The organism is Nostoc sp. UHCC 0251 (genome assembly GCF_034932245.1).
GTDB lineage: Bacteria > Cyanobacteriota > Cyanobacteriia > Cyanobacteriales > Nostocaceae > Nostoc.
Genome location: NZ_JAYGHD010000290.1, coordinates 1 through 57,671 on the forward strand (window position 1 = coordinate 1; position 57,671 = coordinate 57,671).

The following is a 57,671-nucleotide window of genomic DNA, read 5'->3' on the forward strand; positions in this document are numbered from 1 at the left end:
TGCCCTCTGCCCTCTGCCTTCCCCCAACCGAGATCACCAAAAGTTGCCAAGAACCACTTTATGCTTTCAAAACCAAATGCTTTGACTGCGTTAGCGAAGCTTAACGAAGTTATCGCGGAACGTTAAATCAAGCCTTTGCGCTTGTCCTGTGGCAAGGTTATGGGTTCTTGTCAGCTTTTGGTGATGATGAAAAGTTACGCACTTTAAGGCAGATGGCAGAAGGCAGACGGCAGAAGGTTTTAAAACGTTTTATTATCCGGGCGTGGGATTTGTGACTTCATTCTTGCGATCGCTTACGGCTTTCAAGTGATGCAGATGTTCTATAATCCATGCTGGGCTTCATTCAATTGTGGGAATTTTTCCTTTCTTCTTCCTTCTGCCCTCTGCCGTCTGCCTTCTGCCTTCCCCCAGCCAAGATCACCAAAAGCTGACAAGAACCAGGTTATGGGTTCTTGGCAACTTTTGGTGATGATGAAAGGTTACGCACTTTAAGGCAGAAGGCAGGAGGCAGAAGGCAGAAGGGTTTTAAGATTTTGCCTGTCGTCGTAGAACTTGTGACAAAGACTCAGATCCAACTTGAAAACTTTTCTTGTGATGTAGAGATTCTGTAAACCTTGCAGCGCAGGACTTTCTGTAATTTTCTTCTTTCTGACTTCTGCCCTCTGCCCTCTGCCTTCTGCCTAAACCAACCCACTATTGATCACCAAAAGCTGACAAGAACCAGGTTATGCTTTCAAAAGCGGCGAACTTATGGTTACAGTGACAAGTAGCTAAACACTTAGAGATATATAAGAGAGAATGCCGAATCAGTCAAGACAAGATTTTAAAAGTCCTCTGAAGCGACTTCTGGGCAGGTATTACGGTCTTGCAGGGGTAATAGTTTTTCTTGTAGGTATTTTGCTTAGGCTAACTGCTTTAGGAAAAGTAGGTTTTTTTTGGGATGCGACTAAAGATATTGGTACATTTTTAGCTGTTGCAGTTGCCATACCATTTTTTTATGAAAAGTTAATTAAATCAGAGGAGCACGAACTTTTTTTAACAGAACTTGAAGATTTATTAAATGCTAAATTTCCAGATTACAAAGCTGGTTTTAAGTTATACGAGAGCGGTAGACCAAGTATTTCGGAAAAAGTAGATATACTTTTGAGAGCTAAATATGAAGTAGTAAATTTAGGAATTTCACACCGTTCTTTTGTTGGATATTTTGAGCAAAGACCATCTCGTGAATTCAAGGAACCTATTTTAGAGTTGCTAAGAAAAGGTGTTGTATTTAAATATATTTTTCTTGACCCTGATTGTGAAATTACTAAGCAATATGCTCAAGACAGAGGGGAATTAGAACTGAACAACCGCATCAGGGTTTCTCTCAATGCTGTGAAAGCTTTGCAAGCAGAATTTGATAAATTAGGATTGCCAGGAAAGTTTGAAATATATATTTCTTCTAGTTATCCTTATATGTCTGCTACTTGTATCGATGGAACTGAAGCAAAAGGTCAGATGCTAATTTCTCCTTATTTACACGGAATCAAAAGGGCTGAAGTACCTCATTTTGAAATTTCCAAAGCCGAACATGAAGTTATGTTTGAAACTTACTGGAAATCTATTAGCGAAATAATAGCTAACTCTCACCGATTTTAACTAGCACCCAATTGGATTTGAGGTTCTGAATATGTTTTTGTTTTATAGTACTCCGATCAATATAAAAATCTAACTTGAATTTGGAAAGCGTACTCAAATTAAAACCTTTATCCAGGTAGGCTTTTATCTTAAAAATGTAGCTCTGCGAAATGAATGGGTGCGGACATCTCTAAAACCTATTCGCTTGTAGGCTGATGGTAGAATCTTGTCTGCCATGAACCGTGTCAGATGCTCAGTATTGCTCGTATCTCTGGAAACATAGCACTCGGCGTTGGCTTGTAATTTGCCAGCTAGTATCTGAGCGAACCCAGGGTGAATATCTACTATACAAGTTTTCCGCTTCCCTCTGGTGGTAAGCTTTTTTAAAATCAAATCTCTAAACTCTGAGAGGGGAGCGATCGTCTTAGCTCTAACTGTTGGGTATTGCTAGAAATCATCCTGTTCCAACCAATTTTACCGGGAGAAACTCGTTTAGCTTGGGGTAGTTCAGCCAATAGCCCAAATACCAAGTCCTCAACTTTCTCATTATCTTTAAAAGCGATGACTACTGTATCGAGCGATCGCAAAAATTCTAAAGGTATTTGCTCGCTATCGCCTACACTCCAATACAATGTAGGTTTGCGCTTTTCTTTGTCAACAGTTGATTCTAAGGCAATGACAGAGAGAACTTCAATCGGGTCACTTAGTAGCACTGCTCTTTCTACTGTGGCATCTGTAGCAATCCAAAAACTACCATTTTTCCTCGCTTCAGAGTTCAGGGGAATAGCGGTGAAGTCACCTGTTGGTTCTAGCTGCCTGGCAAGAGTTGGAAGATCGTCGAGTGTGCGTTCCACAAATATTGCTTGACCTGCAAGACTTGCATAGAGCCAACCTTTTTCATACAATTCTGTGAGCAGAGAATTGGGTAAATTGTACTGCTGGCTTAAGTTTAGGCGTATTTGCTCCCAGTTTGTTGGTTCTGGTATAGGCAAGGAGTTTGTTTGAGTAACTGCTGGCGTCGGATTCTCAACAGTTTGCTCCATAAATTTCTGAATACGTTTATCATCCTGTTTTGGAGGCACTGCTAGTGTGGGATTTTCAATAGCTTGTTCCATGAGTTTCTGGATGCGTTTGTCATCCCGCTTGGGACTGTAGTTTACACCTCGATGCTTTTGTAAACCAGGAAAGGTATATGCTTTACCCAGATGCGTACCACTAAAAGCCACACCATCAAGTTGGTAACTAATGCCTTTGACAATGCCTGTGCGAGTATAACCAACACGGACATTAACACCTTGTTGTTGCGCTCGCTCTATTAACTCTGGCATAGTAGGATGGTCGTGGGTTACTTGGTCGAGCGATCGCTGGAGTCTCACTCTAACGCTTTCCTCTCCAGTTCTGGCAAGTTGCCTACGTTCGCCAGTAGTTGGACTGTGCTTATCTTTTTCCCAACTTGGTTGCACCGATTGCAAATTGTATTCCTGCTCCAACTTGCGAATTACCGCTTCACTTCTGCGATCGTCCCAGCTATCAGAAACTGTAGTGCCATCTAATTGAATGCGACTTGCAGCAATATGTATGTGTTCATGAGTCCGATCAGTATGCCGCACTACGACATATTGGTTCATATCAAAACCCATTGCTTGCAGATACTTCTGGGCGATTTCATCCCAAGTATCATCATCTAAACTCTCCTTATGGGCCAAACTGAGAGAAGCGTGATAAACAGCCCTGCTCACCTTCGGGTTTAATCTTCGAGATATACCAAATTCAGCTGCTAATTCGCGTGGGTTTGTTCCTTCCATATTCCCACCGATTTGTTTTGCTCCATCTTTGCCAAAGAGGTAGTTTAGCAGTCCCCGAAAACTTTTACCTTTAATGTGCTTGCCAATCATCCTTCATCTTGTAAATCAGTGATTAAATCAATTTCAGCAATCTCTCGCCGCACCTGTTTCACCAAATCTCTTATCTGTGACAACAACGCTCTATCTACGACCACAGGTTCTCCCATGAGTACTGAAGTATTGATTGCTTTAGCTATTTGGTTGAGATTGTTACCTATTTTCCCCAACTCCCAGTAAGTTTGACCTGCTACTTTGGTGACACGCCTGGGCAATCTATTTTTCAGAGTCTTGGCACGAAACAACTCACTCATAGTGAGATTATTTTCATCTGCCATTAACTGTGCTTTCTCGTATTCTGCCAAAGTCAGTCTAATGTCTATCCTGTGTGAGCGTTTCTGTCGCATTATTGATGCATTAGTCATTAGCTGTTTTAAGTTTGACGACAGCAGTATCATTTGTCATTGACCAAGCGGTTACTTACGATTCTGGTTCGATGCCAAGATGCGATGCGAGATAATGAAATGCGATCGCCTACGGCAAGGCGTAGCCCATCGCGCAATTAAAAAGCTAATCCACCCAAACCTTGCAGAAATTTCCAGACTGAACTCCCAGAGAGAATTTTCGTATCATCTTCCCCTCTGTCACGGTGGTTGACCTACTTAGGTAGGGGAACCGTGAAAAGAGGGCAAGTTTGTTGCCGCACCTGGGGGTGCGTTTTTTCTCCCCAGAAAAAATGTCCGGACAGCAACATAGCTTGCTACTCACCAAAGGTTTTTTTGGGCTACTCAAATTAAAAACATCAGTGGCCTTGAGTTGGCATTTAAGTGGCACTGAATTGGCATTTTTTGACCATTTTATTGTCAATAAGCTTAGTTCTTGATAAAAATAATATATACATAATGTATGCAGTGGCGTTGAATTGGCGCTCAATTGGGATTAAATTGGCGATCAAGTGACGCTTAAGTGGCGTTGAATTGGCATTTGAGTGGCGTATTTTTGAATTCGATAGCATAAAAATAACTACTTGAGAAAATGCAGCAAAAAAATAACCAATGGGCTAATTTTTCGCCTTATCAAAATGGTCAGTGGGTAGATTGGCATGATTTATATTTGCACTTAACTTAAAGGAAAGCTTTTAGGTGAACCACAGTCAATGTCAAACTTGATAGTCAGTTTTGACCCTGGTGCTTCCTTGACCAAGATTGTTTACGAACTAGTAACTGAAGGCAAACCATGTTTGATGACAATGGAACCAGAGATGCTGAAATTGCCTCAAAGTTCGATTGACGCTTATATGTCGAGTCGCAAGGGTCTGGAATCTCCTAAACCAGTAGATGAAGCCTGGGTGTCAAGTCCTGCGGATGGTGATACACAATGTACGGTAGTTGGATTCCTGGCACGGCAGTTTTCAGCATCTGCCAGACTCGATAAGCTCAAGTACGAAACCTCAATTCATAAAGCCTTGGCGGTTATTGGTGCGATCGCTCAACACAACAAATTGCCTAACAGGTTTTCACTATCACTGACCTCACTACTGCCCTATGGTGAATATCAAAATCGCCAAGCATTTGAGCAACAGTTGCAGGCTGCACTCAAAGATTTTAGGTTTCGGGGTCAAAGGTTGCGGGTGAAGCTGGAGAGATTCGAGTGCTTACCCGAAGGTGCGGGATTAGCAATGATTCGGCAACGCCAGAATGGTAAAGAATGGTTTAATGCTCAAACCATTGCAGTGCTAATGTTCGGGCATCGCAATACCAGCCTTCTATTATTTGAACGGGGCAAGATGACGGCGGGTTACACTAATGGGCTGGGCTTTCACCAAATGGTAAAGCGAGTAATTGAGCGCACATCTGGACAGGATGCCACTGCTTTGACCTCTGCCATCTATGCAGCTGGTTCAGATATCACAACTGATAACCAAGCAATTCGCACTCTGGTGAAAAGCAGAGAACCTAAAAATCTTGATTATGAATTGCAGATGATTGTTAATGCCATTGCTACTGCTAAAGCTGAGTATTGGTCTAGGCTTTACGATTGGCTGGAATCAACTTTACCTGCGGTGAACGAGGTGATTTTGAGTGGTGGCGCAGCATTGTACTTAGAGCAAGAGTTACAAGAGTGCTTTCAAGAAATTTCAACTTATTGGGGTGCTGACTTACAGCAACAGGTACAAGAAGTATTCAAGGATAAAAGTAATGATTATTGCCATACTTTCCGAGAGCAGGAAGCTTTGTCGTTTAGGTTGATTGATGCGTTTGGTTTGTTTATGCGGTTTAGAGCGCAAATCGAGAAGGTAGATGACTACAAATAAAAAACAACCCAAAAATAATGACAATAATAGACAGCCCAGTAGTAGCGCTAGTCGCAGACTGCCTGAACAAACTGATACTGACAGACAAAGACAATATAAAAATTTGACTCTTCGGCTTCGCGCTTACTCAAATACTGTTGATGCCAAGCTAATTATATATTTGCAAAAAGGAAATGGGGTCAGTACTAGCAAAGAGATGGTGTTACAGGCATTACGAATGTGTTGGTTGCCTTTAGCATATCAAGCTCAAGCAAATGCGGATGTAGAAATTAGTGATAAAGAGGTGCGTCAGGTAGGGTTAATTTGTTGTCATGCCCTGGAGCAACATTTGGCTTATTTGCGAATGGAACTAGGATTACCGCATAAATCAAGTGATGTTTTACCTGTACCTCTCAGCACTATGACTAATCCTCAAACGCTTGCTACTATGTTCGGTCTAGAAATTGGTAATAGCGGTGGTATTGATAATGAAAATGATAGTAATGCTAGCGCTAAAGGTAAAACTAAAGGCAATGGCAGTAGTAATAGTGACAACCAGCCAAAACACAAAATAGATTCTGATTCCTTCATTCCTGGTGAGGGGTCTTTCTATGATGAAACAGACGATATGTTTGAGAATATTTAAGTATTTATTAATGCACATTTAGTCAAATCAGAAAGGAGATTTAAGATGGCAGCAATTCATTTCATGGATGGTGAAAAAGGTGGAGTTGGCAAGTCTTTGTTTGCACGGGTTATGGTGCAATACTGCATTGACAATAAACTTTCTTATGAGTTGGTAGAAGCAGACAAAAGTAATCCAGATGTGGGCGCATTTTACCCAGATAATCATAAAACAGCAGTTTTTAGCGAATCAGAGCGTAAAGCTTACGATGCTGATGAAATTTTTAATTTAGCACTAACAACTTCTGTCATTGTCAATTTACCTGCTCAAGTATACCCAGCAGTAACTGATTGGATTGAGCGGAATCAAATCCTAGAAATTACTGGGAAAAATAAGGTCAAAATATATAAGTGGTTTGTTTGTAGTGGTGGATATGACAGCGTTCAATTATTTATGCAATCTCTCGAACGCTTTGAGAACAAGATTAAGCACATATTTGTACGCAATTATGGTTTATGCGATGACTGGAAACATGTAGATGGACGTAAGGATTTACAGGATTTAATCAAAGCTTATAAAGTAGCTGTCATCAATTTTCCCAAGTTCAGCTATCGAGAGCGGGATATCCTCGATGCCAATCAAATAAATTTTTCTGCGGCTAGAGATTATGGAGAGTTAGGTGTATTGGGTAAGCAGCGATTACACAGTTTTCTCAAAAGAGCTTCTGAGGAAATTGAGAAAGCTAAAATTTGGAATCTTCCAGCAGCTTCAATTACTTCCCCAACAGAAAAAGTTGATGATGCTAATGTCAACGGCAAGGTTGCTACCAAGAAGTAATCTAATTCAGGAGTCGTGTACATGAATAGCGGGGGGTTTAGCCTGTGCAATTAATTTTACTTTTTTACTCAGGACTAATTACTCAGCACTCAGCATTCAGCATTCAGCACTGTTTCGGTGACATCTTCCACCATCAAATCAAATTACCAAATGAGTGTAGGGTACGAGGGCGCTAATTAGCTAAAAGCAAATACAGATATGAGTAATTCTCACACTGAAGAACTCGATTTAGATGATGAGTTTTTGGATTCAGTAGCCGCTAGAGGCAAAGGACTGAGCCAAATTCCTTACCCAACTTTACTAGATTTAGCCATTCGAGGTAAAGATGATTCATTTAAAGCTAGGGTTTGGGAAATAGTAGTCCAAACCGGACTTGACCCTGATGATCCAGCATTTCTGATGATGATTGCTACTGGCAGGCTACAAGTCCTATTGGAAGACAATCCCAAAGAAATGGAAGCAATGTTTGACCTATGGCAAACGCAGCTTTATGACCATCTCCAGACATATGAAAAGGCAGCAGTAAAAGGTCAACAAAAAGCGATCGCTCAGGCTGTAACAGGATTAATTAGGCGTACTGAATTTGAGCGTGCTATTCATTCAGTTCCCTCTTTAATTGCTGCGGGAATACTGCTATTAATTGCAGCTGGAGTGGGTGGATTGGTAAGTGTAGGTGGAATGTCTTGGTATCAATCCAGTCATCTAGATCCTGCTGGGCCACGCCAACTCACACAAGCCCAAGCCAATGCTTTGGAATGGGCAACCAGTAATGAAGGTAAGTTTGCTCACAACCTAATGCAATGGAATCAAGATTTGCTGAGTCGCGATCAAAACGGTCAACTTGTTTGTGCTAAGGATGTTAAGCGTTTGGGGGTAACACTGGAAATTGGAGCAAGTAGCAGAAAAGCCTCATCCGGGTTCTGCACGTTATGGACATCACCTAGCAATCAGCGTCGGTTTGTATCTAAACCGCGTCTACCTTGAAAATCACAGTTTTTTGGAATTAGAGTAAAGCTCAGAACTCAAGCGACGAAAGAATAATACACTCTCCTTAAAAACTCCAGGTTTCAAAATGGACGGGATTTAAGTTAAAAAATTAGTTGTCAATTTCTCAATCGTAGAAGAGGATTCAGCAGATGTTTACCTGCAAAGTTAACTGGCTTTGGCTGCTGGTAATAGGAGGTATAGTTACAGCTTGTACCCCTACTACTGTAAATGTCAGTGGCAAGGATGAGAGGAATACGACTCAAGCTCAAGCTCAAACTGTGCCTGATTATCCGCCGATGTATGATGTGGATGTTAAAGTTTGTGGCAACATCATTGCCCCTCTCAAGGATGGAAAACGTTGTGTCAATCAACAATTACGTTTGTGGGGGCCAGTAGGAGAGGCAAAATTAGTTCGTGCTGGTATTTCTCTGCCATCAGTTTCTAGCGTAGAGCATAAATTGGCGATCGCCTCGAAAGGCTGTTATCCTGTTTATTCCCAACCTGACCAGCAGCAGTTTTATTGGGCTAATTCCATTATTCAAGTCAACAGGGGAGGAACTGCACCCACAGTCGAAGTCAAGCCAACTCAACTTTCAAACCAGCAGATTAATGAGTTAATGACTAGTAAGCTTTCCAGTCGGACAATTACAACATTTGGCGGGGTGGGGTGCGAAGTTGCATCTTCGGTAAAATAAAGCTTTTACGGTTGAGGGTGGGTGGGCAAAAAAGTTACCCCACTAAAATGTGGGGCTACTGTCAGAACCAGCAGGTAATTATGAAGCTTCAGCCCATCTAGCTGTACGTTGTTGTTTATGAGCTTTGCGCCGCTCCCGTACTGCATCCAAATCTTTCAGTCCATACAGACGTTTGGCGTATGCTAGTAGTTCATTGATGGGAGTTTCGCTATAATCCTGGCGAAACTGAATGTTATGTTCGTTCCAATCAAACTCTTGCTGATTAAAACGTGCTTGAGCAGCAAGTTCTCTGCCTGATTCCTCACGTAAAACTTCCAGTACCATTAATCGCACTTTATCCTGATATCCTATTACTTGATCCAACGCTTTTGTTTGTTCCTGATTACGAGTCATTTGAATCATTTGATTATCCTTTGATTAACGAATTGCTACATCTCACCTAAATAGCATCGACAGATGCCTTCTGAGTTAGAGTTCACTTTTAAATTTCTCCAATTCAGCAGCAATCGCTGCATTCAATTATGTTTGTTGTCTGCGGGTGGGTGGGAAATAGAATGCCCTGAATTAGATAATTCAGGGCATTGTAATTAATCGTCAATTTCTATATCTTCGTCATCTTCATCTTGTTCAAAATCGTCATTTATCAAGTTATCAGAGTTGCTACTTAAACCATTGAGTCCGTCCATGCGTCTAGACCGAGCAGCTTTATGAGAAGCACGTCTATCTCGAATTTCATCAAGATTATTCAAGCCGTAAAGTTTGCGGGCATAATTCACCAGTTCTTTTAATGGTGTATTTACATAGTCCTTACGGAATTGGAAATTGTGTTTGTCCCAATCAAACTCTTGTCCGTTAAATCTGGCTGCTGCTGCTAATTCTCTTCCTGATTCTTCCCGCAATACTTCAATGACCATCAGATGTACTTTTTCCTGATAAGTCATTACTCGTTCTAAAGCAGGAATATGCCTTTCAATTTTGCGTGATGCTTTAGCAGTTTTGCGAACGTTAGCGTTAACCATGAGAATTACTCCTTGATATTTAGTATTTTTCTCATAGAAACAGCATCGGAAGATGCAATTCGCTCCAATTTCAATTCTTTATTTGGCAAAAAAATAACCTGTATTGCCTCAAACAATACAGGTTATTTTGGGTTATTATTCTGTCAATTACTGAGAATAAGTCGGAGTTATTTACTCGTCCTCATCTTCTTCATCTAATTCGTCATCTTCATCTAAATCTTCGTCGAGTTCATCTTCAATATCCTCCTCATCTTCATCCAGTTCTTCGTCCAATTCGTCATCTAAATCGTCAAGTTCTTCCTCTTCTTGTTCTTGGAAAGAATTACGACGTTCCAGAGATGCGCGGTTGAATTCCACTAAATCTGCTATTGCTTGCTCTGGGTCAGTGCTGATAGTGTCATACAGCATACTCATGAAAATTGCCACTACTTCTGGTGCATATTTGAGTGCATCTGGTTGCCCAAACAATTTAGTAAATAATTTGGTATTCCATTTTTGCCAATCAAACTTTTTGTTACCACCTTTCTTTTTGACTTGGGCTGCAATATCAAGTCCGAGTTTTTCACGGGCTGCATGACCGATTTTAGTTGAAACACGCGAATCCCGTAGCTGCAACTTAACGCCGTATTCCTTGAAGATTAGGTTCCGCAATTCCTTCAACAATGCTAATGCCTCTTCTTGTGGTGAAGCATTCGCTACCTTTGATTTAGTTGTAGCGGATGTGCCATTGGTTTTGGCAGATGTTTTAGCATTAGCTCCGTTGCGATTGTTGTTATTGGTTCTAGCTCTAGCGATTCCTTCGGAGCGCTTTGCGTACGCCATTTTACAGCTTCCTTTAATCAAGTAAATTTTTCACCTCCTTGCCGCAATCGCGGCTTTCACATCCATTTCAATTTCATTTTTTTGCGATTTCAAACCTGTCTTTGCTGCGACAAATTTATGCTTTTAAGAGATAAAGAAGCGGACTAGGAGCAGTTTCCGAAATTAACACTGTACTGGAGGCGATCGCTCTTTTTCACACAAGAAATATAGCCAATCCGTTAGTAATAATTATCCGTGTGGCTAAAGCATCAGTAATAAATTTGCTCTAAAAGGGGAAAGTAAGTTGTTGAAGTCAGATTTATGAAGTTAACAGACTGGCCTGCTCTAGCTAACCAAAATACTCCAATTGTGGCTGTGGAGTATCATACGCCTGACATAATCCAGATATTGCAGCAGTTTTACCATTGGGGTGAAGAACGTTCTTTGTCAGTCTTTGTCTGGAATCCTGGTTACAGTGGACTACAGCAATTAATTCAGCATCAAGGTCAGTACATCTTACAGTCAACTGACAGGGGTAAAGACGGAGATATTATTCAGTATCTTCTGGAGGAATATCAACCAGGTATTTATTTACTGGAGGGAATGCTAAATGAGGGTGATGCTAGCAAAATAAGTCAAAAATGTAGCTATCAATTACTCAATGCCTGTCATCAAGCTCTCTGGAGTCAGCAACATCATTACTGGGTGTTATTGGAAACTTACGTTCAACTACCTCTAGAATTACAGCCTTTTATTCCTGTACTGTCAAATCCACTTCCAGACCAACAGCAGGTGCAGATAGTTGTGGAGCAGTTTTATGATGCCTGGGTTGGGCGTAGTCATCCCCGGCTTCAGCAGTTTGCGGAGTGCGATAGCGAAGCGCTGCTGCGTTCGCGTAGCGTCTCGCAGAGAAGCGCAGATCGCGATTACCTCGCCGTAGCCGATCGCAATTCTTGGTTAAAGACAACAGAAAAAACATCAGCACTGCAATTGCTCTTTCTTGCCTGTCAGGGTTTACCCATAGGCGAGATAAATATGCTACTACAGCAATGTCTGGGTTTTACAAAGCGGCTTGAGGAAATCGCCCAATTAGTCCTAGAGCATAAAGTTAGGAAACTGCGGGGTCGGGGTTTAGAGTACATTGCTCAACCGGATGTACCTTCAGCCGGGGGATTAGATTTGTTGGAGAAAAGGTTGGAAACTATTACCTGTCTACTTCAACCTCAAGCAAAGCAATATGGATTGAAGTTTCCCACTGGAATGCTCTTATGGGGGCCACCGGGTACTGGTAAAAGTCTTTCTGCCAAGTTAGCAGCTAAGAAAATGGGATTGCCATTGTTAGCAGCTAATTGGGGTGTACTACTGGGTGATTCTCATCCCGACAGAGCATTAAAGGAGTTTATTGCTTTGGTGACTTCCCTTTCTCCCTGCGTACTTTATTGGGATGACTTTGATAAAGGCTTTGCTGGCTGGGACTCCAATGCAGATGGAGGTGTAGCACGGCGGCTATCTGCGGCTTTGTTGACTTGGATGCAAGAGCATCAAGAGCCAGTTTATACCATTGCTACTGTCAATCGCTTGTCAATGCTACCTGCGGAATTAGTGCGCCGTTTTGATGATATCTTTTTTGTGGATTTACCCCATGAAGGGGCAAGATATGAAGTTTTCAATCTACATCTAGCTAAGTATTTTCCAGCGTTTCGAGACAATAACTCACCTTGGAGCGATGATCAATGGCGTAGACTGTTGGCTGAATATCGCATTTGCAGTCCGGCAGAAATTGGTAATGCAGTCCGTCGTTGTGCTGAGGAGGCTTTTTATCAAGATAGACCAGGGGAAATTGAGTTTGAGGATTTGCTGAAACAGCGACAAGAATTCACACCAGCTATGGAGCGAGAGTCAGAACAGATACAGGCAATTCGCAATCAGGCTATTTATGCTAAACCTGTGGCTAGTCTGGATGTTTCTCGATTTGCTTATCAGCATCGGGAGTTATTTGGGTGAGTCGAATGTAATTTTTGAAATTCAGCTTGTGTCGGATTTTAACCCACATTCCGCAGGTGCGATCGCACCTGCGGAATGTGGGTGATTTTGTAGTAGCACCCGTCGAGAAAGCGAATGTTTTGGCAATGCTTGATGAGGTGACGAGTTTAAAAGATGTCCACAAGCTGGCATCAGATGAAGATGTACAAAAATGGCAAAGTGCGACGCCGATAGCGTTCGCGCAGCGTCTCGTAGAGAAGCGGTAGCGAGTCATCGAGCGTCATAGCCCGTCGTAGACATCGCTCAATACATTGTTCATTTTGAAGATGAGATTTCTTTAACTCAACTCCAAGGTGGATTAAAAATGCCGATGTAGAAGTATGGTTGGGATTATTGCTGGGTGGTTTACATTAGAACAACGTGGTGATTTTTATCACAACCAAAATGTCTGGGTGAAAAGCTCTCTAACTTCGACTGGTGACATCCTTGGGCGCTGACTCTAAGACTACAGCACGAGCTGACCAACCTCACGGAAGCCATATTTTTCCTTTACAAATCAAAATCAAGGCTGAAGGTTTGGTCATTAGAATCCTCTGGTTTAGAGTCTGTAGATGGCTCTAATGGTTAATTTTTTCGGCAGTTGATGCCCAAACAATGCACCCATCCCTTCTAGTACTACTTTCAGCACTTCTACTTTCACCTCTGATTGTTTGCCAGCTAGTATTGGCTGATATTCTCCATTTAGTACTTTTTGCAATTCATCAGCCAGGCCAACATCATGTAAGCTGACAACTAATTTTAAGTGCCAAGCCTTACGGTGTGGCAGATGTGCCAACGCACCGAATAAAGTCAATAATGCGTTGTTGACTTTATTTTCATTATTGTCTGTGTTGCGGTCAAAATGATAACCTGTACGGAAAGCTGATTCTCCGACTGTGTAGGCAGTACCGTTAAAAAGTACTCGTCCGGGTACATCTTCCATCTCGGCATTGGTTATATAGCTGGGGACACGAACTACTTCAAAGCCATCGACTAAAAGTTTTAGGCTTCCATAACCGTTATCAAAGCCAGCAGGAAAAATTTTTTGTAAGGTATGAACGTTCGGCATTGGGGGAAAGGTAATACGGTTCAATTTGTAAAAGTTATCAGTTGAGGAGATATGGGGGAGCAGAGGAGTGAAGAATAAAATGACTACCTCTTTTTTCTCCAGCCTTGAGAGCTTATCATACCCCCTTGGGGGCTAAGTGGGGTATAAAGTGTCTAACAGTCAAATATACCCCACTTAGACCCCATATATACCCTATATAGGTGTCAAATACTCATCGAAGTCCTTAATCATTTTTGGGGTACATATAGCCCCTATACAGCCCCCAGCGGCATTTTGAAGTTTTATTTCTTGAATAAAATAAAACTGGTTCACTAGATTGCATCATTATAAAATTTAGTTATTTCAGAATGACTAAATTCAGTCTTGACTAAAATAAGCAACAACCAAACGGGACAAAAATCTATCTTTACAGCTATCTTCTCGAAGAGCAAGACTTTTTAAGAGCTAAAGAAATGGCTAGATAGCGTTAAGCACAATTTAGTCATTTATAAATGACTAAATTAAATAATGACTAAATAACTGAAAAATAACATTATGCATTATGATATTGACTAATTTACACCATGCTGCTGGTAGTCAGTAAAATGTTAATTCTTACTTGTGCATCCTTGTCCGGTGGCCAGGGAAAAACAACTGTTGCAATCTTATTGGGTAGAATGCTTGCTCAAACAGGACAGCGTGTACTGATGATTGATGCCGATCCCCAAGCGAACCTAACTTTTTACCTGGGGCACGAAGTTCAGCAGAATCAACCCACGCTTCTAGAAGTTCTCAAAAAACAGATAAATACTGAAGACGGTATTTACGAAATCGGAGAAAACCTATGGTTAATTCCTGCTGATGATGGATTAGATAATGCTCAAGAATTTTTGTCCGGGAGCGGTATGGGAGCTATTGTTTTGAGCAAACGCTTAAAAGAGGTATCAGATTTATTCCAATATTGCATTGTTGATGCGCCACCTCAGCGATCGCAAATCTGCCTTACATCGTTGGGGGCAGCTGACCATATCATCATTCCTGTAGAAGCATCATCCAAAGGTGTAAATTCTCTGATCCGAACTCTGAGTTTAGTTGAGGAACTTCAAGAAATTGATGCTTTTTCAGGGATAGTGCTTGGCATCTTGCCATTCAGAGATAAATGGGTAGGTAAAAACCAAGTCGCACAAAGTAAGGCGAGTATCAGTGCAATGCGAACAATTGCCGAAGAAATAGTCGTTTTACCTTCAATTTTAGAATCTGAACAATTTAAAAAGGCCATAGATAAAGGTGTAAGTTTGTCCTCTCTAGGCTTTGAACAACTCGAAACTCCCTTCCAACAAATTATCGAGAGGTTACAAAAGAATGTCTGATGTTTTTGAGCGCCTTAAGAAAAAGACACGTCCAAGTGTTCCAGCACGGGATACAACACTTGTAAAAGTACAACATGATAACTTACTAAATGACGAAATTACTGAATTTAGTCATTTATCTGAGAAACCAAAACCGGATTTAGATAGTGAGGAAGTAATAAACGATAAGGTAAGCACTTCTAATCAAGAACAGCAGTTAGAGTTAACCCAGATCATCAGGCGAACAATCAGGTTAGAACAGGACATTGATACCAAGCTAGATACGTTTTGCAATGTAAAGAAAATTACTAGAGATACTTTCCTAGAAGCTGCATTTATTGTCTGCTCAGAAAATGAGGAATTATTGCAAGAGGTACTAAACCAAGCTAGAAAACGTTATCAACAGCGTAAACAAGCTGGTGAACAACGCAAATTTCAGACATTGGCTAAGAAAATCAACGTTAACGATTAAGTTAACCCTAATCTATCCGTGAGAGGTTAAGTAAGTCGGGGAGAAAATTTATAGGTATGTAACAAAAAATTAAGCAGAAGAATTAGAGTTAAATTTTACACGTTGTGTACTGTAGTTCCCCTTTTCTCCTCTTCTTTGAACTCCATCAATCACAGCATAAGCAAGGTCTAACTCATCCTCAAAACTTTTCGAGGCAAGTTCATGTTTTTTCAGGTCAAGCACTCCAGTTCAATTGGATTCATCTCCGAGCAATATTTAGGTAGAAAAAAGATGTACAAACCCATGTCTTCCCATTTTGACCATAATTGTTGTACCTCTTTGCACCGATGTATTGGGCCGTTGTCCTGCACGATTACTCTGATGCGTCCTGTTTTTTGGGCTTCAAGCGCTTTAAACTCCATCATTTGGATATAGGATTTGCGCGAAACGCCGCCAATCACCAAACCATACACAAAACTAATTAGGGGTTGAAGAAAGCCAATAATACTTAACCTTCGTCCCCTGCGTTTACTCTGCTCTAAGCTTTTTTGCTGACCTCGAAAATAATAACTGTAACTCGGTTCACTCCAAGCACAAAATCCTGATTCATCCAGATATTTTAGGTCGATTTCTCCAGGCGCCGCAGACAATTCCAACATTTCTAAGTCTGCTTGTTTGATTTGTTGTAATACTGGGTCTTGCTTTCCTTTGTGACTTTTTCTCGTTCGTTTCCAAATCACCCCCTTTTTTTAAGTACCTGCCTTAACCAGTCAGGACTTAATTTTATTGAACGTTCTTGTTCTAACTTTTGGGCTAATTGGACGTTGTTATATGTACGTGGTTCCTTCTTCAAACATTCTTCTAAAAAAACTATGTCACCTTCCGCCCACTTCTGTTTCCCTCCACGCCCTGCTTTTTCCCAAAGCCCCTCCACCCCTAGCTTTTCCCATCTATGCAAAACTTCTCGCACCGTTTGTGCAGTCCAATTAAAGTGAGCCGCTATTTTCTCTACGTACCAACCATAACGTGATGTAACAGTATGATTATTCATTGGGATAATCAATAATGAACCGTCCATATAAACGTGTGGGCTAATTTCTATTTCTAACAATTCAGGCATACAGGAACATTGGTCAAATAAAAAATCCACGCCTATCAGTTGATGGAATTAGCTGCTCTACTGGAGAAATAGACCTAAACTATTTAGACGAATCAGGGTTTTGTGCATGGAGTGAGCCTGGTTACACCTATTACCAACGAGGTGAGCAAAAACGTCTGGAACAAACTAAGCGTCGTGATCGTAGATTAAGCATTATCGGGTTTTTTCAACCAATAATAAGTTTTATTTACGGTCTGGTTATCGGGGGTGTTGGTCGTAAACCTTACATCCAGATGATGGAACATGAAGCCTTTAATGCCCAGAAAGTTGGTCGCATTAGAGTAATAGTGCAGGACAACGGTCCAATACATCGATGTCGGGAAGTTCAGCAGTTATGGTCAAAGTTGGAACAGATGGGTTTGTACATCTTTTTTTTGCCCGCATACTGCTCTCAGATGAACCCAATTGAATTAGAGTGGCAGCATCTTAAAAAAGATGAACTATGTGGGCAATGAGTTTATACCTCAAAGCACTTGACCATCTCCACACAAAATCCTTACGATGCAAGTATTTTGGACTGACGAACATGGAGATTATCCAATCACATCGCTTTAAAATTGGATGTGAGCAAGCAACAAGTCCACATAATATCCCTTATGTTCACTCATATCATGGGATTGCTATGGATCATACTGCTGATGATATCAATTCACCTGTCCCAGTAGTTTTTCGCTCTTCTAGGAAAGAATGGGCAATTAAATTGATGATTTCAACTCTTTCTACAGCAGAGGCAGCAGATACAAGCTTTTGCAGGCTTACACCTGGCTTTGCCCCAAGCAGCTGAGACAAATACCACTCCCGTGCTTCTATGGGAACAGCCCCTAACAATGCTAGAAACTTTCTAGTTCCCAAGTCAGCTTTTCCCTTACGAAATCTGGAAATTAGCACCTCTGAAACTCCAGCTTGCTTGGCTACAACCTTTGCCGAAAGGTTGAATCTATCGAACATCTCGTCAAATAGTTGCTGGTAAAGAGAAGTTTCCTCTGTTACAAAATTTTGCATTGCTAGCTAATTATAGGATTAGTTAGTTGTTATAGTATGCGATATTTAGAGAGAACTCTATTAGGATTTTTAAAGTTATGGATAATTCAATGATAACAAGGGACTTACTCTTTTCAAATTAAGCCAACAGCAGTTCTGACTGAAAACATAAGATCAGCTTTTCTTCAGTAGAGCAGAACTTCGGCTAATACTTGCTTTGGCGACACTTTTGAGGGCGCAAGTTAAGAGAATTTCGGCATAGATCAAGTAACGCCTGAAGTTGCTAATCGCTTTGCTCTCTATTGCTGTGTGTCAAATGGCTGGTATTTAAAAAGTTAGCCCTTGTCTGGGGGGACAGGGGCTGGAAATTTTTCTTGCTTATTAAGGTGATTATGACACAGAACAGTTCAAAAATTCAAGGTAAGTTTTACCCACTCCAGCACGAAGAATGGCTGAAAGCCTGCCGAGAATTAACGCCAGCACAAAAAGATGTGCTGTACTACATTCGCACTCTCGATCCTTATGGCGACGGGGTTGAGTTGTCTGTTTCCGGGATAGCTAGGCAACTGTCAACAGAGAATAAAGAAGTACATCGCTCTACAGTTAGCCGCGCTCTCAAAGCCTTAGATTACAAGGGATTCATTGACCTTGAACTACTGAAAGTCCAAGTCAAAATTTTAGCTGGGGGTCTTCATTGTTGCGATGAGACAACAGTGTTGCCTACAGACAACACTGTTGCCTCACCGCAACAAGCGCGATCGCTACGCAACAAGCGTGATCATGACGCAACAGACGCGATCGCTACGCAACAACCGAGTTCCAAAAGCCCTACCCAGAGCCAATCTTCAAGCCCTAAGACTTATAAGACTTATTCAGACTTTATTAAGACTCTCTCGGAAGAGGAGCGAGCGAATTTTTGGAAATTTTGTGAGGAAAAAACCAAAAATCTTAGCCAGCCAGTGAATGACATTGAGGCTTGGTTAGCTCACAAGAACAAAGCCGGAAGAAATCGCTGGGAGGTTTATTACGAAAAATATCTGGCTTCAAAACAGGTACAAGCCAAAAAAATTGAAACAAAAAATGCTCGAGACGAATTCCGTCGAGAACTTGAAGAACGGCAGCGACAGGCTCAAAGAGCTTGGGAAGAGTCGCAAAGCCAAAATCTCGCTGAGAATACTGGAGGTGCGACGTGATTGATAAACTGCCACCCCAAAACATTGAAGCGGAAGAGGCGATTTTAGGCGGTATCATGCTTGATCCAGAAGCAATCGATAGGGTGAGCGATCGCCTAGTTCCCGAAGCCTTTTACATTAGCGCCCATAAAGATATCTATCAAGCAGCTTCCCGGCTCCACATTCAAGGTAAACCCACAGACTTGCTTGCAGTCACCAGTTGGTTGGCTGACCACGATTTACTTGTTCGTATCGGCGGGAGAAATAAATTAGCAACTCTGGTAGACCGCACAGTGTCAGCTGTCAATATTGACACCTTAGCCGAGTTGGTAATGGACAAATTCGTGCGTAGACAGTTAATCAAGGCTGGAAATGAAATTCTACATCTGGGTTACGAGACAGAAACTGAGTTATCACAAATCCTTGACCAATCAGAACAGAAAGTTTTCCAATTATCTAATCAAACTCTATCTTCAAATACTGAACATAACAGCACGATTAACGTTGCTGCTTACGAGGATTTAAATTCAGGAAACCCCATTTACCCTACAGGACTTCATGAACTGGATAATTTGATGGTGGGATTTGAAAGCGGCACACTCACTATAGTTGCAGGTAGGCCATCAATGGGGAAGTCCCAAATTGCGCTGTTTCTTGCCCTCCAAATGATACTACTCCACAATCTACCTGTGGTCATCTTCTCCTTGGAGATGACAAAGAAACAATTGGAGTACAGGCTGTGGAGTTTAATTAGTATTACCAACGCCTATAAGCATTTAGAGTTAACGCCACTAAAAAGCGATCGCATCCGTAGACATCGCTCAGGCAATAAACCCCTAGCAGACTGGGAATTTACAAGCATTGCCAAAATCGTCGGTGTTGCTTCAGAATTACCGCTGTACATGAATGACTCAAGGGGCATCACCGTTTCACAAATTGCGTCAGAATGCCGTCAAATAAAGGCTAAAGAGGGAAAACTGGGGTTAGTTGTAGTTGATTACCTGCAAATGATGGCAGAGGACTCTGGGGGAAACCGCAGCTATGAACTAGGAGATGTAGCCAGAGGACTTTACAAAATCGCAGGGGAACTTGATGTACCCGTGTTAGCACTGTCGCAAATATCTAGAGGAGTTGAGGGCAGACAGAATAAGCGCCCAATGATGAGCGACCTTAGCCAATCGGGAATTTTAGAAATGGTGGCAGACAATATTATTCTCGCTTACCGGGATGAGTACTACAACCCAGACACTACAGAGCAAGGAATATTAGAGCTAATCATGGCTAAAGCACGGCACGGTGAAACAGGCACAGCAACGGTATTTTTTGACAAGTCTTATGGAATTATACAGAATTTGCGGTGATGGAATATCGGAGTCCTCAAACTCCTGTCGAAACCATCCGCCTCCTGTATCGGAATTTTTACTGGGGGGTATTAATAATAGCCCTAGTAAAAGTTTTGAAGAAATAGAGATACCCCCCAGTAAAGATAACCCTAGTAAAAAGCGCAGAAATTGGGGTGAGGGTAACGGCACTATTCATTGGCGCACCATTACTAGGGGTGGAAAGGACTATTCCCAGGCTTATTATCATTGGCAAGAAAAAGGGAGAAAGAAGACTAAGTACATTCCCAAGCATTTACAGGGGGATATTCAGGAAGCAGAGATCAAGAAGCGCCCAATTATAGAAATTTTGGTATTACTGGGTGTTGTGCCTAGCCCTAGTAAAAACACATTACTGGGGGATATCGAAAACAGCCCTAGTAAAAATAGACGACACAAAGAAATACCCCCCAGTAAAAATAACCCTAGTAACAATGTCGAACAGTCAGAGATACCCTCCAGTAAAGATAACCCTAGTAACGATGTCGAGCAGTCAGAAATACCCCCCAGTAAAAATAACCCTAGTAACGATGTCGAAAAGTCAGAGATACCCCCAAGTATTGATAGCCCTAGTAAAACTAGACGACACAAAGGATTAGGTAGTGGCTCCATTCAGTGGAAAACCATCACCCTTCACGGCAAAGATTATCCCCAAGCTTGGTATCACTACGAGTTTTGGAAAGATGGCGATCGCCTTGTTAAAAAGTGCAAGTATATTCCAAAACGACTATTAGAGAGAATAGAGAAGCTAGAAGCACATAAAGCCCCAGTCAGAGAGATTTTATCAGTATTACGAGTAAAATTATAGAGAAACCTCATCCTCAGAAAAGCCACGCAAATCGTATTCTGATTCGTCCTGGCGAACAAGTCCCGATCAATGGTGAGATCGTCGAGGGTACTTCCAACGTCAATGAAGCCTTTCTCACGGGAGAGTCGCGCCCGGTGGTCAAAAAAGCCAATGATGAAGCGATCGCCGGAGCGGTCAATGGAGAAGGTGCTTTGACAGTCAAGGTCACTCGCACCGGAGATCAAACAACCTGAGCCAGATTATGCGTATGGTTAAGGAAGCGCAGACATCTAAAAGTAAATTTCAATCACTAGCCGATCGACTTGCCTATTTATGATTGTGACTTAAATAAATTGTTTGCCGCAACGGCAATCTTTTCCTTTAAATCACACATCTGCACGAGAAGCGGTTGTAAAATTACAGAAAATGGACGTGCGGTGGTAATGATTACAGGCGATGCCGAAGCAGTTGCCAAGGCCGTTGCTGGGGATTTGCAGATTGATCGCTACTATGCTCGTGTCCTACCACAGGGTAAAGCTGCGCTAATTCATCGGCTCAAAGCTGAGAAGCCGACCGCCTTTGTGGGCGATGGCATCAATGATGCACCTGCTTTAACCGAGTCAGATTTAGGACTGGCCATCGGAGCCGGAACCAATGTTGCGATCGAGTCGGCTGATTTAATCTTAGTTAAAAGCGATCCGCTTGATGCAACTTACGCGCTTAAACTTGCGAAAGCTACCTACAGCAAAATGGCTCAGAACTTGTTATCGGCAGCTGGGTACAACGTTGTTGCCATTCCCTTAGCAGCAGGAGTTGACTACCCATTCGGCATTCTATTAACACCAGCAATAGCTGCCATACTGATGAGCGTTTCGACAGTTGTTGTTTCATTTAATGCAATGTCCTTAAGTGGCATCCGTTTGCATGATTGAGTATATCAGAACAAATCTCAATCGAGACGAAGTAATATAAGTTACCTTCTAGATGCAGAAGCCATTTCACTGCTTCAAAACTACTCACACCCATAATCAGGGTAGAGTTGAACTAAAAAGTTTTTTGTAAGCATCTGTCTTTAACGATACAACACTTTAAATGGGTAAATAGAGCGAGCGGTTTTAAGTGGGGGTATATTAAAAGGTAGCTTAATAGTGAAAGTGCTACCTTCACCTAAGTTACTTTGCACATCTATGCTGCCGTGGTGTGACTGAATAATTGCTTGCGCGATCGCTAATCCCAATCCAGAACCACCAGTATTACGAGAGCGATCGCTACTCACCCGATAAAAGCGATCAAAAATTCGAGTCAGTTCGTGTTTTGGGATACCAATGCCTGTATCTTGAACTTTAATTACGGCATTATAGTCATTGCGGTCTAAGAAAACCGTTACCTCCCCTCCTCTGGGTGTGTATTGAATTGCATTGACAATTAAATTAGAAAATAAGCGATAAAGCTGGTCAGCATTACCTATAATATTCAGAGGTTGATGCACTTGTATTGAAGATGTCAGCTTTACCTCTGCGGCATTTGCCATCGCTTCTAACTCCTCAACTAAATCGCTAACAATATCATTTAGACAACAATTTTCACGTTGTAATTTTTGGGAATGTTTATCTAAACGTGCTAACATTAATAAATCAACAACTAAAGTAGTTAGCCGTTGATTTTGACGTTGTATAGTTTGCAAAATATCTCGTGTTTCTTCTTCATCTATTTGGGACATTAAAAGTGCCGATTCCACCGTTGCACCTGTTGCAGCTAAAGGCGTTCGTAATTCATGTGCTGCATCTGCTGTAAACTGTTGAATCTGTCGATATGATTGATAAATTGGCTGCATAGCTAATCCTGATAGCCACCAACTAGCACCAGTAATCATAACCATTGCAATTAACAACCCTAATACCGAAACTAATTTCACACTATCCAAGTAATGATTAAACTCTTGTAGACTTCGCCCCACCTGCATATATCCCCAGTCTTGATAATTTTGGGTATGCAGTGCTAGAGTAATTTGATGGTAATCTTTGCCTTTGCCGTCCTTGAGAAATTGCCAAGTTTTTTGATTAAAAACGTCAGGTAATCCCTTTGGATAGTAACCAGCATTAGCAATCAATTTTCCAGAAATATCAAAAAAACGTATATAGTAACTAGTTTTAGTAACAATACCAAGAAGATGACGTTTAGAATCCGACTGTTGTTGAATACAATTAGTAGCTCCAGTTCCACAGTTATCTAGATTTGGGAATAACTGATGTGCAAAAGGTTCCAAACGTCCAGGTGACTGTAGTTTTAGTTCGATACTGTCGTGCAGTGTCCCCCCTACAGACTCGATTTCACTGTCTAAAGCCACCACATGGGCATGGAACACTGCTCGATAAAAACCGAACACACATAGGCTTAAAATTAAACCCATAACGATGGCATAATACAAAGCCAAACGAATACGGGTGAGCCGAAACAGCTTATTTTTATTCATTGGTGAAATTAAGACGATATCCCATACCGTGCAAAGTTTCAATTGAGTTATTACAGTCGCTATTGGTGAGTTTGCGACGTAACAAACGTATTTGCGCCGCCACTACATTGCTACTAGATTCCGCATTAACTTCCCAAATCTGGTTACGAATTTGTTCGGTAGTAACAATCTGGTTGGGGTGTTTCATAAAATACTCTAGCAGTTGGAACTCTTTATTAGTTAAAGAAATCCTTTGCTGTTCACTCGTAGTATTTTGTCTTACAACTGTACTATTGCCATAATCTAGAGTCAAGTTACCAACAGTCAATTGTTGGGGTTGGAAATGCGGAGAGCGACGCTGCAAAGCCCGCAATCGTGCCAGTAGTTCTACCATACCGAATGGCTTTACTAAGTAGTCGTCAGCACCCGCATCTAGTCCGGCAACTTTATCTTCCATTCTATCTCTAGCAGTTAGCATCAGGATAGGAAGAGGATTTACTTTGTAACGCAGTCTTTTGCACAATTCTAAACCAGTAATTCCTGGAAGCATCCAATCAAGAATTGCTACTGTATATTGTGCCGAGCTATTTTCTAAGTAAGCCCATGCTTCATTACCATCCATTACCCAATCAACTAAGTACTTTTGTTGATTTAAGGTGCGCTTGATAGCAGCCCCTAAATCCGGCTCATCTTCGACTAGCAGAACCCTCATATCAAATTGAGTAGTTAAAGATTCATTGTAAACTTGTTGTGATGTAAGCATAGTTTGCAACAGGAATACCCCTATAAATAGGTTGACAGAAGTTTATGAAATTAGGATGAAATTCTTAAAAATTAGGATTAAGCTATACAAGACCTAACAGTAGTCTAGTATTTTAGCGATACATAATTAAATAGAAAAGACTCAGTAGACCAACTTGCCAAAATAGGGTGTGAACTTAGTTTGAGGAGTTATAGAAACTAAGTTTTGCAAGATATCTATTGAGTCAATAATAATTTTGACACGTAAATATGAAATTAAGATGAAAATGAGCGCGATAGCTTCTCTACAAGAGGTTGCGCTAACGAGAAGCTACGCGTAGCTTGCTTACCCCTACAGGGAAGATCGCCGCAGGGATCGCACTCATTTCATTTAGTTATCTTTGGTCAATTTAGACAGTATTTTCTATGGAAGTTTTAGCATTGCGTTTCACTGCAAGGACGGCCAAGATAAACAGACATCTGCCAAGGTAAACACTGTACTAATATAAATCGGCTTTTTCATCCCAATATTTATTCAATAAATAACAACTTCAAGGAGTTATTGGCTTGACCTCTGCGGCTAAATTTATAGACAGTAGTTTTATTTAGCGAATCAAGGATAAGTCTGAACCAGAGCTAGACCAAGTGGAATTTCTTGCGAGTTTCGCCAGAGCCTGGTTCATACATTGGAGTATTGATTCCTCTCATTAAGATTGAGAGCTTTGTTTCAGGGTTTATTGGTTGTGAAAAAGCTACAGTAGCTTTTTGTTCATTAATAGAAATTGTCGTGGGAATTTTTTGTCCTGATTGATTTTTGACCTCAATTCCTCTATCAATTTTCACTCCTTCAGGCAAATTAATTGTAAGTCCTGCCAGAGGTTTACCCTGTACATGGACTTCAAATTTATGAGTAGCATCTTTGGCATAAGCATGATCTGACTTTTCACGGTATGTGGAAAAGGTCATTTTGAGGGTTTGCGAAGTCCTGATTTTTCCGTCAGCTATTTTCATTAACTAAAAGCTATTGAGAATTAGCCTGTGGAAAAAGCCACGCTTTTTCGAGGCTTGAGGACTTACCGTGAAAAGTCAGAAGCATGATTAGGATTGGCAGCACTTTTCATTAAATGGGAAGCGCTAAAATCGCCTGGTTTTCCACTTGCCCATACAGCAGTAACTGAAGATGCGATCGTTAAAGTAAATACAACAGTATAAATCAATTTTTTCATCTTTATTATCCTCAATAATTAACTTGATTGGTTCTCTATCATCAGTTTTACATTTACTTATGAAATTTCTATGAAATCTCATAACTGCTATCTAAACTTGTAGCTTAGTAGAGACGAAACGAAGCTACACCTATGGGAATTTCTGCATCAATACCAACCTCTCTAGCTGAGAAGCTGTAGACAGAACCATTACCAAGATTGCGTCTTTTTATTCTTTTAAGGTCAATCTCCAACTTAGTGTTAGGAGCAACTGGTTCGGCGAAAGTTAGTAGTATTGTTTTACCGTTGACAGATACATTAGTGTTAATTTTCTGCCCCTTTTCATCCATGACATCGATATCCGGAATGTTATTACTTATAGTTACATTGTCTGGAACTTTGACAAGTAGTTGGATAACAGCTTTGCTATTTTGGGGAACGTGTAAACGGAAAGTATGTCTAAAAATTCCCCAGCGTGTGGGAGGGAATTGTGAATTTCCATCAATATGGGGAACCCTACCATCATCTGTTCTAGCACTTGCATAGCTAGGAGCAATAATAGCTGTGCTATTCAGAGTTAATACAATGGCGTAAATCAATGACCTCTTCATATTTATCTCCAAAATAATTAAACACGTTAGCTAAAGTGTAGGTTCATGCATTGTGAATGAATCTGCTCTTAATAGATAGATCAAAACTTGGCAAAGCCATATTTAACTACCCCCTTTGTACAGCCGTTACTCAGGAGAAGTAGGTAGTTAGCTTGCCCTTATCAAGTTCAAATTGTCGGTGATGTTTTTGCAAAAGAGGTATGCTACCTCTATCTACTAGCATGACAAGTCATCATGAAATCAAGATGAAATTTCAACAGTTATCATTAAAATCTACAAATAAATTAAAATGTAGGAAATTGAGCTTCACCTATAGGAATCTCTACCTCACTACCAACGACTTTAGCCGAAAGATGGTATATAGAGGTAGAACCAAGAATTGGTTGTTGCACTTTGTTGAGATTTATTTGCAACTTAGTAGTGCTAGAAGTAACTGGTTCAGAAAAATCTATAATAATTCTTCTACTATTTACAGTGATGTTAATTTTAATTTTTTGACCTTTATCATCCAATATATCAATATCATTACTTACAGCTACTGTGGATGGAACGTCAATAATTAGCTGGGAAAGAGCGTTGCCATTTTTAGGAATGTGTAACTGAAATGTCTGTTTAACAAGTTGCCAAGCAGCAGGGGTAGACTGCAAATTATTCTCAATATTAGCAACCTTATTATTATCCGTTTTCGCATTTGCATAGCCAGCATAAATCACAGCTGCGGTAGCTACACTACATACGGCAGCATAAACCAATGTTCTCTTCATCTTGACTGTTAAATTAACAAATTATGTCAACTAGATTGCAGATTTATTCTTAGCGAATGAACCTTTACAAAACTAGTTTTACAGGTCACTATGAAATTAAGATGAAATAACCTCTTTGCAAAAAAAAATTTAAGATTGCAAAGTATAAAATGTAAAAAATCCCGTTTTACAGCAGTTTTCATGTATTTGAACCACATCTGTCGTAGGGGCAATTCATGAATTGCCCCTACTGCGTGGTCTATTTACCTGAAAATAGCTGTAATTAAAAAAACGGGATTAAAATTTTGGATGATCGGTTTTTTCCCTGCCAGCTTTACTCATCAGCTTAGTCAAAAGTGCATCGATAAATTCAAAGGATAAAAAATTTTTAACATTAATACTCCTCACATGACGGGAAAAAATACTAGCTAGAAAATTGCTAGTTTTTTATAAATTTCTCAACTATTTGCAAGCTATTTTCATCTATTCTGAAGGATGACAATACAGCATAAGCTAATGAAATCAAGATGAAATTTGCAGTAAATTTCCACAAAAATAGCGCCGACTCATCCCAGCAAAGCGTTTGAATACGCTTTATTGAAAATATGCTTCGACGCTTATCCTTGCTTTACTTTCAGATATTTATGGACTACACCAGCAATAGCCACAATAAATAGGGAAATTTCAATTAAAAATCCTTAATGGGTGAGCAATGGCAGATCCAATATTGTCTGCAATTGGATACCAGAATATGACTGTTGATACCACCATTAACCCTACAAATGTTGTTATAAGAAGCATAAGAGGTAAATCCCGCTCTTTCCAAAGTCGAGCTAGCACGAACCAACTGATAAGCCAGATTACGAGTCCTACAATCTCTTTACTAGGATACGAACTAACCCTAATAAACTCAGGTATCCAGATATCTAAATTACTAATGACTGCTGCCAGTTCTTTAGATTGAGCAGCAGCCTGATTAGCAATTTACATTCCTAAACATCCCATAGCCGCAGAGATTAATGCGGCAGCTACAGGCCCAAGAGGAATACGTTGTGAATCATTCGCTTTTGATTTATCGATCACGAGTTATCTCCTATTAAAGATAGTAATATTTTGTAGCTTTGTCCAAACCCACTGTTACTTTGATACGCCGAGGTAGCTGTAGCTGTTAGTTTTTTGCCTAATTAACCAAGATTGGCAATTTCATGCTTTTTTCGTAGTGATTGCCATAGTGGCAAGCAAATTCAAACTCCCCAGAATTAGAAAAAGTAAATTCACGATTTGCTACATAATTTGGACGCAATTCATCTGCGATAAAAAATAGGCTTATAGTTGTACTATAAGCCCATCAGAGTTATGAAACATGAGGAGCATGTTCTTAATATTTATTATAGATAATCAAAATGAAATTAGGATGAGATTTTACGGTTTATTTACTCATTAAATTAGATTAATTCTGAAAATAACTAGTTATATATTTTCAATAATTAGCAATATAAATCCAGGCTTTAAGCTATACCATAGTGGCACGACTAAAAAGCCTAAAATGACTATCAAAGTATAAGTTTAGACGACTAAATATTAGTATATGTGCATCAAGATGAAATTTGGGATAACTATTGTACTTTTACCCAAAAATCAGCAGTAATAATTTTCCCGTTTCAATTAAAATGTTCGTCATGGGAATTCTCCATATTGTGCCATGAATAGTATACAAAGAAGTTTGGCTAGTTTACAGATAATACATAACCATCGCGCTAATTCGGCTGGTGCTTGAACTTGGTCTAAATTTGTTTTGATATAAGACCAAAACATTATAGATACTCCCAAGCTATATATTCACTTTTTCATAAACAAATGAAATTTACATAAAATTCTCATAACTTATTAGCCAAAGTAAATAGCATACCAAAATGAAATCAGCATGAAATTTAGGCAACTCATTAGGCATAAATTAGTATCGTATCATTAGGTAGATGCCTTTACACCGACAATAGTCTAACGTGAATTATTATAAATATAACTACAGCTTTATAACTGATTCATTTATTTAAGGAGAAAATTATGAGTACAACTACGAATCTATTCTTAAAAGTTGCATTTAAGCTTGTTTAGAATGCCTGCATGACTGCGATCGCTACTACCCAAGCCTCATTAATAGGGAAATACAGGTGCAATTCTCGTCGTAGATGCTTTGGGCACATTTCATGCGATATTTTTGAAACCATTAAAAAGAATTTGGCGAAATCCCTTGACTCTCTAGCCAGCTAGAGAGTCTAAGATGAATTCATGAAGTAAACATTTCAGACAATCTAAAGCTGTAACAGTTCGTGTACTTCCAGTTATGCCATCTGAAACAGCAATCAAACAAGCGATGTCTACGACAGGCTATGACTCTCGAACGCGAGTGCGTCTCCAACAGGAGAAGACTCGCTATCGGTGTCGCTAACTCTGGTTATCCTGCTAGCTAAAGCCGTCAACCATTTGAGTCTTCAACTCCTGATTTTCTTAACTCGATCTTTTTACTATCCAAGTTCAAGGTTTTTAACATTATGACACTCCAAATAAAAGTTCCTAATATGGCTTGCTCTGCTTGTGGAGACACCATTACTAAAGCAGTTCAAACAGTCGATCCTACTGCTATGGTTCAAGCAGATCCAAAAACAAAAATCGTCTTAGTAGATACAAATGCTGACGAAACAGTTATTAAGGAAGCAATTACTACTGCTGGCTATTCTGTCACTTAAAAGCCATCAACAAAGAATAGATCAGCAAACAGAGCAAGGCAACGCTTAGTAAATTTGCCTGAAAAGCACACAGGCAAAGCTAAGTATAACGGCACTCAGCTATCAATCACACTAAAACACCGTTCTTAGAACTCAGTAAAAGCAGCGGCTAAAAAAGCATATTTAACTATGGATACTCTGAGTCTTAAACTTCGAGGCATGAGTTGTGCCTCCTGTGCTAACAACATCGAAGAAGCGATTCGCTCTGTTCCAGGGGTGAGCGACTGTAACGTTAACTTTGGTGTGGAGCAGGCTACTATCCAGTATGATCCCAAGCGCACCAATCTAGAAACAATCCAAGCCGCTATAGATGCTGCCGGATACTCATCTTACTCACTCCAAGAACAAGAAATGATTACTGGAGAAGATGATGCGGAAAAAACCGCCCGTGAAGCAGAATTACGCACACTTACCCGCAAACTATTTGTAGGAGCAATCCTCAGCACTTTAATTGTACTAGGGTCAATTTCTGCCATGACAGGACTAAATCTGCCTTGGATTCGGACATTGTGGCTAGACAATCCTTGGGTACAGTTAGTACTGGCAACTCCTGTCTTATTCTGGTGTGGTGCAGACTTTTTCAAAAATGCCTGGAAAGCCTTTAAACGTCATACAGCAACGATGGATACCTTGGTTGCTATCGGTACTGGTGCAGCGTATTTTTATTCACTGTTTGCTACTGTTTTCCCAGGATTTTTTACCTCTGCTGGACTGATGCCTGATGTGTACTATGAAGCAGCAGCAGTCATTACCACCTTAATTTTGCTAGGAAGGTTATTTGAGAATCGCGCGAAGGGACAAACTTCTGAAGCTATCCGCAAACTCATCGGTTTACAAGCTAGAGATGCCAGAGTAATCAGAAATGGCCAAGAAATTGATGTTCCCATCCAGGAAGTTCAAATTGGTGACGTAATTTTGGTGCGTCCGGGTGAAAAAATTCCTGTTGATGGAGAAGTGGTAGAAGGTGCTTCCAACGTTGATGAAGCGATGGTGACTGGTGAGAGTTTGCCAGTCAAAAAGCAACCGGGAGATGAAGTAATTGGAGCCACAATTAACAAAACAGGTAGCTTTAAATTCCGAGCAACCCGCATTGGAAAAGACACTTTTTTGTCTCAAATCGTCAAAATGGTGCAACAAGCTCAAGGCTCTAAAGCACCAATTCAGCGCTTGGCAGATCAAGTAACGGGATGGTTTGTGCCAGCAGTAATAGCCATTGCGATCGCCGCCTTCGTCATTTGGTTTAACGTCATGGGCAACTTGACATTAGCCTTAATTACTACAGTCGGAGTGCTGATTATCGCTTGTCCCTGTGCCTTGGGTTTAGCTACTCCAACTTCAGTGATGGTGGGAACGGGCAAGGGAGCAGAAAATGGTATTTTAATTAAAGGTGCAGAAAGTTTAGAACTCGCTCATAGAATCCAGACCATTGTGCTAGATAAAACTGGAACTTTAACACAGGGAAAACCCACTGTTACTGACTTTGTTACTGTCAACGGCACAGCTAATAGTAACGAGTTAAAACTTTTACAACTGGCAGCGTCTGTAGAACGAAATTCAGAACATCCATTAGCTGAAGCGGTGGTTAGGTATGCCCAATCTCAGCAAGTAGAACTGACAGAGGGTAAACAATTTGAAGCGATCGCTGGGAGTGGTGTCCAAGGAATTGTTTCAGACCGTTTTGTACAAATTGGTACTCAGCGTTGGATGGAAGAATTAAATATCGACACCCACAATCTCCAAGAGCGTAAAGCTTCTTTTGAAGCTGCTGGTAAAACAGCTATTTTAATTGCTGTGGATGGGCAAATTCAAGGTTTGATGGGAATTGCTGATGCACTCAAACCCTCTTCAGTAGCAGTTGTGAGAACGCTACAAAAGTTAGGTTTAGAGGTAGTTATGCTAACGGGAGATAATCGCAAAACGGCAGAAGCGATCGCCAGTGAAGTTGGGATCACACGAGTATTTGCAGAAGTTAGACCCGACCAAAAAGCATCTCAAATACAGGCATTGCAAGCAGAGGGGAAAATTGTCGCAATGGTGGGTGATGGCATCAATGATGCGCCAGCACTGGCTCAAGCCAACGTGGGGATTGCAATTGGTACAGGGACAGATGTGGCGATCGCAGCCAGCGATATCACCCTGATCTCTGGAGACTTGCAAGGTATTGTTACCGCAATTCAATTAAGCCGTGCCACTATGCAGAATATCCGCCAAAATCTCTTCTTTGCCTTTATTTACAACGTTGCTGGGATTCCCATTGCTGCTGGAGTTTTATTTCCTATCTTTGGTTGGCTACTCAACCCGATTATTGCGGGTGGGGCGATGGCTTTTAGTTCTGTTTCTGTTGTTACGAATGCCTTACGCTTGCGTAACTTTCACCCCAAAAGTATCTAATAATTATGGAGGAATTTAGCAAATGTTCAATAAAAGTAAGATTTTGGGGAGCATTGCTGGGCTAGGACTTCTATTTGGTACAGCATCAAATGTAGCAACAGCACAAATGCCAACCGAAATGCCAAAACATTCATCAGAACAAACCAGTCAATTTCGCCGCATTGAGCAACCACTAGCATTAAAAGTCGGTGTTACTTTGGGCGGTTTAGGATTAATTGGATTGGAACTGTGGTGGTTTTTATTCAGTAAAAACAAAGCTATAAAAGCTAATCTGGGTCAAGGGATACAGGAGCTAACGATTAATGTTGATGGAGGCTATGAACCTGATCGTGTGATTGTCAAATCTGGTCAACCTGTACGGCTAAATTTCTTTCGCCGCGACCCCAGTAGCTGTTTGGAGAAAGTGTTATTACCAGATTTTCATATTGCTCAAGATTTAGCTCTCAATCACGTCACTCCCATTGAATTTACACCTCCTAAACCAGGTCAATATCAATTTACCTGTGGAATGAATATGTTTCGTGGTGTGGTAGAAGTCCAGTAGTAAGGTAACAATAAACCTTTAATAATTCTCTCTCGGAACATATAAAATATTATGTAGTTCCGGTTATTCATAGTGTCAAAAAATTTGCCTTTTTAGGAACACCAAAACCTAGCAATAACCAAATATCGTGGTACTCAACAGCATAACAAAGGATTAATTGCATCAAACCTGATGCTTTTACAATTGCTGCCCTATAAACGCACCCTACTCTCGCCAAAGAGCTTGTTTAGTAACTCCTGTATGTCTGGAAGATCAGTTCCCAGTCCCGTCACGAAAAAGAAGCCAACGAATAGACTGAACACTCCAGCCAATGCCCCTACAACAACATAGACATTCCGTTTGGTACTGGCAGAAACAAAACCTGTGAGCGAAAACGCAGCAACCAGAGAATTGGAAAGCAGCAGTCCGAGCGTGAACGTCAGAAGCAGTAGTGATGCTGTTAGCTTGGTTGTAGCTCCCGCAGCGGTCGCAAGCAGCACCGCCTGCGATCCTGTCTCTGCTCCAACGCCGTGAATGAGACCAATTCCAAAAGCAGTTTTAGGACCATACTGCATAGCATCATGGGAGTGCCCAATCGGTCGTCCTGTAATTTTGCTTCTAATCGCTTCCCAAGTGCGACCCACTAGAGAAAACACCAACATCCAACGGCTTCTCAGTTGAAACGATCGCCCATAGCGCCAGATGGAATAGAAAATCCATACACCCAGGATGATTAGCGTTACTCCCACCAAGCGCTCCATAATGGGGTCGAGCCAATCCGGTAAAATGGCACCCAACCATAAAGCTAGCAGTCCCAACACGACGACCAAAAGCGCATGTCCCAAAGCGTACATGGTGGCAAGGAAGAATCCCTCACGAAATTCTCGCCGCGCTTTCCGTCGGGCAACAGGTTTCGCTAGCGTCATTTGCGCTGGAGAGCCACTGGAAGAGAGTATATCCTGGGTGTTCGCTTCGTATGCCCCTTCTGCTTCATCCGTTGTGACAACGGAACCTGTAATATCAGTAATGGCAGCGATGTGATCCCAGTCAATCCCGTGACGTAATCCAAGGGCAAAGCCCAAAACCAAAAGGCTGAGCAAGCTAAGATTGGGCATAAACGCTTTACTTATAAGTAGTTTTTAATATCTAAACAGATATTCACATCTTAGGAGTAAAGCATAAGCTACTAGGGTTTACAATCCTACAGTGGGGCATTCTTGACTATATTTTTCGTATGTTTTCCGGCACTGGTGAATTAACGTTTACCCTACCTGATACAGACGTTTTTGCTGAAGCCTCAACCTTAGCAGAAGACCGATCACCACAATTCCAAAGTGAACTCATATTAAGTGGAGAGGAAAGATTAAAAACAAGGGCAATGCTATTTATGCAAATTAAAAACATAATAGGTTACAAGCGATCGTTCTCAAAGCAGAAAAACTTTTGATTTAGCGACTGGCTGTTGCTGTTGCTACCATCAATCCCCATATCAAGCCAAAACGAACCTTAGTTGCGCGACAAATGTTAAAACCTGTGGATGTAAGTAGCTGATGAAATTCACCTTGGGAATAACACTGCTTGTATGCTGGATCAAAAACTTTCAGAATAATATCGCATATTTGACACAATAAATAATCTCTGCACCAATCTAAAATCACTAATTTACCATCAGGCTTCAGAACCCTTTTCATTTCTGTTAATGCAGCGTCAGGATTATCAAAATAGTGAAACGAACTAGCAGATATGACCACATCGAAACTGTTACTTGCAAATGGTAATGCTGAGGCTGGTGCGTTGTAAAACGAGACATTAGGGTAGTTACAACATTTTTGTTTAGCCATGAGTAGCATCTTATCCGAAATGTCTACCCCAACCATCTGTTGCATCGGCTGTTCAATTAAAATTAGCCGCTCAAATTCCCCTGTCCCACAAGCGATATCCAGCACAACATCTGATGGAGATATCTGTACCCAGCTTTTGAGAAATGACAAAGTATTAGCAACGTAATTGCTCCAGCGTTGGTCGTATATTGCTGCCAACCGATCGTACTGTTTGCGAACTTTAGTTTCGGTCATAGGGAAACTCTAGATTCTTTCATAAGCCAAAATACATACTTAAGTACAACGACTTCATAGTAGCCTGTGCAATCGTCAAGGTATCAGCATTGCTCTAATGTTTTTGATTACTTACTGAATGATGGGACATATCGTATCCTTTCGTTTACCTGTAAAATTATCCCAACCTGAGAGTAAACCTGTTAGTTCATCTCTTAAAGTTAATAGCTCTTCAATCTGGTGCTCAATTTCATTTACCTTATCTTCCAGCTTTTGTTTAACTTCACCACAAGGCAGTTTTCCCTCATCATATATATTAAGAATGTCTCTAATCTCTTCAAGACTAAGACCAAGATTTTGCGCTCGTTTAATAAATGCTAAACGAGTAAGCACATCTAATGAAAATTGTCGGAAGCCACCCTCTGTTCTGCCAGAAGAATTGAGTAGACCTAGACTTTCATAATAGCGAATTGTCCTGATAGGCACTCCGCTTAAAGCTGTTACCTGACCAATTAAAAGCGGCTTTTTATCGTGAGTTAACATGCTACACTCCAAATTCGACTTGATTGTTGTTTATCCTGAATTTTTTATATATTTATTTTGATAAAAACCAACATTATGAGCTATTTCGATAACCCAGCATATAGCGTCGAGCAAAAGATAGCACCAAAGGCGGTAAAATTACCCATTGTAGTAAGGGTAACCAGCTAATTCCGACACCTGGTACAGCTAAGGCTGAAACACTGTAAAGTTTGGCGATATGTACTCGATAAATTTCTGAACTGAATGTATAGAGCCATCCTAAGCCAGTAAAGAGTATAGTCAGCTTCCATGTTGGTCTGAGAATCCAGTAGCGTCTGCACCACCAGCTGATGAGCCAGTAACAGATGACTGTAATAATTCCATCTCCTACTGTGCAATGAGTAATGTAGTTGACTTTATCTGCTAAAGAAGGCATTTGATAAAAGTCAAAATAAGGTGACTGCCAGACTTCATAAACAAAATGAAACAGGAAAGAAAACAAAAACAAATTCGTCTCTGGTGCAGCTAGAATCCATACTACCCAATTAGCTAGTAACCTTCTCATTTCACCGCTATTTTATTATGCTACCCATCATTATCTGGACAATTTGTGTGTTCTAACTCGTGACAAAGTTGAGTGTTACGACAATCAATCCTACTAGGAGGAGCAACAAAACCATCCATAAAACAGATTTACGGTTTATAAGTTAATGTGCCTTTCAGTTGCATAATTAGGGCGGGCGAGATGCCCACCCCTACAATAGATTTAGTTTTTTGCAAATTGAAGGTCTTTGGGCTTATTTACCTTCTGTTTCAACTATTTCAACTCAGGGGCTGACCTACACCAGCAGCTTGGAGTTGCTCTCGACTGGGTTTGCCAGTCACAACCAGTTTTCCATTAATTGCGATCGCTGGCACTGCATTGATTCCGTAATGCTGGGCTTTTTCCTGCTCTTGTCGCAGGTTATAGACTGATACTTCACAATCAGGGCAAGTCAGTTCTTGCACCAATTGAACTGTCTCATCGCACAAAGGACAGTCAGCCGTAAAAATTTCTATTTGACGTTTTGTCATGATGTCCACCAGGAATTTTCCTTACTCATTCATTCTGAAGTCTCTAGTGGACTAGAGAGTCAACCCTTTTCTACTTTCTAAATTTATTCTTTGACTTCCACTTAACGATGCTTAAGGTGACAGTCTTATCCAGAGATATTGCAATGAAATATTAAGAGAGATTCTTGCCTATATCTACTTGACTCTACAGCTGACTTGAGGGTTTAACATTGCTCTAATTTACTTATTTAAGTATTCTCAAATTGAGCGTTACCGTCTGTGAGGAAATAAATAGCATGAAATCTTTCAAGTGGCTCTTAATTGTTCTAGCAAGCATGGGAGTAATTTCTTTAGGGGCCTGTAGTAATGGACAACAGGTTGATAATTCAGGTAATAATCCGGCTGTCTCTTCCTCAAAAACCACGACAGCCGGCCAGGTGATTGAACCTGCTACCCAAACGGGAGAAGCTCGCATGACCCTAAATCCGGAAGCTACACCCCTCAAAACTGGAAAAAGTACTCTGATGCTGAACGTTACAGATGCCAAGACTGGTAAGCCTTTAGCTGTCAAAAATGTAGCGGTTGAAATGGTTATGTCTGAGCAAGAAATGAAGGCAATGGGGATGGAAGGAGTAGGAACTGCAAAAACACAAGTCAAGTCAGTACCTTCACCCGGTATGTTTGAAATTCAAAGCAGTCTACCTTATGCTGGTAACTGGCAACTAAAGGTAAACCTTAAAGATATCCAGCCAACTGCCAGCGCTGTCTTTAATGTAGCCGTTAAGTAATTGAGCTAAAGTTTCTAAAAATCCATATTTATAGAAACTATTAGGTATAACTTTTTAACTCTTCCATTGCCCTACTAAAATTCCATCTCGATAGGTTCAAGGCACATTTATAAGTAAAATCTCCCTTTGAGCCTACTATCGTAGTTAACACGTATAACAATTCGTCAGCAGTACAAAATTTTGTTAGATAACTTTACACAAATTCTGACTCTGGGGATTGACTCTACAGTTGACTATAGACTTTAAGGTTGGAGCAATACATAGTGGTAGAAATAAAAAACTATGGTTGCTGTAGTGGAACAAGCTTGTTGTGAAGCATCATCCCCAAAAAAACTACTGAAAATTGGTGAGCTAGCAAAGCAAACCGATGTGGCAGTGGGAACAATTCGGTATTACGAAAGCTTAGGATTGCTAACACCAGTTGAAAGAAGTGAAAATGGCTACCGTTATTACGATGGCGAAGCAATCAAGCGACTGCAATTCATCAAAAAAGCTCAATCTTTACAGTTTTCCCTCAGTGAAATTCAACAAATAGTTGGTGTTCGCTCTCACGGTAGCCCTGCTTGCCCACTGGTTAGAGGCTTACTGAAAAAGAAAATAGTTGATCTTGAGGAGCAGATTTATCGCATGAAGGCGCTGAAGGAGGAGCTAGAAGCATATCAAGAAAGCTGGTCAAGCCGACCCTTGGACGACCCATGCAGCAAAGAGCTTTGTAGCATGATTGAGGAAGTTGCTTGTCGGGATATACCTGTTCATAACCTGCGAGGAGAGTAAATGTCTGGAATTACTGACGAGGATAAAAACTCTCGCATCAAAGCAGAAAACGAACAAACTCCTCTTTCTGACCTTTCCCCCGTTGAGGCAGAAACACCCGATCAAGTCAGTAATCATGATAATGCTACCTTGATTGAAATTAAGCCTATCAAAAAGTCGGTTTTATCCGTCAAAACTGTCATAACACTTGCAGTCCTTGCGGTGTTAATCGGTGGTATCTCAATAATAACCAAGCAGTTCAAACCCTCTTCTTCTATGGCTGGGATGGAAGATATGAAAGGGATGTCGATGGAAGACATGATGCGGGTAGACGGCTCTTCTAATCCCACCCCGGTCAAGGTCGAGTCCATCCAGCCTGGTTTGATGGAGGCAAGTGTGCGTTATACGGGGACAGTGCGTCCTTACCTGGAAGTGACTGTATATCCACGAGTGGGTGGGCAGTTGACTGAATACTCTGCCTACCCAGGAAGTAAGGTAAAAGCAGGACAAGTACTGGCCCGGTTAACTGCGACGGAACTTTCTGATGAGGTAGAGGAAGCAACAACGGAAATGCAGGCTGCTAAAGCTGATGAGCAAGCTAGCAGAAAAGAACTAGATGAGCAACGTCAAGAAATACAGCGAATGGCAGCCGAGTCTACTTATTTAGAGACAAGAGTAGAGCGAACCGAGCAGGTTTTATTAAATTCTGGGGCGATCGCCCGTAATGACTTTGACAGACAAAAAAGCGAGGCAACATCAGCTAAGGCGGGTCTGAGTGCTGCAAAAGTTAAATTAGAACGGATGCAAGCCCAGATAGTTAAAGCCCAAGCTCAGGTGGCACAGGCTAAAGTAAAAATTCAGCGTCTCAAAGTCATTGAGAGTTACAAAGTTATTACATCCCCAATTACAGGTATTGTACAGGAGCGCATGGCAGATCCTGGTGTAGTAGTACAACCTGGTATCGGGATTCTCAAAATTGGAGAATATAGTAAAGTTCGTCTCCAAGCAAATGTTGCCCAGCAAAACCTAGCAGGTGTAGAAATTGGTTCGCCAATTGTGGCGCGGATAATTGGCAACTCCACTAAAACCATCAAAGGTAGGGTGACAAGTATTTTTCCCAAAGCTGGGGAGGACACTCGTACAGTTACAGTTGAGGCAGTGGTAGACAATCTTGGTGGGCAGATTTTGGCAGGACAGGCTGTGGAAATGCAAATTATTACAGCCCATAAGCCAAACGCTCTGTCGGTTTTCCAAGCAGCACTGACTGAATCTGAAGGTAAGCACGCTGTATGGGTCTTAGCAGGTAAATCAGCTAAACGCAAATTTATCACTACAGGTTTAACAAACGGCGATCGCACAGAGGTAACTAGCGGTTTGCAACCCGGCGATTTGGTCATCACTTCGGGACAGGAAAGACTGATTGAAAATGCATCAGTGGCGGCTGTTGATGATTCTGGTCAACCAGTTGCCTCCTTAAGTAGCGCTGTACAGGGCAACACCCAAATAAAGTTAGTCAGTCCGCAAGGCAAAGCGGTATCTGGTGATAATCAATTGGTTCTAGAAGTCCAAGATTCTAAAACCAAGAAGCCTGTACAAGTTGAAGGTTTAGAAGTTAGCGTCACCATGCCAATGAAGAATTCCTCTCCCATGTCTACTGATGTAGAAGTAAAACCTGATACTCAATCAGGTCGTTTTAAAGTCAATACCTATTTGGGTATGAGTGGAAAGTGGGAAGTAACTGCCAAAGTCAAAGACAAATCACGAATTGGCAACAGTTCTTTTACGTTAGATAATCGCTAGGTTCAGGAGCTTTCCAGATGAAAATCGGTTCAATTCCGCGCTGGTCGATCCAGAACCCAGTGATTTTGTTAGCCTTATATGTCGGTATTCTTGCCCTAGCTGTCCTGGCGCTATTTCAGCTACCAGTGCGGATGATGCCCTACCTACAGAGTCCTCTAGTCGCTATTGTGACAATGGCTCCTAGCTCACCTCCTCAAGAAGTGGAGACTTACATCAGCAAACCAATTGAACAGCGGATGACAGTGCTAGACGGTGTGCGCTTTGTCCGCTCTAGTTCCCAGCAAGATATGTCACTGGTGACAGTGCAGTTTGCTTGGGGTCAAGATATGCAGCGATCGCTTGGGGCCGTACAAAGTGTGATGAAATCGGCGGAAGGCGATATACCTATTGATGGCTTTGACACACGCTCTTATTGGGTTCTGCCCATTGACCCTCTCAACCGCCCAGTTCTAACCTTAGCTTTGCGGGGGGAAAGCTGGGATTCGGTACGTCTACGGGATTTTGCGGACAATATCTTAGTTGATCGGCTTAAACAAGTACCTGATGTTCAGGCTGTATCTATTTTTGGCGGGTATCGACGGCAACTGCAAATAATCGTAGACCGAGAGAAGTTAGCAGCCTACGGTCTTTCAATTGTGCAGGTGCGGGATGCAATCGACCGTAACAATGTTTCCAAGGGTGCTGGAGTATTAACCAAAGGCGATCGCGAAATCGTAGTGCGTAGTGATGAACGCGCTCTAGGTAGCCAGACCGTCTTAGATTATCCGATTTTTAATCAGGGCGATCGCATTGTTTATGTCCGAGATGTAGCTACAGTTAAAGATACCTATGAAGAACGGCGTAGTGGCTATCGCTACAACGGCTCACCAGCATTAGGAATTAATATTATCCAAAAGCCGGATGCGAGTTCTCCCCAAGTGATTGAGCGCATCCGCACTGAACTTAAGCGTATCCATACTCAGTATCCAGGCATCGAGTTTCAGGAAGCCTATGATAATTCCCATCTGGTGGAGATCATCAAAGAAGGCACGATTGCAGAGTTACTCATCAGTGTAGCTCTGGCAGGGCTGGTAATTTTGGTTTTCCTAGAAGATTTTCAGGCAACGGCAATGGTACTCATCTCCATTCCCACCTCATTGGCAATGTCGATTCTGCCGTTTGTGCCGATGGGAATGTCCTTGAATTCTTCGACTCTGATTGGCGTACTGTTAGCGATTGGGCGGCTAGTAGATGACTCGATTGTGGTGATTGAATCAGTCGAGCGCAAGCTGAAACAGGGTAGAAGGCCTTTCCACGCAGCGATTGAAGGAACACAGGAAGTATTTTTGGCGATCGCCGCAGCTACTGCGGTGATGGTTGCGGCATTGGCTCCGATGACCTTCGCTGGTGGGCTAACAGGGATAATGTTTGTCGGGATTGTCTGGCCAATTATTTATGCTCTGTTAGCTTCTCTAATTGTGTCACTGACTTTGACACCCCTGATGGCAGCTTACTTCTTAAAACCTGACTCCGAGCATGATGAACACAAGCAACCCTTGCTAAAAAGTGTCCTTACTCCATTTCGTAAAGGGTTTGGGTGGTTGGAAAGAAGCTATGCATCTCTGCTGGATTTGGCATTAAAAAATCGAGGCATAGTTTTAGCTGTGGCGACCGCTTTCATCTACTTGGGCTACAGTTTGTACCCTTTTGTAGGTCAAGAGATGATGCCATTGGCGGACTCTGGTCAATTTATGGTGACTGTAGAAGCTCAAGCAGGGACATCTTTCGCTAAGACTGATGCGATCGCCCAAAAGTTTGAGCAGATTCTCCAAAAGCAGCCGGAAGTCGAGAAAGTCTCTTCAGAAGTAGGGTTTGAACTAACTAACAACAGCACTTATTTCAGTGGTTATAGCATGGGTGGGGTGAACAGCGCCTCAATGATTGTGACTCTCAAAGATCGAGGCGAAAGAATCCGCGATATTTGGCAAGTTATTGATGCGGTAGAAGCTCTTGCTCGTCGTACCATTCCTGGTATCCGACGTATTGCCATGCAACCAATGGGAGTAGATGTGATGGCTACTTCCGCCGCGCCCGTGCAGCTGGCAGTCTATGGGGAGGATTTAGATATTTTACACCGCCTCGCCGACCAAGTTTTAAGCATTGCCGAGAAAACTCCTGGATTGAAAATGGCTCATACTAGCTCGACAATGACTCAGCCTGAATATCAACTAAAAGTTGATCGCCGTCGCGCGATAGAACTGGGACTTAATGTTGCAGAAGTGACTGAACAGGCTCGTTACGCCTTGCAGGGGGGATATACTCAACAGTACTATAATTTACCTAATCGTAGACTGAACTCCATCTTAGTGCGCTACGGACAGAAAGACCGAGGAAACGCTGAAGACTTAGCTGCAACTTACCTCACAACAAAAGATGGAAAACAAGTACCTCTTAATACAGTTGTTACTCTTGAGACTCGCAAGGGGCCTAGCCTAATTGAACACGTTAATGGTCGTCGGGTAGTCTACGTCAATGGATTTTATCGTCAGCACGGCCCCGCCTCTATGGATCTATCAATGGCAGTGGCAATGCAAGCTGGTGCTGAACTTAATTTTCCCCCTGGATACGGACTAGACTCAATGGGTGATATGACTGACATGATGATTGAGTTCGCTCGGTTGCTTAGAGGGCTTGTGCTTTCCCTAGTGCTGATTTATCTCATCTTAGTAGTTCAGTTTGGCTCATTCATCCAGCCCCTTAACATGATGCTGTCAATTCCCTTAGAACTAGCGGGGGTATTTGGAGCTTTATTGCTAGCTGGACAAACATTTTCCACAGTTTCTATTTTAGGGATTATCATTCTGTCAGGAATTGATGTGGCTGGAGCAATCTTGTTGATTGATTTAATTTTGACAAAACGTCGGCAGGAAATTCCTAGAGATGTCGCTATTCGGGAAGCAGCCCCCATCAGACTTAAGCCGATTTTGATGACAGTAATTATCACTTTAGTAGTGATTATTCGACTTGCATTTTTCCCTGATACTGGAATGGATGCATACTCGCCAATCGCTACAGTGATTCTAGGAGGATTAAGCATTTCCACTCTACTCACTCTCATTGTCATTCCGGTTATGCATTCGGTAGTAGATGATGTCACTCAGTTATTTTCCCGTATTTTCAAGAAGCAGTACATAAGGAAACATTAAGTAAATTTTTTAATTTATTACTTGACTCTCTACCTAACTGAAGGGTTTAGAATAACTTTAGTTTCAAGAAAAACTACTAGCTTGACAAAGTAATGGAGAGTAAAAATGAACATTAATACAGGCGTTAGGATACTATTAAGCGGAGCCGTAGCTAGTTTTGCATTACTTACGTTAACCACTAATGCTTCGTTTGCAAACACTGTCAAAGAAACTGCGAATACGAATCAATTAGTTAACGCCATAAACAAAGCAAAATTAACTCAAACACCAACAAATCAAAGAACAGCACCAACGAATCAAACACCACAGCAGCCAAACCAAACAGGATGTAAGTGTTGCCAAGCAATGATGAATAATATGCCGGGAATGATGAATAATATGCCAGGAATGATGAACAACCAAAACATTCCATCAAGATAGAGCTTGATAAATTTCTTGGCGAGAACAAATTTTAATTTGACATGTCAGAAAAAACTAGGAATGTTTAGAGAAGTCTCGCCAAGAAAGGCTAGTGAATTCATGGCTAAAAAAGCCATCTTATGCTTGAACTAAGGAACTTAAGGTAAACCAGGATAACTATCGAACTCGTTCCTTTTATCCAGAAGCTCAAAACGCGCTTACTTTTGCATTTCATCATAAGTCAACAGCTTTACTACAGCAGAAAACTTACTCAGGAGAAACACAATTATGAGTCAGCCTGACTCAAAAGACCACAACATGATGAAATGGATGGGAATTGCTATGGTGGCTTGCTGCGCCGTGCCCATAGCATTTTCCCTCTTTTTAGGCGGAGGCTTGGGGGTGTGGTTCGGTCGTTCTATCAAGCCACCTACTAGCAATCAGTCAACCAACCAGCCACTCTCTGCCAACCAATCAACCAATCAATCTCAACCAAAGGCTGTAAATGTTTCCCTAGAGAAAGCGGGCAATTGGCAAGCAAATAATCACGTTCATGGTTTAACCGTGAATCGAGATAATCCCAACATTATTTATGTTGCAAGTCATAACGGACTCTTGCAGCGTTCTGAAACTGGAAAATGGTTTTGGATGGGAAAAGAGCGAGCTGATTATATGGGCTTTACTGCTGATCCAACTGACAGTAACCGCTTTTATTCCAGCGGACATCCACACACAGGAGGTAATTTAGGATTCCAGATAAGTGAGAATCAAGGGCAAGATTGGAAACAGATTTCTATGCCTGGGGTAGATTTTCATGCAATAGCGATCGCACCGAGTAACCCCAACGTTTTTTATGGATGGCCCGCTTCTGGGGCGCAAGGGCTGCATAGTTCTACTGATGGTGGAAAAACTTGGGTCAAAACCCGCATGATTGGATTAGGCGATGCTCCTTTTGACCTTGCAGTTGACCCGCGAAGCCCTGAACATTTGTTTGCAACTACCCGTTCGGGAATGTATGAAAGCACCAACAGCGGCAATAATTGGATATTAGTACCTAATACACGGGAAGCTCCTGTTATCAGTTTGGCTCTGCAAAAAGAGGGTAACACCACTGTAATGTATGGCTATCGCTTCCTCAAATCAGCACCTGGTGTTTATAGCAGCAGTGATGGTGGTAAAACATGGGCGAAACTTTGGACTAAAACTAATGGTGTAGTTGTAAAACTAGCGATCGCCCCTAGTAATCCCCAAATATTTTATACGGTAAATGATAACAATGCTGTCTTTCAATCCCAAGATAGCGGCAAGATATGGAAAGAACTGAAATAAATTTGAAGACTATCTACATAGCTATAATAACTTGAAATACTAATCGCTCAAATCTGCAATCAAGGCATTTTGAACGTTAGGATTATTTGTAATTAAAATTACAGTTCAGCCATTACCTTAGTTAATCAGTAGAAAGTAATAATGATAGCTTGAGCAACGCCAGCTGTAGTTCCAGAATTGAGAAAATAATGATGGCTAAGATACATACTGTAACGTCAAATACAAAAAGTTCTCCAGACTGGTATAAACGCTTATTTGCCTGGATGATGGCTCATGGCAACGCTAAATACGAGGAGGAGATAGCAGACCGAAAACGAGCTTTGTTTGCCCAACTGCATGGCAACGTTTTAGAAATTGGGCCTGGTACGGGCCCCAACTTGTCTTACTATCCGTCCGATATTCATTGGATTGGTATTGAGCCAAACCCTTTCATGCATCCGTATCTACAGCAAGAAGCAGAGCGACTCGGCTTAGATATTGACCTTCGCAATGGAGATGCCGAACACCTGGAAGTCGAGGATAACAGCATGGATGCTGTTGTAAGTACGCTTGTTTTATGTTCTGTAAATAATCTAGTTGCTGTATTGCAGGAAATTATACGAGTACTTAAGCCTGGTGGACGCTTCTTTTTCCTTGAACACGTTGCGGCACCTCAAGGAACAATGTTGCGATGGATACAGCATGGAATAAAACCGCTTTGGAAAACCCTTGGTGATGGTTGCCATCCTGACCGCGAAACCTGGTTAGCATTGGAGAATGCAGGGTTTGAGCAAGTAGATTATCAACATTTTCGGGCAAACCTCCCTGCGATCGTCAGCCCTCAAATAATTGGTGTAGCAGTTAAGAAGCTCTAACAGACGTAAGTATAGCCTTAGTTGCAGTATGTCAAATTCCTCAAAAGTCATTCATCCCCAACACCTGCTTAATTTACCAGAGTTGAATATCGCTATTTTCTCCTTTCTTCTAAATTTCCTTTGGGAGATGCAGCAAATGCCGTTTTTTCGGGTTTCTTCTGAATTTTCTTGCACAGATAAGGTAATAAATTGCACTGTTGCTACTGTAGGGGATGTTGGAATTTCACTTACCGCTTTTTGGACTGTTGCAATTATGTCCAAGTCGCGCCAGTGGTTTCGTCAGCTAAATTGGTGGCAGTTAAGTAGCTTTATTTTAGTTGGTGTTGCAATTACGATTATTTTTGAAGCTTTAGCTACTGGTGTGCTTGATAGATGGGAATATGCTGATGTTATGCCGACGCTTCCATTCTTAGGTACTGGCTTGCTTCCCTTGCTTCAGTGGATACTGATACCGCCCATAATTATCTGGTTTGTTCAGAGGCAACTTTTTAATGTTAGGTATAAAGATTCAAGGCAGTCTTAAGCTTTCCAATTATGCTGTAACTGAAAAGATCAGTTATTCCTGCTCTCCTGTTAAGGGTAAGCGAATAGCAGAGTGTTAGAGCACGTCTAAGTCAATATAGATAAGTATAAACAAGTAAACTCTTACACCACATTTTCTGGAGCAAGGGTACACGGATACCTCGGATCGCCAGTCTCTATCTGAAGCGTAGCGTGTTCAATGCCAAAATGGTCGTGAAGCTCTTGAAAAACCTGTACTAAAAAAGCATCGCCTGGATGTCCGGCAGGCATAACTAAGTGAGCAGTGAGTGCAGTCTCGGTAGTACTCATTGCCCAGATGTGCAAATCATGAACACCAGCCACACCAGGACGCTCGGTCAGATAAGTCTGGACAGCCAAAGGCTCAATTCCCTCTGGTACAGCATCTAATGCCAAGTCTAGAGAGTCTTTCAACAGTTGCCAGGTTCCAACTACGACGACGACAACGATAATTAAACTCACAACTGGGTCAAACCATAACCAGCCAGTCAAAACAATGGCGATGCCAGCTAATACAACCCCCAACGAAACTCCGGCATCAGCCGCCATGTGCAGAAACGCTCCTCGAATATTTAAGTCCTTTTGACGACCGGACATAAACATCAAGGCAGTAACTGTGTTGATGATAATCCCTACTACAGCAACGCCGATGACTGTACCTCCCGATACTGAGCTAGGTTCGCTAAAGCGACGAACTGCTTCCCAAGCGATCGCACCCATCGCTAGGAGCAGAACAAGTGCGTTGATCAGAGCCGCCAAAATTGAGGAACGACGCAATCCGTAGGTATGTCGTCGGGTCGGAGGTCGTCGGGTAAGGGCACTTGCTCCCCAAGCTAATAGTAGTCCCAATACATCACTCAAATTGTGACCAGCATCGGCAACCAAAGCCAGCGAGTTTGCTCGGTAGCCATAGACTGCTTCAACAATCACAAATCCGATATTAAGGGCAGTACCAATTGCGAAAGCGCGGTTGTAGTTGCCCTGTCCGTGTTCGTGTCCCTGGTGCTTGTGGCTGTGGTCGTGTACCATTGCTTAATCCTTAACAGTCTTGGTTTTAAATAGCCGCATTCCATTTGCAGTAACTAATAAGGAAGTTCCCGTATCTGCTAAGACGGCTACAGCTAACCCAACAAATCCAAAGGTTCCCAACAACAGAAACAAACCTTTTGTTACTAAAGAAAAGACAACATTCTGTTGAATTACAGATACAGTACGACGGCTTAGTTCTACTGCATAAGCAAGTCGTCTGAGGTCGCTTCCCACGATCACTACATCTGCTGTCTCCAAAGCAATATCTATTCCACCAACCGCAAAACTGATATCCGCAGCAGCAAGTGCAGGAGCATCATTAATACCATCCCCAACCATACCTACTACTCCTTTTTGACGCAGGAGTTGAATTTCTTCAAGTTTATCTTCAGGTAGCAGTTCTGCTCGGTACTCTGTAATTCCAACTTGCTGGGCAATCTGTTTAGCAACAGCAGTGCGATCTCCTGTCAACATCACTAACCGCTTTAATCCAACCCGCCTCAACTGTCGCAGGGCTTCTGTGGCTTCTAGGCGGATGCCATCAGAAAGTGCGATCGCTCCCAATAACCCTTCACTTGTCCCTATCAGCACCGGAATTTGACCGAGTTGTTCAATTTCAGCTAGCAAAGATTCAGCTTCACCAGATAAGCGAATACCTTGGTCTAAAAACAACCTTTGATTGCCTATGAAGTACAACTGCTTCCTCAAGTTCGCCTGAATCCCTTTCCCAGGTAGTGCTGTAAATTTAATAGGTGCTTCTAACTCCATACCTTGCTCATGAGCCTTGGCTACAATTGCCTTGGAGAGAGGATGCTCAGACTGTTGCTCAACTGAGGCTGCAATCTGTAACACCATGTTTGCGCTTACCTTGCCAAGGTCATAAACCTTTTGTACAACGGGTAGCCCTTGCGTAATCGTACCAGTCTTATCAAAAGCAAAAGTAGTCAAACGTCCGGCGGTTTCCAGCGCATTACCCCCTTTGAACAAAACGCCCTTACGAGTTGCTGCACCAATGGCGCTGACAATTGAAACAGGAGTAGAAATTACTAAAGCACAGGGACAGGCTATTACCAACATCACCAGCGACCGATAGAGCCAGACGTTAAAAGGTTGAGCAAAAGCCAAGGGCGGAATCAGGGCAATGGCGATCGCAATCAAAATTACAATTGGGGTGTATATCTCTGCAAACCGATCCACCCACTGCTGAGAAGGAGCGCGACTTCCTTGAGCGGATTCTACCAAATGGATAATTTTAGAAACAGTTGTATCACTAACAGTGTGAGTTACTTTAACTTCTAAAAAACCTGATTGATTCAATGTTCCGGCAAAGACAGTATCGCCTGGAGCTTTATCTTCTGGAATTGACTCTCCTGTAATTGGCGATTGATCAATGGCACTGCTGCCAGAAACGATTACACCATCCAACGCCACGCGCTGTCCGGGTCGAAGCGTCAAAATTTCACCAACTTGAACGCTTTCAACGGCAACTGTAACTTCTTTATTCCCTCGCTTGACAGTAGCAGTAGGTGGAGTTAAATCCATGAGAGCGCTGATAGCATTGCGCGTGCGACCAAAGGTGAAAACTTGCAGTGTTGTACCCAAAGAAAACAAAAACAGGACTAGCGTTGCCTCAAACCAGTCTCCCAAAATTACTGCCCCAATAACTGATATGGTCATCAGCAGATTCATATCGGCACGGCGCAAGCGCAACTCAAACAAACCCGCCCGTGCAATAGGATAGCCTGCAATTACTATGCCAATTCCATAAAAAGCTCGTGCAATCCAGATGGGTAGCACTAAATACTGAGTAAGTAAACCTAAAACTAAACCTATGCCTGCAAGTATGACACTCTGTCCTCGACGATTTTTAATCCAGAATCTCCAGCTTGTTAGGTCGGACTTTTGTTTTTGTTTGGACTTGTTTATTGGCTGAGAATGCTCGTGGTTATAATTCTTGTGGTCATGACCACTAGAATCAGTGTGATGATAGGAACTTGCTTCAACACCCTCCTCAACCGTATAACCTAAATCTTTAATCCGGTCATAAATTGCTTTCTCATTTACTAATTGTGAGTCATAGGATATATGCAGTCTTTCGCTGGCAAAGCTGACTGATGCTTCTTTTACGCCTATTATCTTCTGCACCCCAACCTCAATGGTTTTAGCACAACTGCCACAATCCATCCCGCCAATTTGTAGCTGTAGCGTTTGCAGAGAAACTACATCTACGTTATGGTCATGATTTTGGTGGTCATGGTCGTCTTCACCGCCACAGGAATGAGTATGCTGATGGGATTGCGCCTCATGACTTTGCTCTATCGTATAACCCAAACCTTTAATTCGGTCATAGATACTCGTTTCACTCAATACCTCTGGGTCATAGGAAACCCTAGCTTTACCAGTTGTAAAGTTTACCGTTGCTTCTGTAACACCATGTAACTGCTGCAAACCGACTTCAATTGTCTTGGCGCAGCTTCCGCAGTCCATACCGCCAACTTGCAAAGTTTGGGTTTTTAGGGAAGGAGTTTGAGTCATGGCAGCTTTACAACCAAGGCGAAAAGTTAACTGCCAATATTCTACTACAACAATTGAACAACTATTCAATTGTACAATGGTTATCATTTTAGGTATTATTGAGATTGATAACCATTGCTAAGTAAAACTTGCTATGAATAAGCACAAGAAAAAGCAGGACTTGGACTTAATCCCAAGTTCTGACACTCCTACCTGTGATACCCATCTGGTGCATCTAGACAATGTACGTTCATCTCAGGCGCAAATTTTACCGACAGATAAAGCACAGCAAATGGCAGAAATTTTTGGGGTGTTAGCAGATACAAACCGTATACGTCTCTTATCAGCTTTGGCTTCTAGTGAGTTGTGTGTTTGCGATCTAGCTGCATTAACGAAGATGAGTGAATCAGCAGTTTGTCATCAGCTGCGGTTATTGAAAGCTATGCGTTTAGTCAGCTATCGTCGAGAAGGTCGGAATGTTTATTATAGTTTGGCTGACAGTCACGTCATCAACTTATATCGCTCTTTAGTGGAAAATTTAAATTAATCAAATATTTAAGTTTTGACTTATCTGGTTATCAAGTCTGCTGGAATTTTAAAATCCTTTAAATAATAGAATTTTAGACTAATTCTAAAGTTTAAAATTATGACTTTTGCAAGAAGCACTATGAACTAAAGTTAGCGCAAAGCACATGCTACGCGAACACAACAAAGGATAAAATTTTTCTTTACTTCTGCCTTCTGCCTCATTTTTAAGATAGTTCTAATGGCTTCAGCTTGATAGCGATCGCTTTCTTAATTACTTGGAAAGCTGTGGGCTATTTAATTTGTACGCTAGCTAATGGTACTCAGGGTATATAAATATTGTAGATATTTATGGTTATGTTGTAAAAATGCCTACAGCAATCCAAAAATATGTATGGGTTATATATACTCTGTGTATTTTGTGTTTATTGAAAAAGTGTAAGATTCAAAACCTGAATATAGCCTAAATATAATAGTTATTCATAATAGCGATCGCTACTAAAAATTTCACCCAAATTTCATATCAATATGAAACACTGGAAAAAGAGTACTAGTCAAACTCCTTAAACTACTCACAAAAGCAATGTAACTAGTTAAAGAAAGCGGTAGTCCAAATTTGCACATCAAATGCCAACATCCAAATGCGACTCTGCTTTCTCATTACCTGAGGACACAACAAGCGATGGGAATCTCTAATTTATTTCAATGTTCTGCTCCACTGCATTATATTTCGTTGACAATGTTGAGTTTGTTACTACTAAATACTCCTACTACTGTTTTGGCTGGTGGTGGTCATGACCACACTGGCGGAAGTGCTTTTCAAGCAGGAGGCGAATTGACGGGTTCTGTTGAAGTTGACGCAGAAACCGCAAAACTGCTAGGAGTTAAGGTCGAACCAGTGCAACGTCAACGATTAGCTGTCGGCATTAAAACTACTGGACAGATTGAAACCTTACCTAGTCAGAAAGTGGAAGTCACCACCCCAATTCAAGGGGTAAAAGTAGTTGAACTGTTGGTAGAACCAGGCGCATCAGTAAAGAAAGGTCAACCTGTAGCCGTTGTAACCAGTCCAGATTTAGTGACATTGCGCGTGGAATCTCAGGACAAATTAGCACAAGGTCAGGCTGATTTACAGCAAGCTCAAGCTGACTTGAGGCTGGCTCAACAAAATTACGATCGCTATCAACAAATAGCCACAGCAGAAATCGCCCAAGCTCAAAGCCAAGTCGCATTTGCTCAAGAAAAGTATGAGAAAGATCAAGTGTTAGCCACTGAAGGAGCTTTGGCACGTCGCAACGCTCTTGAATCTCAAACCCAGCTAGCAGAAGCTAAAGCTAAACTAACCACAGCTAACAGCCACCGTGATGTGATCGCGGCTGAAAATCAGCTAAAGCGCGCTCAAGCAGCAGTTCAACTAGCAAAGTCCAATATTAATCGCAGCAATACTATTTATGAAACTCGCCTTTCTCAACTAGGAAACCGCGCTAATACTAAGGGGCTAATAACAGTAACAGCTCCGATTTCGGGGAAGGTTGCTGATAGAGAAGTTACTATCGGCCAATCTTTCCAGGATGCGGGTGGCAGATTAATGACGATTGTTAATGATAGTCGGGTTTTTGCCACAGCGAATATCTATGAAAAAGATTTAGATAAAGTGAGAACAGGTCAACAGGTAAGGATGAAGGTTGCTAGCGTACCTAATCAATCCTTTACAGGAAAGATTACACGGATTGGCTCAGTAGTGGAAGGAGAAACGCGAGTAGTACCAGTACAAGCCGAAGTCAATAACACCAGAGGGCAGCTCAAACCCGGAATGTTTACCGAACTTGAAGTTGTAACAAGCCAGACATCTACAGCTACTTTGGCAATTCCCCGATCTGCTGTAGTGGATGCAAATAATAAGAAATTGGTCTATGTCCAAAACGGCAATGCCTTCCAATCTGTTGAAGTTGAGTTAGGACAAACCTCTGGAGATTTAATTGAGATTAAAAGTGGTTTATTCGAGGGAGATTCGGTAGTTACCCAGCGTGCGCCACAACTTTATGCACAGTCATTACGGGGTGATAAGAAACCCAAAGAAGACGACCACTCGCAAGAAGGAGATTCGCGCTCAGAAGAAACCGAGGTTAAAGCTAACAGCTTCCCTCTACCTTTATGGTTGCTCTTAGCAGGAGGAGGAGCAGCCATTGCTACCGTAGCTTTCATGGGAGGTAGCTTCTGGTCTGGTCGTCGCACGCGATCGCCTTTAATAGCAGTGGGCAATTCAGGCTACGAGTATGAAACTGAGATTTATACCGACAACCATAAGCAACCTACATTGTCTCAACCAGCCAAGCTTCTTGAGAATGAAGAACGTGAAAATCCTCATTCACCAAACTAAGTACAGCTTTGCCTAAGTTCGTAGCAAATAAACTCGAACAACCTTTGCGCTCCTCTGCGCTCAACTCTGCGCCCCTCTGCGTTTCAATTTAAACCCTCAATTGGTCATGATTTTACGAAATTTTGTACCAAGGGATTTTAGATTGACAATTTTAGACAGGGTTTAGGGCTGAAAAATCCTATGTAAGTCAAAATATGCTCAATTCTATTGTTAAATGGTCGATCGCTCAACGCTGGCTAGTAGTTATTGCTTCCATCCTCGTATCACTTTGGGGCTTTCTCGTCCTGACGCAAATGCCACTGGATGTATTTCCCAACTTTGCTCCACCGCAAGTGGAAATTATGACCGAAGCTCCAGGACTAGCACCAGAAGAGGTTGAATCTTTAGTTACTCGACCAATAGAAAGTGTGATTAACGGCACTCCCGGACTAGAAGCATTGCGTTCTTCCTCAGCTGTAGGTCTTTCGGCTGTGAGAGCCACTTTTAGCTTGGATACAGAAATTTATCGCGCCCGCCAATTGATAACGGAACGGTTGCAACAAGCACGTAGTCAACTACCGCAAGGTGTAGAAGACCCAGAGGTTCTGCCCGTTAGTTCGCCTTTGGGATGGACTGTCAAATATGCCTTTACTTCTGAAACTACTCCTTTGATGGAGGTTTGGCGAATTGTCAATTGGCAGGTGAAAAACCGCCTGCTGGCTGTTCCTGGTGTAAGTAATATTGTCATATTTGGAGGGGATGAGCGTCAGTATCAAGTGCTGGTAAACCCAGATAAACTGAAGGCGTTTAATGTTTCCCTAGATGATGTCACCAAAGCAGCACAAGCAGCCAACGCTAATGCACCAGGGGGATTTTTAATTACTCCCGACCAAGAAACTTTGGTGCGAGGTGTTGGGCGGATTGAATCTATTGAACAGCTGAAGAAATCAGTAATTAAAGCCAAAAATGGCATTCCAGTATTGTTGGAACAAGTGGCGGATGTCCAAATCGGTGCAGCATTCAAACGCGGCGATGGCAGTTTTGCGGGTAAAAAAGCGGTAATTTTGACAGTCAACAAACAGCCAGCAGCAGATACGCCAAAAGTAACGAAGGCAGTTGAGACAGCAATAGAGGAAATTCAAGTTGGTCTGCCCAAAGATGTGAAAATTACAACTACTTTCCGTCAGGAAGATTTTATCGAAGCCTCGCTCAAAAACGTTGAAGAAGCTTTGCGTGATGGCACGATCATCGTTTGTGTCATCTTGATTTTATTTCTGATGAACTGGCGCACGGTGATTATTAGTTTGAGTGCGATTCCCGTGTCTTTGTTGTTGGGAATGATGATCCTGAATTGGACGGGACAAGGCATCAATACAATGACTTTGGGCGGACTTGTTGTTGCGATTGGTTCAGTGGTGGATGATGCAATTGTTGATATGGAGAACGTCTACCGCCGTTTGCGAGAAAATCAGATAGCAGGCAATCCTGTACCACCACTGCAAGTTGTTTTTAATGGCTCAGTGGAGGTGCGGGTAAGCGTACTGTTCTCGACAATCATTATTGCAGTCGTCTTTGCACCAATTTTTGCTCTTTCTGGTGTAGAAGGTCGGATTTTTACACCGATGGCTGTAGCTTATTTGCTGTCAATTGGCGCTTCTACCTTAGTAGCACTGACATTGACTCCAGCACTGTGCGCCCTTTTGCTAGTAAATCGGCGTTTACCAAGTACAGAAACTTGGGTTGAACGATTTTCCCATCGCCTGTATCGTCCACTTTTGAAATTTTCTATTCGTCGCCCCAAGATTATTTTGACAGGTGCGATCGCTGCTTTTGTCGCTTCAACGATGATTCTACTCTCGTTAGGGCAAGTTTTTTTACCAGAATTCCAAGACCGCTCTTTGGTGATCGCCGCAGTTTTAATGCCTGGTCAGTCTCTGGATGCGACCAATCAAGTAGGGATAGCTATCGAAGAAGCCTTGAAAAAAAATCCTGGGGTTGAAACGGCTCAATTGCGCTCTGGACGCGCTCAGGGGGATACTGAGGTAGCTGGTGTAAACGCTGCGGAAATAGATGTCCAACTCAGCGAGGAGGGGGGAAAAGATCGAGACAAGACGATTGAAACAATTCGCCAGGAGTTTGAAAAAATTCCCGGAGTCGTTCCCAATATCGGCGGGTTTATTTCGCACCGGATGGATGAGGTACTCTCAGGTGTACGGAGTGCCATCGCTGTGAAAATTTTTGGCCCCGATTTGGAACAACTCCGCACCCTTGGTCAACAAGTACAATCAGCTATGGGCCAGGTTTCGGGTCTAGTCGATTTGCAACTAGAACCGCAAGTACCGATTAAACAGGTACAAATTCAATTCGACCGCAATGCAGCAGCCCGCTATGGTTTAACTATTGGCGAATTATCAGAGATAGTAGAAACTGCACTGAATGGGCGAGTCGTTTCCCAAGTATTGGAGCAACAACAAACCTTTGATATGGTGGTTTGGTTGCAAGAAAAATACCGTAACAATATTGAAATTATCGGTAATTTGTTAGTTGATACACCCAACGGACAAAAAATTCCATTAGCCCAAGTCGCAAAAATCAACTATGGTACAGGCCCCAATACCATCAACCGCGAAAATGTCTCCCGCTATATTGTCGTATCCAGCAATGTGGCTGGACGAGATTTAGGTTCTGTAATTAAGGATATTCGGGACAGAGTTAAGCAACAGGTGCAATTACCCTCTGGATATTTTATTGAATACGGTGGTCAATTTGAAGCCCAAGAAGGAGCGACGAAAACTTTACTTTCGGCTGGGGGATTAGCACTTGTGGCGATCGCAGTCCTGATTTACTTTGCTGTCAAGTCGATTCCTGCCACCATCATGATCTTGATAAACTTGCCCTTGGCCTTAGTGGGTGGAGTCATTTCCATCGCTTTAACTGGCGGTATTCTCTCTGTAGCTTCAATGGTAGGATTTATTACTTTATTCGGCGTTGCTACACGGAATGGACTATTACTGGTTGAGAACTACAATTCTAGGATGGCAGAAGGACAGCCTTTGCGGCAGGCTTTGATGGAAGGGTCAATAGAAAGGTTGGCTGCTATCTTAATGACGGCGCTATCATCGGCTCTGGGTATGGCACCCTTGGTAATTGGTAGCGGAGCCGGAAAAGAAATCCTCCAGCCACTAGCTGTTGTGGTGTTGGGTGGATTGTTTACCTCGACTGCTTTAACTCTTTTGGTACTTCCGGCTTTGTATGTACAGTTTGGTAGATTTTTGATGCCGAAAAAGACTGAGCCAATTATTCAGCCAGAAATTGCAGGAGAGGCCAGAGCCTAGTACAACAAGGCAAAAGTCAAAAGAAATAATAGTCATACCACAAGCTTTTTACAAATTCCAGATGGTCTGTTTATTTCCGCCAAGCTGTACTAGTTTTTAGTTCACAAAATATCAAGGAGTTTGAATTAATGAAATTTCTGAAGACCAGTTTGGCAATTGTTACCAGTGTAGGATTAATTTCATTGAGTGCTTGTAGTGGTGCTAATCAAGCTGCTAACTCGGAAGATGCTACCAAAACAGCAACCACAGAAACAGCTGCTAAAACTGGGGAAGCGCATAATGAAAACGACGGTCATGACCATGATGAAAAAGGTGATCACTCCAATAGTGCAGAGAAGCGTAGCAATCAAGTTGTAGAGTCAGGCAAATATAATTTAGAGTTTAAACCAGATATAGAAAAAGATTCTACTCATTTAGATATCAGCGTACACAGCGAGCAGGACAAAGCAATTACTGATGCCAAGCTCACCGCTCAAGTTAAGTTACCAGATGGCACTAACAAAACTCTACAAGTTCCTTATAATTCTGAGGAGAAGCAATACACAGCAAAGCTGCCTGCAACTGCAACGGGAGAGTATAAAGTTGTTATTCAAACTGATGTAAAAGGTGAAAAATTTAATGGTCGCTTTACCTTCAAACGATGATTAATAGCAAGTGATAGCAACAAAATAAACCTTATGCTTCAACAGTACAACCACGAACCAATTAAATGGAAGCAGCTAACAATTTACATTAGTGAATCTGATAGTTGGCAGCACCAACCACTTCACCAAATTCTCTTGGGAATCGCTCGCCAACAGAGAATAACAGGGATGACGGTGATGCGAGCAATTTCCGGATATGGCAAACATGGTATTTTTCGCACTATGAACAAACTAGATCCATCTATTGAGTCTTCTGTGCTACCACTTGTCATTACGGTTATTGATACTGAAAGTGCGATCGCTGAATTTCTTTCCTTGGTCAAAGATATGCTTAAAGATAAGTTTGTCACTTGTCAAAGCATAGAAGTTCTGTCGCCGTTGGTAACGCTTTAAGGGCAATATTCATGTCTCACAATCACAGTCACGGACACAACCACGAACCGACTAATTACAACCGTGCCTTCATTATTAGCGTTGCTCTCAACACTGGATTTGTTGTCATTGAAGTAGTTTATGGGTTAGCTGCCAATTCCCTTGCCCTACTTGCCGATGCTGGTCACAATTTGAGTGATGTTCTAGGTTTATTACTCGCCTGGGGAGCAAGCTTCCTCGGTCGTCGCCAACCAACACCACGCCGTACTTACGGGTTACGTCGCTCCTCTATTTTGGCTGCTTTATTAAACGCTATCCTCGTACTCGTAGCTTCTGGTGCAGTTGCCTGGGAAGCTATCGGGCGTTTCCGTGAACCCAGCCCAGTATCAGGCGGTACAATTATCGGCGTGGCTGCGGTAGGTATTGCCATCAATATGGGAAGTGCCTTAATGTTCTTGTCAGGTCGTGAAAGAGACTTGAATATTAGGGGAGCCTTTATTCACTTAGTTGCTGACGCGGCGGTGTCTTTGGGTGCAGTCCTGGCTGGTATTGCGATTGTTACCACTGGTTGGCTATGGTTTGACCCAGTTGTGAGTTTGATGATTGTTGTCGTGATTGTTGTGAGTACTTGGCAATTGTTCCAAGAATCTTTGAACTTAGTCACAGATGCAGTACCAGCAGGTATTGAACCACTTGCAGTCCGTACATTCTTAGCTGAACTTCCCGGTGTATCTAGTGTTCATGACTTGCACATCTGGGCAATGAGTACCACAGAAACAGCTCTCACTGCTCACTTAATTATGCCTACTAGAAATCCTAATGATGCTTTTTTAGTTCAGCTAAATCAACAACTTCACGACCATTTTGGTATCGAACACACTACAATTCAGATAGAAACAGGCGATCCAAGTTATCCATGTCCTCTTGCTCAAGAAAACGTGGTTTAAATCAATTTAGTTGAGTATATGGACAGAGAATCTGATAGCGATCGCATTTGAAGTAATTATTCTGACTGAATACTCAACCACATTAGCTTTGCGATCGCAAATCATCAAAGTAATAGTTATTCAAGTAAAACTTGCCGTTTTTAATATATACGAA

56 protein-coding genes and 1 pseudogene (1 of these 57 running past the window's edge) are annotated in these 57,671 nt (G+C 41.8%); 34 read left to right on the top strand and 23 right to left on the bottom strand.

The genetic code is table 11. The features are described from left to right. Window positions 1-798 precede the first annotated feature (798 nt). Window positions 799-1,638 (top strand): DUF5919 domain-containing protein, encoded by an 840-nt coding sequence (locus VB740_RS19785; RefSeq protein ID WP_323201626.1) that lies wholly within the window; start codon window positions 799-801, stop codon window positions 1,636-1,638. Window positions 1,639-1,761: 123 nt separating this feature from the next. On the opposite strand, the gene VB740_RS19790 is transcribed toward VB740_RS19785, so the two are convergent. The 3 genes from VB740_RS19790 to VB740_RS19800 are packed head-to-tail and all read right to left on the bottom strand — an operon-like array spanning window position 1,762 to window position 3,883. Next, window positions 1,762-2,010, bottom strand: coding sequence for a hypothetical protein (locus VB740_RS19790; RefSeq protein ID WP_323201627.1), 249 nt, complete (start codon window positions 2,008-2,010; stop codon window positions 1,762-1,764). Further along, window positions 2,007-3,512 (bottom strand): relaxase/mobilization nuclease domain-containing protein, encoded by a 1,506-nt coding sequence (locus tag VB740_RS19795; protein WP_323201628.1) that lies wholly within the window; start codon window positions 3,510-3,512, stop codon window positions 2,007-2,009. The genes VB740_RS19790 and VB740_RS19795 overlap by 4 nt, the downstream gene beginning before the upstream one ends. Next, on the bottom strand, window positions 3,509-3,883 hold the full coding sequence (locus VB740_RS19800; RefSeq protein ID WP_323201629.1) for a plasmid mobilization protein: 375 nt from the start codon (window positions 3,881-3,883) through the stop codon (window positions 3,509-3,511). The genes VB740_RS19795 and VB740_RS19800 overlap by 4 nt, the downstream gene beginning before the upstream one ends. Window positions 3,884-4,614: 731 nt before the next feature. On the opposite strand from VB740_RS19800, the gene VB740_RS19805 reads away from it, so the two are divergent. The 5 genes from VB740_RS19805 (at window position 4,615) to VB740_RS19825 (ending at window position 8,895) form a co-directional block, all read left to right on the top strand. Beyond that, window positions 4,615-5,772 carry a ParM/StbA family protein gene (locus VB740_RS19805; protein ID WP_323201630.1) on the top strand — a complete coding sequence of 386 codons (1,158 nt, stop codon included), beginning with the start codon at window positions 4,615-4,617 and terminating at the stop codon, window positions 5,770-5,772. Next, window positions 5,759-6,397, top strand: a complete 639-nt coding sequence (locus VB740_RS19810) for a hypothetical protein (RefSeq protein WP_323201631.1) — start codon at window positions 5,759-5,761, stop codon at window positions 6,395-6,397. The genes VB740_RS19805 and VB740_RS19810 overlap by 14 nt, the downstream gene beginning before the upstream one ends. A 45-nt stretch (window positions 6,398-6,442) precedes the next feature. Next, the gene (locus tag VB740_RS19815) at window positions 6,443-7,213 is read left to right on the top strand and encodes a mobilization protein (RefSeq protein ID WP_323201632.1); all 771 of its coding nucleotides are present in this window, start codon (window positions 6,443-6,445) and stop codon (window positions 7,211-7,213) included. A 198-nt stretch (window positions 7,214-7,411) separates the two neighbouring features. Continuing rightward, complete coding sequence (locus VB740_RS19820) at window positions 7,412-8,197, top strand: DUF6753 family protein (RefSeq protein ID WP_323201633.1); 786 nt, start codon at window positions 7,412-7,414, stop codon at window positions 8,195-8,197. A 152-nt stretch (window positions 8,198-8,349) separates the two neighbouring features. Continuing rightward, window positions 8,350-8,895: a hypothetical protein gene (locus tag VB740_RS19825; RefSeq protein WP_323201634.1), complete on the top strand. Its 546-nt coding sequence runs from the start codon at window positions 8,350-8,352 to the stop codon at window positions 8,893-8,895. Between the two features lie 78 nt (window positions 8,896-8,973). On the opposite strand, the gene VB740_RS19830 is transcribed toward VB740_RS19825, so the two are convergent. The 3 genes from VB740_RS19830 to VB740_RS19840 form a co-directional block, all read right to left on the bottom strand. After that, window positions 8,974-9,297 (bottom strand): hypothetical protein, encoded by a 324-nt coding sequence (locus VB740_RS19830; RefSeq protein WP_323201635.1) that lies wholly within the window; start codon window positions 9,295-9,297, stop codon window positions 8,974-8,976. A gap of 185 nt (window positions 9,298-9,482) precedes the next feature. Then, window positions 9,483-9,914 carry a hypothetical protein gene (locus VB740_RS19835; RefSeq protein WP_323201636.1) on the bottom strand — a complete coding sequence of 144 codons (432 nt, stop codon included), beginning with the start codon at window positions 9,912-9,914 and terminating at the stop codon, window positions 9,483-9,485. Window positions 9,915-10,085: 171 nt separating this feature from the next. After that, the gene (locus VB740_RS19840) at window positions 10,086-10,736 is read right to left on the bottom strand and encodes a primosomal protein (RefSeq protein WP_323201637.1); all 651 of its coding nucleotides are present in this window, start codon (window positions 10,734-10,736) and stop codon (window positions 10,086-10,088) included. A gap of 300 nt (window positions 10,737-11,036) precedes the next feature. Between VB740_RS19840 and VB740_RS19845 the strand changes: the two genes are divergently transcribed. Both VB740_RS19845 and VB740_RS19850 read left to right on the top strand, forming a co-directional pair. After that, window positions 11,037-12,719, top strand: coding sequence for an ATP-binding protein (locus VB740_RS19845; RefSeq protein WP_323201638.1), 1,683 nt, complete (start codon window positions 11,037-11,039; stop codon window positions 12,717-12,719). A 14-nt stretch (window positions 12,720-12,733) separates the two neighbouring features. Beyond that, entirely contained in the window at window positions 12,734-12,964 is a 231-nt protein-coding gene (locus VB740_RS19850) for a hypothetical protein (RefSeq protein WP_323201639.1), read from the top strand. Window positions 12,965-13,317: 353 nt separating this feature from the next. Here VB740_RS19850 and VB740_RS19855 read toward each other — a convergent pair. Next, window positions 13,318-13,806 (bottom strand): annotated as a pseudogene (locus VB740_RS19855) (ParM/StbA family protein); the annotation flags it as partial. A 584-nt stretch (window positions 13,807-14,390) separates the two neighbouring features. Between VB740_RS19855 and VB740_RS19860 the strand changes: the two are divergent. Together VB740_RS19860 and VB740_RS19865 are read left to right on the top strand one after the other, a co-directional pair. Beyond that, window positions 14,391-15,155 (top strand): ParA family protein, encoded by a 765-nt coding sequence (locus tag VB740_RS19860; RefSeq protein ID WP_323201640.1) that lies wholly within the window; start codon window positions 14,391-14,393, stop codon window positions 15,153-15,155. Next, on the top strand, window positions 15,148-15,606 hold the full coding sequence (locus tag VB740_RS19865; RefSeq protein ID WP_323201641.1) for a hypothetical protein: 459 nt from the start codon (window positions 15,148-15,150) through the stop codon (window positions 15,604-15,606). Before VB740_RS19860 ends, VB740_RS19865 begins: the two co-directional genes overlap by 8 nt. 209 nt (window positions 15,607-15,815) lie before the next feature. Here the strand turns inward: VB740_RS19865 and VB740_RS19870 are convergent, their stop codons facing one another. Next, on the bottom strand, window positions 15,816-16,325 hold the full coding sequence (locus VB740_RS19870; RefSeq protein ID WP_323201642.1) for a transposase: 510 nt from the start codon (window positions 16,323-16,325) through the stop codon (window positions 15,816-15,818). Then, complete coding sequence (locus tag VB740_RS19875; protein WP_323201643.1) at window positions 16,322-16,705, bottom strand: helix-turn-helix domain-containing protein; 384 nt, start codon at window positions 16,703-16,705, stop codon at window positions 16,322-16,324. Before VB740_RS19875 ends, VB740_RS19870 begins: the two co-directional genes overlap by 4 nt. A 68-nt stretch (window positions 16,706-16,773) precedes the next feature. Between VB740_RS19875 and VB740_RS36825 the strand changes: the two genes are divergently transcribed. Continuing rightward, window positions 16,774-17,199: a transposase gene (locus tag VB740_RS36825; RefSeq protein ID WP_416290241.1), complete on the top strand. Its 426-nt coding sequence runs from the start codon at window positions 16,774-16,776 to the stop codon at window positions 17,197-17,199. A gap of 172 nt (window positions 17,200-17,371) precedes the next feature. Here the strand turns inward: VB740_RS36825 and VB740_RS19880 are convergent, their stop codons facing one another. After that, a complete protein-coding gene (locus tag VB740_RS19880; protein WP_323201644.1) occupies window positions 17,372-17,746 on the bottom strand; it encodes an XRE family transcriptional regulator in 375 nt (124 codons plus the stop codon). A 371-nt stretch (window positions 17,747-18,117) separates the two neighbouring features. Between VB740_RS19880 and VB740_RS19885 the strand changes: the two genes are divergently transcribed. The 5 genes from VB740_RS19885 to VB740_RS19905 all read left to right on the top strand — a co-directional run bounded on the left by VB740_RS19885 (window position 18,118) and on the right by VB740_RS19905 (window position 21,995). Continuing rightward, on the top strand, window positions 18,118-18,918 hold the full coding sequence (locus VB740_RS19885) for a MarR family transcriptional regulator (protein ID WP_323201645.1): 801 nt from the start codon (window positions 18,118-18,120) through the stop codon (window positions 18,916-18,918). Further along, window positions 18,915-20,258 carry a replicative DNA helicase gene (gene dnaB, locus VB740_RS19890; RefSeq protein WP_323201646.1) on the top strand — a complete coding sequence of 448 codons (1,344 nt, stop codon included), beginning with the start codon at window positions 18,915-18,917 and terminating at the stop codon, window positions 20,256-20,258. Before VB740_RS19885 ends, dnaB begins: the two co-directional genes overlap by 4 nt. Then, window positions 20,233-21,084, top strand: coding sequence for a hypothetical protein (locus VB740_RS19895; protein ID WP_323201647.1), 852 nt, complete (start codon window positions 20,233-20,235; stop codon window positions 21,082-21,084). The genes dnaB and VB740_RS19895 overlap by 26 nt, the downstream gene beginning before the upstream one ends. A 77-nt stretch (window positions 21,085-21,161) precedes the next feature. Beyond that, complete coding sequence (locus tag VB740_RS19900; protein ID WP_323201688.1) at window positions 21,162-21,317, top strand: hypothetical protein; 156 nt, start codon at window positions 21,162-21,164, stop codon at window positions 21,315-21,317. Between the two features lie 69 nt (window positions 21,318-21,386). Next, window positions 21,387-21,995, top strand: coding sequence for an HAD-IC family P-type ATPase (locus VB740_RS19905; RefSeq protein WP_323201648.1), 609 nt, complete (start codon window positions 21,387-21,389; stop codon window positions 21,993-21,995). Between the two features lie 140 nt (window positions 21,996-22,135). Here the strand turns inward: VB740_RS19905 and rppB are convergent, their stop codons facing one another. From rppB to VB740_RS19935, 6 genes are all read right to left on the bottom strand, one after another. Continuing rightward, window positions 22,136-23,536: a two-component system sensor histidine kinase RppB gene (gene rppB, locus VB740_RS19910; protein ID WP_323201649.1), complete on the bottom strand. Its 1,401-nt coding sequence runs from the start codon at window positions 23,534-23,536 to the stop codon at window positions 22,136-22,138. After that, on the bottom strand, window positions 23,529-24,227 hold the full coding sequence (gene rppA, locus VB740_RS19915; protein ID WP_416290243.1) for a two-component system response regulator RppA: 699 nt from the start codon (window positions 24,225-24,227) through the stop codon (window positions 23,529-23,531). Before rppA ends, rppB begins: the two co-directional genes overlap by 8 nt. A gap of 665 nt (window positions 24,228-24,892) precedes the next feature. After that, window positions 24,893-25,222 (bottom strand): DUF2808 domain-containing protein, encoded by a 330-nt coding sequence (locus tag VB740_RS19920; RefSeq protein WP_323201651.1) that lies wholly within the window; start codon window positions 25,220-25,222, stop codon window positions 24,893-24,895. A 107-nt stretch (window positions 25,223-25,329) separates the two neighbouring features. After that, on the bottom strand, window positions 25,330-25,482 hold the full coding sequence (locus tag VB740_RS19925) for a hypothetical protein (protein WP_323201652.1): 153 nt from the start codon (window positions 25,480-25,482) through the stop codon (window positions 25,330-25,332). Between the two features lie 104 nt (window positions 25,483-25,586). After that, complete coding sequence (locus VB740_RS19930) at window positions 25,587-26,072, bottom strand: DUF2808 domain-containing protein (protein WP_323201653.1); 486 nt, start codon at window positions 26,070-26,072, stop codon at window positions 25,587-25,589. A 284-nt stretch (window positions 26,073-26,356) separates the two neighbouring features. Next, a complete protein-coding gene (locus VB740_RS19935) occupies window positions 26,357-26,836 on the bottom strand; it encodes a DUF2808 domain-containing protein (protein WP_323201654.1) in 480 nt (159 codons plus the stop codon). A 2,531-nt stretch (window positions 26,837-29,367) separates the two neighbouring features. On the opposite strand from VB740_RS19935, the gene VB740_RS19940 reads away from it, so the two are divergent. From VB740_RS19940 to VB740_RS19950, 3 genes are all read left to right on the top strand, one after another. Beyond that, window positions 29,368-29,562: a heavy-metal-associated domain-containing protein gene (locus VB740_RS19940; RefSeq protein WP_323201655.1), complete on the top strand. Its 195-nt coding sequence runs from the start codon at window positions 29,368-29,370 to the stop codon at window positions 29,560-29,562. 168 nt (window positions 29,563-29,730) lie between these two features. Continuing rightward, entirely contained in the window at window positions 29,731-31,992 is a 2,262-nt protein-coding gene (locus tag VB740_RS19945) for a heavy metal translocating P-type ATPase (protein ID WP_323201656.1), read from the top strand. Window positions 31,993-32,014: 22 nt separating this feature from the next. Beyond that, complete coding sequence (locus tag VB740_RS19950) at window positions 32,015-32,536, top strand: cupredoxin domain-containing protein (protein ID WP_323201657.1); 522 nt, start codon at window positions 32,015-32,017, stop codon at window positions 32,534-32,536. Between the two features lie 191 nt (window positions 32,537-32,727). On the opposite strand, the gene VB740_RS19955 is transcribed toward VB740_RS19950, so the two are convergent. From VB740_RS19955 to VB740_RS19975, 5 genes are all read right to left on the bottom strand, one after another. Next, window positions 32,728-33,630, bottom strand: coding sequence for a hypothetical protein (locus VB740_RS19955; protein WP_323201658.1), 903 nt, complete (start codon window positions 33,628-33,630; stop codon window positions 32,728-32,730). 333 nt (window positions 33,631-33,963) lie between these two features. Then, window positions 33,964-34,590 carry a class I SAM-dependent methyltransferase gene (locus tag VB740_RS19960; protein ID WP_323201659.1) on the bottom strand — a complete coding sequence of 209 codons (627 nt, stop codon included), beginning with the start codon at window positions 34,588-34,590 and terminating at the stop codon, window positions 33,964-33,966. A gap of 111 nt (window positions 34,591-34,701) precedes the next feature. Continuing rightward, entirely contained in the window at window positions 34,702-35,112 is a 411-nt protein-coding gene (locus VB740_RS19965; RefSeq protein ID WP_323201660.1) for a heavy metal-responsive transcriptional regulator, read from the bottom strand. Window positions 35,113-35,185: 73 nt separating this feature from the next. Further along, a complete protein-coding gene (locus tag VB740_RS19970) occupies window positions 35,186-35,656 on the bottom strand; it encodes a hypothetical protein (RefSeq protein WP_323201661.1) in 471 nt (156 codons plus the stop codon). Between the two features lie 257 nt (window positions 35,657-35,913). Beyond that, window positions 35,914-36,165: a thioredoxin family protein gene (locus VB740_RS19975; protein ID WP_323201662.1), complete on the bottom strand. Its 252-nt coding sequence runs from the start codon at window positions 36,163-36,165 to the stop codon at window positions 35,914-35,916. A gap of 275 nt (window positions 36,166-36,440) precedes the next feature. On the opposite strand from VB740_RS19975, the gene VB740_RS19980 reads away from it, so the two are divergent. From VB740_RS19980 to VB740_RS20015, 8 genes are all read left to right on the top strand, one after another. Beyond that, complete coding sequence (locus VB740_RS19980) at window positions 36,441-36,932, top strand: FixH family protein (protein ID WP_323201663.1); 492 nt, start codon at window positions 36,441-36,443, stop codon at window positions 36,930-36,932. 282 nt (window positions 36,933-37,214) lie between these two features. Continuing rightward, window positions 37,215-37,706 carry a heavy metal-responsive transcriptional regulator gene (locus tag VB740_RS19985; protein ID WP_323201664.1) on the top strand — a complete coding sequence of 164 codons (492 nt, stop codon included), beginning with the start codon at window positions 37,215-37,217 and terminating at the stop codon, window positions 37,704-37,706. Continuing rightward, window positions 37,707-39,485 carry an efflux RND transporter periplasmic adaptor subunit gene (locus tag VB740_RS19990; protein ID WP_323201665.1) on the top strand — a complete coding sequence of 593 codons (1,779 nt, stop codon included), beginning with the start codon at window positions 37,707-37,709 and terminating at the stop codon, window positions 39,483-39,485. A 17-nt stretch (window positions 39,486-39,502) separates the two neighbouring features. Then, window positions 39,503-42,670, top strand: coding sequence for an efflux RND transporter permease subunit (locus tag VB740_RS19995; RefSeq protein WP_323201666.1), 3,168 nt, complete (start codon window positions 39,503-39,505; stop codon window positions 42,668-42,670). 105 nt (window positions 42,671-42,775) lie between these two features. Beyond that, entirely contained in the window at window positions 42,776-43,090 is a 315-nt protein-coding gene (locus tag VB740_RS20000; RefSeq protein WP_323201667.1) for a hypothetical protein, read from the top strand. 267 nt (window positions 43,091-43,357) lie between these two features. Beyond that, entirely contained in the window at window positions 43,358-44,398 is a 1,041-nt protein-coding gene (locus tag VB740_RS20005; RefSeq protein ID WP_323201668.1) for a F510_1955 family glycosylhydrolase, read from the top strand. Between the two features lie 188 nt (window positions 44,399-44,586). Further along, window positions 44,587-45,252 carry a class I SAM-dependent methyltransferase gene (locus tag VB740_RS20010; protein WP_323201669.1) on the top strand — a complete coding sequence of 222 codons (666 nt, stop codon included), beginning with the start codon at window positions 44,587-44,589 and terminating at the stop codon, window positions 45,250-45,252. 28 nt (window positions 45,253-45,280) lie between these two features. Next, window positions 45,281-45,775: a hypothetical protein gene (locus VB740_RS20015; protein ID WP_323201670.1), complete on the top strand. Its 495-nt coding sequence runs from the start codon at window positions 45,281-45,283 to the stop codon at window positions 45,773-45,775. Window positions 45,776-45,897: 122 nt separating this feature from the next. On the opposite strand, the gene VB740_RS20020 is transcribed toward VB740_RS20015, so the two are convergent. Further along, window positions 45,898-46,821 carry a cation diffusion facilitator family transporter gene (locus VB740_RS20020; protein WP_323201671.1) on the bottom strand — a complete coding sequence of 308 codons (924 nt, stop codon included), beginning with the start codon at window positions 46,819-46,821 and terminating at the stop codon, window positions 45,898-45,900. Between the two features lie 3 nt (window positions 46,822-46,824). Continuing rightward, window positions 46,825-49,443, bottom strand: coding sequence for a heavy metal translocating P-type ATPase (locus VB740_RS20025; RefSeq protein WP_416290233.1), 2,619 nt, complete (start codon window positions 49,441-49,443; stop codon window positions 46,825-46,827). Between the two features lie 46 nt (window positions 49,444-49,489). On the opposite strand from VB740_RS20025, the gene VB740_RS20030 reads away from it, so the two are divergent. The 7 genes from VB740_RS20030 to VB740_RS20060 form a co-directional block, all read left to right on the top strand. Then, on the top strand, window positions 49,490-49,882 hold the full coding sequence (locus VB740_RS20030) for a metalloregulator ArsR/SmtB family transcription factor (RefSeq protein ID WP_323201672.1): 393 nt from the start codon (window positions 49,490-49,492) through the stop codon (window positions 49,880-49,882). A 660-nt stretch (window positions 49,883-50,542) separates the two neighbouring features. Beyond that, the gene (locus tag VB740_RS20035; RefSeq protein ID WP_323201673.1) at window positions 50,543-52,240 is read left to right on the top strand and encodes an efflux RND transporter periplasmic adaptor subunit; all 1,698 of its coding nucleotides are present in this window, start codon (window positions 50,543-50,545) and stop codon (window positions 52,238-52,240) included. 194 nt (window positions 52,241-52,434) lie between these two features. Further along, window positions 52,435-55,554, top strand: coding sequence for an efflux RND transporter permease subunit (locus VB740_RS20040; protein WP_323201674.1), 3,120 nt, complete (start codon window positions 52,435-52,437; stop codon window positions 55,552-55,554). Window positions 55,555-55,682: 128 nt separating this feature from the next. Then, window positions 55,683-56,198, top strand: coding sequence for a hypothetical protein (locus VB740_RS20045; RefSeq protein WP_323201675.1), 516 nt, complete (start codon window positions 55,683-55,685; stop codon window positions 56,196-56,198). Between the two features lie 33 nt (window positions 56,199-56,231). Beyond that, window positions 56,232-56,591, top strand: a complete 360-nt coding sequence (locus VB740_RS20050) for a DUF190 domain-containing protein (RefSeq protein ID WP_323201676.1) — start codon at window positions 56,232-56,234, stop codon at window positions 56,589-56,591. Between the two features lie 11 nt (window positions 56,592-56,602). After that, window positions 56,603-57,517 carry a cation diffusion facilitator family transporter gene (locus VB740_RS20055; RefSeq protein WP_323201677.1) on the top strand — a complete coding sequence of 305 codons (915 nt, stop codon included), beginning with the start codon at window positions 56,603-56,605 and terminating at the stop codon, window positions 57,515-57,517. A gap of 10 nt (window positions 57,518-57,527) precedes the next feature. Beyond that, on the top strand, window positions 57,528-57,671 hold the 5' portion of the coding sequence (locus VB740_RS20060; RefSeq protein WP_323201678.1) for a hypothetical protein. 9 nt of this gene lie beyond the right edge of the window; only the first 144 of its 153 coding nucleotides appear in the window; the start codon lies at window positions 57,528-57,530; its stop codon lies off the right edge, out of view.

Coding starts and splice junctions, on each gene's coding strand:
- VB740_RS19785 (WP_323201626.1), top strand. CDS start 799: ATGCCGAATCAGTCAAGACAAGATTTTAAAAGTCCTCTGAAGCGACTT.
- VB740_RS19795 (WP_323201628.1), bottom strand. CDS start 3,512: ATGATTGGCAAGCACATTAAAGGTAAAAGTTTTCGGGGACTGCTAAAC.
- VB740_RS19800 (WP_323201629.1), bottom strand. CDS start 3,883: ATGACTAATGCATCAATAATGCGACAGAAACGCTCACACAGGATAGAC.
- VB740_RS19805 (WP_323201630.1), top strand. CDS start 4,615: ATGTCAAACTTGATAGTCAGTTTTGACCCTGGTGCTTCCTTGACCAAG.
- VB740_RS19810 (WP_323201631.1), top strand. CDS start 5,759: ATGACTACAAATAAAAAACAACCCAAAAATAATGACAATAATAGACAG.
- VB740_RS19815 (WP_323201632.1), top strand. CDS start 6,443: ATGGCAGCAATTCATTTCATGGATGGTGAAAAAGGTGGAGTTGGCAAG.
- VB740_RS19820 (WP_323201633.1), top strand. CDS start 7,412: ATGAGTAATTCTCACACTGAAGAACTCGATTTAGATGATGAGTTTTTG.
- VB740_RS19825 (WP_323201634.1), top strand. CDS start 8,350: ATGTTTACCTGCAAAGTTAACTGGCTTTGGCTGCTGGTAATAGGAGGT.
- VB740_RS19830 (WP_323201635.1), bottom strand. CDS start 9,297: ATGATTCAAATGACTCGTAATCAGGAACAAACAAAAGCGTTGGATCAA.
- VB740_RS19835 (WP_323201636.1), bottom strand. CDS start 9,914: ATGGTTAACGCTAACGTTCGCAAAACTGCTAAAGCATCACGCAAAATT.
- VB740_RS19840 (WP_323201637.1), bottom strand. CDS start 10,736: ATGGCGTACGCAAAGCGCTCCGAAGGAATCGCTAGAGCTAGAACCAAT.
- VB740_RS19845 (WP_323201638.1), top strand. CDS start 11,037: ATGAAGTTAACAGACTGGCCTGCTCTAGCTAACCAAAATACTCCAATT.
- VB740_RS19860 (WP_323201640.1), top strand. CDS start 14,391: ATGTTAATTCTTACTTGTGCATCCTTGTCCGGTGGCCAGGGAAAAACA.
- VB740_RS19865 (WP_323201641.1), top strand. CDS start 15,148: ATGTCTGATGTTTTTGAGCGCCTTAAGAAAAAGACACGTCCAAGTGTT.
- VB740_RS19875 (WP_323201643.1), bottom strand. CDS start 16,705: ATGCCTGAATTGTTAGAAATAGAAATTAGCCCACACGTTTATATGGAC.
- VB740_RS19880 (WP_323201644.1), bottom strand. CDS start 17,746: ATGCAAAATTTTGTAACAGAGGAAACTTCTCTTTACCAGCAACTATTT.
- VB740_RS19885 (WP_323201645.1), top strand. CDS start 18,118: ATGACACAGAACAGTTCAAAAATTCAAGGTAAGTTTTACCCACTCCAG.
- VB740_RS19895 (WP_323201647.1), top strand. CDS start 20,233: ATGGAATTATACAGAATTTGCGGTGATGGAATATCGGAGTCCTCAAAC.
- rppB (WP_323201649.1), bottom strand. CDS start 23,536: ATGAATAAAAATAAGCTGTTTCGGCTCACCCGTATTCGTTTGGCTTTG.
- rppA (WP_416290243.1), bottom strand. CDS start 24,227: ATGAGGGTTCTGCTAGTCGAAGATGAGCCGGATTTAGGGGCTGCTATC.
- VB740_RS19920 (WP_323201651.1), bottom strand. CDS start 25,222: ATGACCTTTTCCACATACCGTGAAAAGTCAGATCATGCTTATGCCAAA.
- VB740_RS19925 (WP_323201652.1), bottom strand. CDS start 25,482: ATGAAAAAATTGATTTATACTGTTGTATTTACTTTAACGATCGCATCT.
- VB740_RS19930 (WP_323201653.1), bottom strand. CDS start 26,072: ATGAAGAGGTCATTGATTTACGCCATTGTATTAACTCTGAATAGCACA.
- VB740_RS19935 (WP_323201654.1), bottom strand. CDS start 26,836: ATGAAGAGAACATTGGTTTATGCTGCCGTATGTAGTGTAGCTACCGCA.
- VB740_RS19940 (WP_323201655.1), top strand. CDS start 29,368: ATGACACTCCAAATAAAAGTTCCTAATATGGCTTGCTCTGCTTGTGGA.
- VB740_RS19945 (WP_323201656.1), top strand. CDS start 29,731: ATGGATACTCTGAGTCTTAAACTTCGAGGCATGAGTTGTGCCTCCTGT.
- VB740_RS19950 (WP_323201657.1), top strand. CDS start 32,015: ATGTTCAATAAAAGTAAGATTTTGGGGAGCATTGCTGGGCTAGGACTT.
- VB740_RS19955 (WP_323201658.1), bottom strand. CDS start 33,630: ATGCCCAATCTTAGCTTGCTCAGCCTTTTGGTTTTGGGCTTTGCCCTT.
- VB740_RS19960 (WP_323201659.1), bottom strand. CDS start 34,590: ATGACCGAAACTAAAGTTCGCAAACAGTACGATCGGTTGGCAGCAATA.
- VB740_RS19965 (WP_323201660.1), bottom strand. CDS start 35,112: ATGTTAACTCACGATAAAAAGCCGCTTTTAATTGGTCAGGTAACAGCT.
- VB740_RS19970 (WP_323201661.1), bottom strand. CDS start 35,656: ATGAGAAGGTTACTAGCTAATTGGGTAGTATGGATTCTAGCTGCACCA.
- VB740_RS19975 (WP_323201662.1), bottom strand. CDS start 36,165: ATGACAAAACGTCAAATAGAAATTTTTACGGCTGACTGTCCTTTGTGC.
- VB740_RS19980 (WP_323201663.1), top strand. CDS start 36,441: ATGAAATCTTTCAAGTGGCTCTTAATTGTTCTAGCAAGCATGGGAGTA.
- VB740_RS19985 (WP_323201664.1), top strand. CDS start 37,215: ATGGTTGCTGTAGTGGAACAAGCTTGTTGTGAAGCATCATCCCCAAAA.
- VB740_RS19990 (WP_323201665.1), top strand. CDS start 37,707: ATGTCTGGAATTACTGACGAGGATAAAAACTCTCGCATCAAAGCAGAA.
- VB740_RS19995 (WP_323201666.1), top strand. CDS start 39,503: ATGAAAATCGGTTCAATTCCGCGCTGGTCGATCCAGAACCCAGTGATT.
- VB740_RS20000 (WP_323201667.1), top strand. CDS start 42,776: ATGAACATTAATACAGGCGTTAGGATACTATTAAGCGGAGCCGTAGCT.
- VB740_RS20005 (WP_323201668.1), top strand. CDS start 43,358: ATGAGTCAGCCTGACTCAAAAGACCACAACATGATGAAATGGATGGGA.
- VB740_RS20010 (WP_323201669.1), top strand. CDS start 44,587: ATGATGGCTAAGATACATACTGTAACGTCAAATACAAAAAGTTCTCCA.
- VB740_RS20015 (WP_323201670.1), top strand. CDS start 45,281: ATGTCAAATTCCTCAAAAGTCATTCATCCCCAACACCTGCTTAATTTA.
- VB740_RS20020 (WP_323201671.1), bottom strand. CDS start 46,821: ATGGTACACGACCACAGCCACAAGCACCAGGGACACGAACACGGACAG.
- VB740_RS20025 (WP_416290233.1), bottom strand. CDS start 49,443: ATGATAACCATTGTACAATTGAATAGTTGTTCAATTGTTGTAGTAGAA.
- VB740_RS20030 (WP_323201672.1), top strand. CDS start 49,490: ATGAATAAGCACAAGAAAAAGCAGGACTTGGACTTAATCCCAAGTTCT.
- VB740_RS20035 (WP_323201673.1), top strand. CDS start 50,543: ATGGGAATCTCTAATTTATTTCAATGTTCTGCTCCACTGCATTATATT.
- VB740_RS20040 (WP_323201674.1), top strand. CDS start 52,435: ATGCTCAATTCTATTGTTAAATGGTCGATCGCTCAACGCTGGCTAGTA.
- VB740_RS20045 (WP_323201675.1), top strand. CDS start 55,683: ATGAAATTTCTGAAGACCAGTTTGGCAATTGTTACCAGTGTAGGATTA.
- VB740_RS20050 (WP_323201676.1), top strand. CDS start 56,232: ATGCTTCAACAGTACAACCACGAACCAATTAAATGGAAGCAGCTAACA.
- VB740_RS20055 (WP_323201677.1), top strand. CDS start 56,603: ATGTCTCACAATCACAGTCACGGACACAACCACGAACCGACTAATTAC.